52 protein-coding genes and 1 tRNA gene (1 of these 53 running past the window's edge) are annotated in these 55820 nt (G+C 66.6%); 29 read left to right on the forward strand and 24 right to left on the reverse strand.

Annotated elements, in window-relative coordinates; genetic code table 11:
* The coding region (locus RV045_RS01315) for a hypothetical protein (RefSeq protein ID WP_423233956.1) at positions 1-418 on the forward strand (418 nt) is incomplete at its 5' end.
* Positions 419-575: 157 nt separating this feature from the next.
* On the opposite strand, the gene RV045_RS01320 is transcribed toward RV045_RS01315, so the two are convergent.
* The 8 genes from RV045_RS01320 to RV045_RS01355 are packed head-to-tail and all read right to left on the reverse strand — an operon-like array spanning position 576 to position 9542.
* A complete protein-coding gene (locus tag RV045_RS01320) occupies positions 576-875 on the reverse strand; it encodes an addiction module antidote protein (RefSeq protein WP_423233957.1) in 300 nt (99 codons plus the stop codon).
* Entirely contained in the window at positions 872-1177 is a 306-nt protein-coding gene (locus tag RV045_RS01325) for a type II toxin-antitoxin system RelE/ParE family toxin (RefSeq protein ID WP_423234117.1), read from the reverse strand. Before RV045_RS01325 ends, RV045_RS01320 begins: the two co-directional genes overlap by 4 nt.
* 50 nt (positions 1178-1227) lie before the next feature.
* Positions 1228-4311: an efflux RND transporter permease subunit gene (locus RV045_RS01330; protein ID WP_423233958.1), complete on the reverse strand. Its 3084-nt coding sequence runs from the start codon at positions 4309-4311 to the stop codon at positions 1228-1230.
* Between the two features lie 12 nt (positions 4312-4323).
* Positions 4324-5580 carry an efflux RND transporter periplasmic adaptor subunit gene (locus RV045_RS01335; RefSeq protein ID WP_423233959.1) on the reverse strand — a complete coding sequence of 419 codons (1257 nt, stop codon included), beginning with the start codon at positions 5578-5580 and terminating at the stop codon, positions 4324-4326.
* 29 nt (positions 5581-5609) lie between these two features.
* A complete protein-coding gene (locus tag RV045_RS01340; RefSeq protein WP_423233960.1) occupies positions 5610-6743 on the reverse strand; it encodes a sulfate/molybdate ABC transporter ATP-binding protein in 1134 nt (377 codons plus the stop codon).
* The gene (cysW, locus tag RV045_RS01345; protein WP_423233961.1) at positions 6740-7696 is read right to left on the reverse strand and encodes a sulfate ABC transporter permease subunit CysW; all 957 of its coding nucleotides are present in this window, start codon (positions 7694-7696) and stop codon (positions 6740-6742) included. The genes RV045_RS01340 and cysW overlap by 4 nt, the downstream gene beginning before the upstream one ends.
* Complete coding sequence (gene cysT, locus RV045_RS01350) at positions 7693-8523, reverse strand: sulfate ABC transporter permease subunit CysT (protein ID WP_423233962.1); 831 nt, start codon at positions 8521-8523, stop codon at positions 7693-7695. The genes cysW and cysT overlap by 4 nt, the downstream gene beginning before the upstream one ends.
* Complete coding sequence (locus RV045_RS01355) at positions 8520-9542, reverse strand: sulfate ABC transporter substrate-binding protein (RefSeq protein WP_423233963.1); 1023 nt, start codon at positions 9540-9542, stop codon at positions 8520-8522. The genes cysT and RV045_RS01355 overlap by 4 nt, the downstream gene beginning before the upstream one ends.
* Before the next feature lie 198 nt (positions 9543-9740).
* On the opposite strand from RV045_RS01355, the gene RV045_RS01360 reads away from it, so the two are divergent.
* Entirely contained in the window at positions 9741-10700 is a 960-nt protein-coding gene (locus RV045_RS01360) for a calcium/sodium antiporter (RefSeq protein WP_423233964.1), read from the forward strand.
* Between the two features lie 33 nt (positions 10701-10733).
* Here RV045_RS01360 and RV045_RS01365 read toward each other — a convergent pair whose 3' ends face one another.
* From RV045_RS01365 to RV045_RS01380, 4 genes are all read right to left on the reverse strand, one after another.
* Complete coding sequence (locus RV045_RS01365) at positions 10734-10955, reverse strand: hypothetical protein (protein ID WP_423233965.1); 222 nt, start codon at positions 10953-10955, stop codon at positions 10734-10736.
* Between the two features lie 185 nt (positions 10956-11140).
* The gene (locus RV045_RS01370) at positions 11141-12118 is read right to left on the reverse strand and encodes a Tim44 domain-containing protein (protein ID WP_423233966.1); all 978 of its coding nucleotides are present in this window, start codon (positions 12116-12118) and stop codon (positions 11141-11143) included.
* A gap of 99 nt (positions 12119-12217) precedes the next feature.
* Entirely contained in the window at positions 12218-13327 is a 1110-nt protein-coding gene (locus tag RV045_RS01375) for an AIR synthase-related protein (RefSeq protein WP_423233967.1), read from the reverse strand.
* A gap of 31 nt (positions 13328-13358) precedes the next feature.
* Positions 13359-14015, reverse strand: coding sequence for an arylesterase (locus RV045_RS01380; protein WP_423233968.1), 657 nt, complete (start codon positions 14013-14015; stop codon positions 13359-13361).
* A gap of 87 nt (positions 14016-14102) precedes the next feature.
* Here RV045_RS01380 and RV045_RS01385 point away from each other — a divergent pair, with 87 nt between their 5' ends.
* Positions 14103-14819, forward strand: a complete 717-nt coding sequence (locus tag RV045_RS01385) for an ABC transporter ATP-binding protein (RefSeq protein ID WP_423233969.1) — start codon at positions 14103-14105, stop codon at positions 14817-14819.
* 20 nt (positions 14820-14839) lie between these two features.
* On the opposite strand, the gene RV045_RS01390 is transcribed toward RV045_RS01385, so the two are convergent.
* The 5 genes from RV045_RS01390 to RV045_RS01410 all read right to left on the reverse strand — a co-directional run bounded on the left by RV045_RS01390 (position 14840) and on the right by RV045_RS01410 (position 20302).
* Entirely contained in the window at positions 14840-15229 is a 390-nt protein-coding gene (locus RV045_RS01390; RefSeq protein WP_423233970.1) for a cell division protein ZapA, read from the reverse strand.
* The gene (locus RV045_RS01395; protein ID WP_423233971.1) at positions 15226-15498 is read right to left on the reverse strand and encodes a cell division protein ZapB; all 273 of its coding nucleotides are present in this window, start codon (positions 15496-15498) and stop codon (positions 15226-15228) included. Before RV045_RS01395 ends, RV045_RS01390 begins: the two co-directional genes overlap by 4 nt.
* A gap of 109 nt (positions 15499-15607) precedes the next feature.
* The gene (locus RV045_RS01400; RefSeq protein WP_423233972.1) at positions 15608-17035 is read right to left on the reverse strand and encodes a TolC family protein; all 1428 of its coding nucleotides are present in this window, start codon (positions 17033-17035) and stop codon (positions 15608-15610) included.
* Positions 17036-17043: 8 nt separating this feature from the next.
* Positions 17044-19044 carry a MacB family efflux pump subunit gene (locus RV045_RS01405; protein ID WP_423233973.1) on the reverse strand — a complete coding sequence of 667 codons (2001 nt, stop codon included), beginning with the start codon at positions 19042-19044 and terminating at the stop codon, positions 17044-17046.
* 1 nt (position 19045) lies between these two features.
* Entirely contained in the window at positions 19046-20302 is a 1257-nt protein-coding gene (locus RV045_RS01410; RefSeq protein ID WP_423233974.1) for an efflux RND transporter periplasmic adaptor subunit, read from the reverse strand.
* Positions 20303-20517: 215 nt separating this feature from the next.
* On the opposite strand from RV045_RS01410, the gene adk reads away from it, so the two are divergent.
* The gene (adk, locus tag RV045_RS01415; RefSeq protein WP_423233975.1) at positions 20518-21192 is read left to right on the forward strand and encodes an adenylate kinase; all 675 of its coding nucleotides are present in this window, start codon (positions 20518-20520) and stop codon (positions 21190-21192) included.
* Positions 21193-21234: 42 nt separating this feature from the next.
* Here the strand turns inward: adk and RV045_RS01420 are convergent, their stop codons facing one another.
* Both RV045_RS01420 and RV045_RS01425 read right to left on the reverse strand, forming a co-directional pair.
* Positions 21235-22149 (reverse strand): 23S rRNA (adenine(2030)-N(6))-methyltransferase RlmJ, encoded by a 915-nt coding sequence (locus RV045_RS01420; protein ID WP_423233976.1) that lies wholly within the window; start codon positions 22147-22149, stop codon positions 21235-21237.
* Between the two features lie 13 nt (positions 22150-22162).
* Entirely contained in the window at positions 22163-23023 is an 861-nt protein-coding gene (locus RV045_RS01425) for a patatin-like phospholipase family protein (RefSeq protein WP_423233977.1), read from the reverse strand.
* Positions 23024-23113: 90 nt separating this feature from the next.
* Between RV045_RS01425 and RV045_RS01430 the strand changes: the two genes are divergently transcribed.
* Entirely contained in the window at positions 23114-24115 is a 1002-nt protein-coding gene (locus RV045_RS01430) for a glucosamine kinase nucleotide-binding domain-containing protein (RefSeq protein ID WP_423233978.1), read from the forward strand.
* Here the strand turns inward: RV045_RS01430 and RV045_RS01435 are convergent.
* Positions 24063-24956 carry an EamA family transporter gene (locus RV045_RS01435; protein ID WP_423233979.1) on the reverse strand — a complete coding sequence of 298 codons (894 nt, stop codon included), beginning with the start codon at positions 24954-24956 and terminating at the stop codon, positions 24063-24065. The genes RV045_RS01430 and RV045_RS01435 overlap by 53 nt on opposite strands.
* A 260-nt stretch (positions 24957-25216) precedes the next feature.
* On the opposite strand from RV045_RS01435, the gene RV045_RS01440 reads away from it, so the two are divergent.
* From RV045_RS01440 to RV045_RS01505, 14 genes are all read left to right on the forward strand, one after another.
* Complete coding sequence (locus RV045_RS01440; protein ID WP_423233980.1) at positions 25217-26986, forward strand: acetolactate synthase 3 catalytic subunit; 1770 nt, start codon at positions 25217-25219, stop codon at positions 26984-26986.
* Between the two features lie 15 nt (positions 26987-27001).
* The gene (gene ilvN, locus RV045_RS01445) at positions 27002-27493 is read left to right on the forward strand and encodes an acetolactate synthase small subunit (RefSeq protein WP_423233981.1); all 492 of its coding nucleotides are present in this window, start codon (positions 27002-27004) and stop codon (positions 27491-27493) included.
* Between the two features lie 70 nt (positions 27494-27563).
* Positions 27564-28580, forward strand: a complete 1017-nt coding sequence (gene ilvC / locus RV045_RS01450) for a ketol-acid reductoisomerase (RefSeq protein WP_423233982.1) — start codon at positions 27564-27566, stop codon at positions 28578-28580.
* 103 nt (positions 28581-28683) lie between these two features.
* Positions 28684-29418 (forward strand): phosphatidylserine decarboxylase, encoded by a 735-nt coding sequence (locus RV045_RS01455; RefSeq protein WP_423233983.1) that lies wholly within the window; start codon positions 28684-28686, stop codon positions 29416-29418.
* The gene (pssA, locus tag RV045_RS01460) at positions 29415-30245 is read left to right on the forward strand and encodes a CDP-diacylglycerol--serine O-phosphatidyltransferase (RefSeq protein ID WP_423233984.1); all 831 of its coding nucleotides are present in this window, start codon (positions 29415-29417) and stop codon (positions 30243-30245) included. The genes RV045_RS01455 and pssA overlap by 4 nt, the downstream gene beginning before the upstream one ends.
* 135 nt (positions 30246-30380) lie before the next feature.
* The gene (locus RV045_RS01465) at positions 30381-31541 is read left to right on the forward strand and encodes a D-alanyl-D-alanine carboxypeptidase family protein (protein WP_423233985.1); all 1161 of its coding nucleotides are present in this window, start codon (positions 30381-30383) and stop codon (positions 31539-31541) included.
* 236 nt (positions 31542-31777) lie between these two features.
* Positions 31778-33154: a GntP family transporter gene (locus RV045_RS01470; protein ID WP_423233986.1), complete on the forward strand. Its 1377-nt coding sequence runs from the start codon at positions 31778-31780 to the stop codon at positions 33152-33154.
* A 17-nt stretch (positions 33155-33171) separates the two neighbouring features.
* A complete protein-coding gene (ltnD, locus tag RV045_RS01475; RefSeq protein ID WP_423233987.1) occupies positions 33172-34092 on the forward strand; it encodes an L-threonate dehydrogenase in 921 nt (306 codons plus the stop codon).
* A complete protein-coding gene (gene otnK, locus RV045_RS01480; protein ID WP_423233988.1) occupies positions 34089-35381 on the forward strand; it encodes a 3-oxo-tetronate kinase in 1293 nt (430 codons plus the stop codon). The genes ltnD and otnK overlap by 4 nt, the downstream gene beginning before the upstream one ends.
* Positions 35382-35416: 35 nt before the next feature.
* Positions 35417-36124, forward strand: coding sequence for a class II aldolase/adducin family protein (locus tag RV045_RS01485; RefSeq protein ID WP_423234118.1), 708 nt, complete (start codon positions 35417-35419; stop codon positions 36122-36124).
* A gap of 47 nt (positions 36125-36171) precedes the next feature.
* Positions 36172-36984, forward strand: coding sequence for a 2-oxo-tetronate isomerase (gene otnI, locus RV045_RS01490; RefSeq protein ID WP_423233989.1), 813 nt, complete (start codon positions 36172-36174; stop codon positions 36982-36984).
* Positions 36981-38069, forward strand: a complete 1089-nt coding sequence (locus RV045_RS01495; protein WP_423233990.1) for an alpha/beta fold hydrolase — start codon at positions 36981-36983, stop codon at positions 38067-38069. The genes otnI and RV045_RS01495 overlap by 4 nt, the downstream gene beginning before the upstream one ends.
* Positions 38070-38112: 43 nt before the next feature.
* Entirely contained in the window at positions 38113-38841 is a 729-nt protein-coding gene (locus tag RV045_RS01500) for a FadR/GntR family transcriptional regulator (protein ID WP_423233991.1), read from the forward strand.
* 58 nt (positions 38842-38899) lie between these two features.
* On the forward strand, positions 38900-39196 hold the full coding sequence (locus tag RV045_RS01505) for a BolA family protein (protein WP_423233992.1): 297 nt from the start codon (positions 38900-38902) through the stop codon (positions 39194-39196).
* Between the two features lie 32 nt (positions 39197-39228).
* Here RV045_RS01505 and mgtA read toward each other — a convergent pair whose 3' ends face one another.
* Entirely contained in the window at positions 39229-41943 is a 2715-nt protein-coding gene (gene mgtA, locus RV045_RS01510) for a magnesium-translocating P-type ATPase (protein ID WP_423233993.1), read from the reverse strand.
* Positions 41944-42406: 463 nt separating this feature from the next.
* Between mgtA and RV045_RS01515 the strand changes: the two genes are divergently transcribed.
* The 4 genes from RV045_RS01515 to RV045_RS01530 all read left to right on the forward strand — a co-directional run bounded on the left by RV045_RS01515 (position 42407) and on the right by RV045_RS01530 (position 47084).
* A complete protein-coding gene (locus RV045_RS01515; protein ID WP_423233994.1) occupies positions 42407-43045 on the forward strand; it encodes a LysE/ArgO family amino acid transporter in 639 nt (212 codons plus the stop codon).
* Between the two features lie 109 nt (positions 43046-43154).
* Positions 43155-44018 (forward strand): iron uptake system protein EfeO, encoded by an 864-nt coding sequence (gene efeO, locus RV045_RS01520; protein WP_423233995.1) that lies wholly within the window; start codon positions 43155-43157, stop codon positions 44016-44018.
* Positions 44019-44032: 14 nt separating this feature from the next.
* A complete protein-coding gene (efeB, locus tag RV045_RS01525; RefSeq protein ID WP_423233996.1) occupies positions 44033-45307 on the forward strand; it encodes an iron uptake transporter deferrochelatase/peroxidase subunit in 1275 nt (424 codons plus the stop codon).
* A complete protein-coding gene (locus RV045_RS01530) occupies positions 45300-47084 on the forward strand; it encodes an FTR1 family iron permease (RefSeq protein WP_423233997.1) in 1785 nt (594 codons plus the stop codon). Before efeB ends, RV045_RS01530 begins: the two co-directional genes overlap by 8 nt.
* Here RV045_RS01530 and RV045_RS01535 read toward each other — a convergent pair.
* Positions 47032-48330 (reverse strand): aminotransferase class I/II-fold pyridoxal phosphate-dependent enzyme, encoded by a 1299-nt coding sequence (locus RV045_RS01535; RefSeq protein WP_423233998.1) that lies wholly within the window; start codon positions 48328-48330, stop codon positions 47032-47034. The genes RV045_RS01530 and RV045_RS01535 overlap by 53 nt on opposite strands.
* A 117-nt stretch (positions 48331-48447) precedes the next feature.
* Here RV045_RS01535 and RV045_RS01540 point away from each other — a divergent pair, with 117 nt between their 5' ends.
* Both RV045_RS01540 and RV045_RS01545 read left to right on the forward strand, forming a co-directional pair.
* Positions 48448-49308 (forward strand): GGDEF domain-containing protein, encoded by an 861-nt coding sequence (locus RV045_RS01540; protein WP_423233999.1) that lies wholly within the window; start codon positions 48448-48450, stop codon positions 49306-49308.
* A gap of 56 nt (positions 49309-49364) precedes the next feature.
* Positions 49365-50231 (forward strand): GGDEF domain-containing protein, encoded by an 867-nt coding sequence (locus RV045_RS01545; protein WP_423234000.1) that lies wholly within the window; start codon positions 49365-49367, stop codon positions 50229-50231.
* Positions 50232-50259: 28 nt separating this feature from the next.
* Here RV045_RS01545 and RV045_RS01550 read toward each other — a convergent pair whose 3' ends face one another.
* Positions 50260-52611 carry a UvrD-helicase domain-containing protein gene (locus tag RV045_RS01550; RefSeq protein WP_423234001.1) on the reverse strand — a complete coding sequence of 784 codons (2352 nt, stop codon included), beginning with the start codon at positions 52609-52611 and terminating at the stop codon, positions 50260-50262.
* Positions 52612-52675: 64 nt separating this feature from the next.
* Here RV045_RS01550 and RV045_RS01555 point away from each other — a divergent pair.
* A tRNA-Leu gene (locus RV045_RS01555) sits at positions 52676-52762 on the forward strand.
* 69 nt (positions 52763-52831) lie between these two features.
* Here the strand turns inward: RV045_RS01555 and RV045_RS01560 are convergent.
* A complete protein-coding gene (locus RV045_RS01560; RefSeq protein WP_423234002.1) occupies positions 52832-53578 on the reverse strand; it encodes a hypothetical protein in 747 nt (248 codons plus the stop codon).
* A gap of 207 nt (positions 53579-53785) precedes the next feature.
* Between RV045_RS01560 and RV045_RS01565 the strand changes: the two genes are divergently transcribed.
* The 3 genes in view from RV045_RS01565 to RV045_RS01575 are tightly spaced (each overlapping or abutting the next) and all read left to right on the forward strand, a layout consistent with a single transcriptional unit that may run on beyond the window.
* Positions 53786-54727, forward strand: coding sequence for a D-hexose-6-phosphate mutarotase (locus RV045_RS01565; RefSeq protein ID WP_423234003.1), 942 nt, complete (start codon positions 53786-53788; stop codon positions 54725-54727).
* The gene (locus RV045_RS01570) at positions 54727-55509 is read left to right on the forward strand and encodes an AzlC family ABC transporter permease (RefSeq protein WP_423234119.1); all 783 of its coding nucleotides are present in this window, start codon (positions 54727-54729) and stop codon (positions 55507-55509) included. The genes RV045_RS01565 and RV045_RS01570 overlap by 1 nt, the downstream gene beginning before the upstream one ends.
* A protein-coding gene (locus RV045_RS01575) for an AzlD domain-containing protein (protein ID WP_423234004.1) crosses the window boundary here: on the forward strand, positions 55506-55820 show its 5' portion. It continues 27 nt past the right edge of the window; only the first 315 of its 342 coding nucleotides appear in the window; its start codon is at positions 55506-55508; the stop codon falls past the right edge of the window. The genes RV045_RS01570 and RV045_RS01575 overlap by 4 nt, the downstream gene beginning before the upstream one ends.

The following is a 55820-nucleotide window of genomic DNA, read 5'->3' on the forward strand; positions in this document are numbered from 1 at the left end:
CAAACGCTATGTGGCGGCTGCGATTCTGCCCGGCGCCCCAAAATCGCCCCCGCATGATCTGGGGCGAGTTAGCGCTTGGGCCATTGCGCAGGCCTTACGTTTCAGCATTGATCTGACTGGAAAAACAGTGGCGCTGGATCACGACGGCGTTCGGCACATTCTCAATCGCCATGGTTCAGACAAGGAGTGGTCGCGCCAGCAGGTGCCTGTCACGGCTGAGGATATGGCCGATTTCCTCGAAATTTTCAACACAGCCGACCTCCGGGTTGGGCAGCCCCATAAAGCGAAAGATGGGGCAGCGATGCTGGCCGGATCGTGCGTGGCGGGCTGCTGGATCTACGGCTTTGCTGCAAAGGTTCGCCGCGAAAGAATTGTGGCTCACACGCTGTTCAAACGACTGAAGCTCGAGCCGCAATAAAAAAAGCCCTCCTGCCACATGCACCTGTTGAAACAGTCCCATGGCTTAAACGCCCAAAGCGTCGGAGAGCTATTTTGATTATAGGGGGATAGCGGTTGGGCGCACAAGCCGGGGTCTGCGGCATCAATGCGCCAGTCCCACTGGCTCCTGGACAAGATCAGGCGGTCTGCGCAACCAGCCGCACACCGAGCGCCTGAACGACTTTAAGAACTGTATCAAACCGGGGTTTGGCGCCAGGGGCCAGCGCCTTGTATAGGCTTTCGCGCCCAAGCCCGGCATCTTTGGCCACCTGCGCCATCCCTTTTGCTCTTGCTACATCCCCCAGAGCCAGCAGAAGAAGGTCCGCGTCGTTGGCCTCCAGCGCGGCGCTCATGTATTCCGCTATGGCTTCATCATCGCCGAGATAGCGGGCGGCATCGAAAGGGACAAGTTTCGATGGGGACAGCGGCTGGGTCATGACGGTTCTTCTCCAAGTTCGGCGGCCAGGCGCAGGGCGCGGTGAATGTCGCGCTTCTGGCTGGATTTGTTCCCCGCATTCAAAAGGATGACAAGCAGTCGGCCGCGACGCACAAAGTAAAGCCGGTAGCCCGGCCCCAGGTGGACACGCAGCTCCGACACTTCGCCCTCGACGGGCTGCCAGTCTCCCAGGTGACCCGCTTCGAGCTGGCGCAGACGCAAAGCGATACGAACCTGGGCCCGCTTGTCTTTCAGGTCGTCCAGCCAAGCCATGAATTCTTCAGTTTGACGGACGATAAACATCAACAGATTGTATCCGTTTGGATACTGCCGTCAAGACCGGGCGTCTGGCATCAGCCAGTATGCCTGCCCGTCTGCTCATCCTCCAGCGGCACCACCGGCAGCGGCCGCTTCGTGCGGCTGACCAGCACATACAGCGCGGGCACGACGAAAAGGGTCAGCAGCGTGCCCAGTGTCATGCCGCCGACGATGACCCAGCCGATCTGCGAGCGGCTCTCCGCCCCCGCGCCGCTGGCCAGCGCCAGGGGCAGGGCGCCCAGGATCATGGCCAGCGAGGTCATCAGGATGGGACGCAGGCGCAGCGTGGCGGCCTCGATGGCGGCGCGGGTCTTGTCCAGGCCGCGCAGTTCGCGCTGCTGGTTGGCGAACTCGACGATCAGGATGCCGTTTTTGGTGATGATGCCCACCAGCGCGATCAGGCCGATCTGGGAGAAAACGCTCAGCGAACCGCCCGTCAGCCACAGCGCCAGCAGGGCGCCCAGCAGCGCCAGCGGCACGCACAGCATGACGATGAAGGGGTCGATGAAGCTCTCGAACTGCGCGGCCAGCACCAGGAAAATGAACAGCAGCGCTAGCGCGAACACCGTGTTGAGCGAGTTGGCCGACTGCAGGAACTCGCGCATCGGGCCGTCGGTGTCCAGCGTGTAGCCGGGCGGCAGGACCTCGGCGGCCACCTTCTGCGCCAGCTCCAGCGCCTGGGCCTGCGAAACGCCAGGCGCCAGGTTGGCGGTGATGTTGACGGCGCGGCGCTGGCCGAAGTGCTTGAGCTCGCGCGGGCCCACGCTGTCTTCGACCTTGACCAGCGCCGACAGCGGCACCATGGCGCCGGTTTTGCTGCGCAGGTTGACGGCGCCGATGTCCTGCGGCGTGCTGCGCTCGGCGGCGTCCAGCTGGACGATGACATCAAACTGCTCGGCGCCGCGCATGTAGCGCGTGATGCTGCTGCCCGCCAGCAGCGTCTGCAGGCTGGCCGCGACCTGCGACACGTCCACGCCCAGCGCGGCGGCCTTGTCGCGGTCCACCGTCAGGCTCAGTTGCGGGTTGTTGAGCTGAAGATCCTGGCGAGGCCCCAGCAGGGCGGGCTCGTTCGAGAGCCGGTCCAGCATCCGGTTGGCGACCTGGATCAGTTTCTCGTAGCTGTCGGTGGTCTGGATGACGATGTTGAAGCCCTCGGACGGGCCGCGTCGCCCCAGCCCGGCCGGGGTGACCGGGCGCGCATCGACTCCGGCGAGCTGGCCGAAATCCTTCTCCATCGCCGTGGCGATCTGCGCGGTGCTGCGGCTGCGCTCGGACCAGTCGCTGGTGCGGAAAAACACCAGGCCGTCCTGCCCGGAGCCGGTTCCGGCAATCGAGAAAATCCGGTCGATCTCGGGCTGCTTGTGGCCAAAGGTTTCCACCGCCTGGACGTAGGGGCGGATGGATTGCGGCGTGGCGCCATCCGGGCCAGCCAGGCGGGCGATGATCACGCCCCGGTCTTCGCCAGGCGCCAGCTCTTTGGGCAGCAGCTGGAAGAAGAGCACCGAGCCGCCCACCGCCGCCAGCAGCACCAGCACCATCAGCCAGCGCGCGCGAACCGCGACGGTGACGGCGCGGCCAAAGCCGCTCTCCAGCGCGTCAAAACCGCGATCCAGCCAGTTCTTGCGGCCGTCCGCTCGGGCCTTGTGCGGTCGCAGCAGGCGCGAGCACATCATGGGCGTGAGGGTCAGCGCAATGAAACCCGAGACAATCACCGTCCCGGCCAGCGTCAGCGCAAATTCGATGAAGAGTTTGCCTGTCCGCCCTTCGGTGAAGGCCAGCGGCGCAAAAACGCTGGCCAGCGTCAGCGTCATGGCGATCACCGCAAAGCCGATCTCGCGGCTGCCTTTGAAGGCGGCCTGGACCGGCGTCATGCCTTCCTCGATGTGGCGGTAGATGTTTTCCAGCACCACGATGGCGTCGTCGACCACGAGGCCAATCGCCAGCACCAGCGCCAGCAGCGTCAGGGTGTTGAGCGAGAAACCCGCCCAGCTCATCAGCGCAAACGCGCCGATCAGGCTGACCGGAATCGTCACCAGCGGGATGATGGACGCGCGCACCGTGCGCAGGAAAAAGAAAATCACCAGCGCGACCAGCACCACCGCTTCGGCAATGGTGTGCCAGACCGATTCGATCGAGCGCTCGATGAAGACCGCGTTGTCGTTGGCCACGTCCAGGCTGACGCCCCGGGGCAGATCTTTCAGGATGACGGGCAGGGCGCTGCGCACCTCTTCGGCGACCTGCAGCGGGTTGGCGGTGCTCTGCGCGATCACCCCGACCGACACGGCGTTCTGGCCGTTGAAGCGCACCTGGCTGGTTGTGTCGACCGGGCCTTCCTCGATGCGGGCGATGTCGCCCAGCGTCACGCGGCCCGTGCCGCTGTCGCGCAGCACCACGGCGGCGAACTGCGCGGGCGTGCGCAGATCGGTCTGCGAATCGACGGTGAAGCGCCGGTCCACGCTGTCGATGCGCCCGGCGGGCACCTGCAGGTTCTGCGCCTGCAGCGCGGCTGCCACGTCGGGCACAGTGATGCCCAGGGCGGCCATGCGCTGCGCGTCCAGCCAGACGCGCATGGACCAGGTGCGCTGGCCCCCGACCTGGATGTCGGCCACGCCGTCCAGGCTCTGCAGCCGGGTTTTCAGCACATTGGCGACCAGGTCGGAGAGCGCTTCCTGGCTCAGCGACGGGCTGGTCAGCGCAACATAAATGGTGGGCGTGGCGTCGTCACCGGCCTGACTGATCACCGGCTCGGTGATGTCGGCGGGCAGCTTGCGGCGTACCTTGCTGATGGCGTCGCGGATGTCGGCCAGCACCTCGCTGGGCTTGCGGCTGGACGAAAACGTCAGCTGGATGCGCGATTCGCCCGCGCGCGACTGCGATTTGATCAGCGTCGTGCCCTCGATGGTGGCGACAGCGTCCTCGATGGGTTTGGTCACCTGCGTTTCCATCACCGAGGCCGCCGCCCCGGTGAGTGTCACCGCGATGGTGGCCACTGGCTCTTCGATGGCGGGGTATTCGCGCACCGACAGGCGGTCGAACGAGACCAGGCCGATCAGCACGATGATGAGCGACATCACCGTCGCCAGCACCGGGCGGCGGATGGAGATTTCCATCAGTTGCATGGCGTGCTCCGCTTACTTCGGTGCGGCCGGGGCGGGCGCTGCGGCGGCTCCCGGGGGCGGGCTGTCCAGACGGTCGCCGGCAGCATCCAGCACCGCCTGCAGCGACACCACGCGCACCGGCAGGCCTTTTTCGGCCGCCGGGGTGCCGATCTGGCGCGCCAGGCTGGTCTGCCCGGCCACCACCACCTGCTGGCCAGCGCTCAGGCCGCCCAGAATCTCGACCAGGCCCTCGCGGCGCTGGCCAATGCGCGCCAGGACCGGTTTCACGCGCATCCCACCCTCGGCGGGGGGCGACTGGGCCACAAACAGCCACTGCCGCCCCTGCGCAGAAACCAGTGCCGATTCCTTCACCCAGGTGGTGTTGGGCACCACGCCCAGCTCGAGCGTCACACGGGCGAACATGCCCGGGCGCAGCAGGCCGCGCGGGTTGTCGATCTGGCCGCGCACGATGAGCGAGCGGTTCTGCGCGCCCAGCGAGCTGTCGGTGGTCAGCACGCGGCCTTCCAGCGTCTGGCCGGGCAGGGCGTCCAGCGCCAGGCGCAGTGACTGGCCCGGCTGCACGGCGGTGACGTCATTCTCGTTCACCGGAAAATCCACCCACATGGGGCTGCGCGCCTGCAGCGTCACAGCGCTGGTGCCCGCGGGCAGCACGTCGCCGACGCTGACCTGGCGCAGGCCGATCACGCCGCTGAAGGGAGCCAGCACGCGCATCTGCCCGGCGGTGGCGCGGGCCATTTCGACATCGGCGCGGGCGACGGCGACGGCGGACTGCGTCTGGTCCACGCTGGCGCGGCTGATGAAGCCTTCGGCGAGCAGGCGCTGCTGGCGCTGGGCCTGGCTTTCGGCCAGCTTGAGTTTGGCCTGCGCCTGAGCAAGCTGCGCCCGCGCCACGCTGTCATCGAGCTGGATCAGCAGCTGCCCGGCCTTGACGCTGTCGCCGTCCTGAAAATTAAGCGCCGTGATGCGTCCGGCGCTTTGCGTGCGCACCTGCACTTCGCGGCTGGCTTTGAGGCTGCCCAGCGCCTGCAGGTTGCGGTTCTCGTTGCGCACGACCACGGGCTGGAGTTCGACGGCAGTGGGTCGGGCATTGCCTCTGGGCGAACCGCCCGGGGCACCGCCTTGCCGCGCCTGGGCGGGCTTTTCGGCCTTTTCGGCCTGTGCTGGCGTTGCAGCTGAACCCGACTGGCTGCGTGCGCCCGTCCAGGCCAGCGTTGCGGCCAGCGCCGCCAGGATCACAATTACAGAAGGTCGGATCAGGCGGCGGGGCATGGCTCACTCGTGCAGCAAGGGTGGGTCAGTCAGGTGGGCGGCGCTCCGGCGTAGATCCGGCTGCTCAGGGGAAGAGCCGTCACGCGGTCGCCGTGCTGGAGATTCAGGGCGGCGAATTCGCCAGCGGGCAAGTGTACTTCGATGAGGTCGGCGCGCATGTCGCTTTGTAAAGCATCACCCCCCGAGGCTGGGGTTGATCCGGGGAGCAGCGGGCTGAGCTCGAGTCGCGCCAGCGGGCCGGTGACGATGGCGTGGCAGACCTGGGCGACGATGCCCGGATCGCCCTCGCGCCAGCGCGCCAGCCGGATCTGGTGCGGGCGTACGTAAACGCTGGCGGCGCTGCCCTCGGTGGCCACTTCGGGCGGGGCATCGAGCGCCAGCGCCTGGCTGAGCACGCCGCGCAGGTGGACGCGCCCGCCGCGAACCTGTCCGGCAAAGACGTTGATGTCGCCCAGAAAGCCGCACACAAAGGGGCTGGCGGGCTCGTCCCAGACCTGCTGGGGCGTGCCGTTCTGCTCGATGCGGCCGCGGTTCATCAGCACCACGCGGTCAGCCACTTCCAGCGCCTCTTCCTGGTCGTGCGTGACGAAGACGCTGGTGATGTGCAGATCGTCGTGGAGCTGGCGCAGCCAGCGGCGCAGTTCCTTGCGCACCTTGGCGTCCAGCGCGCCGAAAGGCTCGTCCAGCAGCAGCACGCGCGGATCAGTCGCCAGTGCCCGCGCCAGCGCCACACGCTGGCGCTGTCCGCCCGAGAGCTGCCCCGGAAAGCGTCGCCCCAGGCCGTCCAGCTGGACCATGTGAAGCAGGCTGTTGACGCGGTCGGCGATGACGTTTTCGGCGGGGCGCAGTGCACGCTCGCGCACACGCAGGCCAAAAGCGATGTTGTCGGCCACGCTCATGTGACGAAAGAGCGCGTAGTGCTGGAAGACGAAACCCACGCCGCGCTCGCGCACCGGCACGTGGCTGATGTCCTGGCCATCGAAGCGGATCTGGCCGCTGTCCTGCGCCTCCAGCCCGGCGATGATGCGCAGCAGCGTGGTCTTGCCGCAGCCCGAGGGGCCCAGCAGGGCCAGCAGTTCGCTGCTGGCGACGTCAAGGTCGATGCCGCCCAGCGCCTGGAAGGCGCCGAAACGTTTGTGGATCTGGTGCAGCTGGATGCTCATGATGAAACGGCCAGCGCAGCGGGCACCGGCAGGGCAGGACGGTCAGAAGGGGTCGCAGGGGGGTGGGCCAGGGCCTCAGCTTCGGCCTGCACGGCCTGGGCCAGTTCGCGGCGGTGGCGCCACTCGACCAGCGATTTGATGCCCAGCGTGACCAGCGCCAGCAGCGCCAGCAGCGAGGCCACGGCGAAGGCGGCGGTCGATTGATATTCGTTGTAGAGAATCTCGACGTGCAGCGGCATGGTGTTGGTCTGGCCCCGGATGTGGCCCGACACGACAGACACCGCGCCAAACTCGCCCATCGCCCGCGCATTGCACAGGATGACGCCGTACAGCAGCCCCCACTTGATGTTGGGCAGCGTGACGTGGCGGAAGGTCTGCCAGCCGCTGGCGCCCAGCACCAGCGCGGCCTGTTCCTCGTCGCTGCCCTGGGCCTGCATCAGCGGAATCAGCTCGCGGGCGATGAAGGGGAAGGTGATGAACACGGTGGCGATGATGATGCCCGGCACGGCAAACACGATGCTGATCCCGTGCGACTGCAGCCAGGGCCCGAGCAGCCCCTGTGCGCCAAACAGCAGCACATACATCAGGCCGACGACCACGGGCGAGATCGAAAAGGGCAGATCGATCAGCGTGGTCAGCAGCGCCTTGCCCCGGAACTCGTACTTGGCCACGGCCCAGGCGGCCATCACGCCAAACACCAGGTTGAGCGGTACGGCGATGGCGGCGGTGAACAGCGTCAGGCCGATTGCGGCCAGCGCGTCCGGGTCGGTGATGGCGGCCAGGTACTCCTGCGAGCCCTTGCGCAGCGCTTCGGTGAACACGGCGGCCAGCGGCAGCACCAGAAAGAGCAGCACAAAAGCCAGCGCCAGCGCGATCAGCAGACGGCGCAGGGCGGGCGATTCGGTGGTGGCGCGGCTGCGCCGCTGCGCGTTGGAGGCTGAGACGGCGCTCATGCGTGGGCTCCGGAGTGACGCTGGCGCTGCCAGCCCTGCAGGGCGTTGATGGCCAGCAGCATGACAAACGAAGCCAGCAGCATCACCACGGCCACGGCGGTGGCCCCGGCGATGTCGTACTGCTCCAGCTTGCTGATGATGATGAGCGGAGTGATCTCCGACACATAGGGCATGTTGCCCGCAATGAAAATCACCGAGCCGTATTCGCCCATGCCGCGCGCCATGGCCAGCGCAAAGCCGGTCAGCAGAGCAGGCAGCAGGGCGGGCAGCAGTACGCGGGTGAAAATCTGCCCGCGGGTGGCGCCCAGCGTGGTCGCGGCTTCTTCCAGTTCGGGCTCGAGCTCTTCAAGCACGGGCTGCACGGTGCGCACGACAAAGGGCAGTCCGATGAAAATAAGCGCGATCACCACGCCCGCCGGGGTGAAGGCCAGCTTGATGCCCAGCGGCTCCAGGTACTGGCCCAGCCAGCCGTTGCCCGCCAGCAGCGCAGTCAGCGCGATGCCCGCTACGGCGGTCGGCAGGGCGAAGGGCAGATCAACCAGCGCATCCACCAGACGCCGCCCGGGGAAGTTGTAACGCACCAGCACCCAGGCGATCAGCAGGCCAAACACGGCGTTGACCAGCGCCGCCGCCAGCGACGCGCCCAGCGTCAGGCGGTAGCTGGCCAGCGCGCGGCCGTCGGTGACGGCAGCCCAGAACTCGCCCCAGGTCATCTGCGCGGTGTAAAGCGCCAGAACGCCCAGCGGAATCAGCACGATCAGCGCCAGATACACCAGGGTGTAGCCCAGCGTCAGGCGAAAACCGGGCAGAACGCGGTGTGAACTCACGGCTGGATGCTCTTGTAGATGCGGTCAAATTCGCCGCCGTCCTTGAAGTGCGTCTCCTGCGCCTTGGCCGAGCTGCCAAACACCTCGTCCACCGTGAACAGCTTGATGGGCTTGAAGCGGCTGGCGTTGGCCTTGAGCACCTCTGCCGAGCGCGGACGCAGCCAGTGCTTCGCGGCGATCTGCTGCGCTTCGGGCGACCACAGGAACTTCAGGTAGGCCTGCGCCAGCTCCTGCGTGCCTTTTTTGGCGACCACCGGCTGGACCACAGCCACCGGGTTTTCGACCAGCAGGCTGCTGGACGGGTAGACCGGATCGACCTTGCCTTCGCCAAATTCCTGGTCGATGGTGATGACTTCCGATTCAAACGTGATCAGCACGTCGCCCACATTGCGCTGCAGGAAGGTGCCGGTGGCGGCGCGGCCGCCCGCATCCATCACGGCCACGTTTTTGAGCAGCTTGCCGACAAACTCGGCGGCCTGCGCGTCGCTGCCCCCCGCTTTTTTGATGTGGCCCCAGGCCGCCAGCCAGGTCGCACGGCCGTTGCCGCCCAGCTTGGGGTTGACGATGACGACTTTCACGTCCGGGCGGATCAGATCGTTCCAGTCCTTGATGTTTTTCGGGTTGCCCGTCCGCACCAGGAAAATGCTGGTTGAGGTCGTTGGCGCGGCATTGTCCGGGTAGGCCTTGCGCCAGTCGGCGCTGACCATGTTCTTGCTGGCCAGGAAGTCGATGTCGGTGGCCTGGTTCATGGTCACCACGTCGGCGGGCAGGCCGTCAGACACGGCGCGCGCCTGCTTGCTCGAACCGCCGTGCGCCTGGTCAATACGCACGTCTTTGCCCGTGGTTTTCTTCCAGTAGGCGGTGAAGGCGGCGTTGTAATCTTTGTAAAACTCGCGGGCCACATCGTAGGATGCGTTGAGCAGCGTCTGCGACTGGGCCTGCGCGGCAGTGGCCAGCGGACCCAGAGCGAGGGCGGCGACGGCGCCCGGAATGGCGGCCAGGAAAGTGCGTTTTTTCATCGGATTCCCCTGAAAAGAAAGCCGCGCGACCGAAGGGTCCGCAGCCAGACGGGCGCCAGTATGCAACTTCTGGTTATGAAAACAAAATACTTTATCCTTGGATCGTCATGCTGAATCGGCATAAGCCCGCCACCCATCACTCGACCTGACTGCAGATCCCTCTCAGAACCCTGAACCCCGACCCCGGAGAACCTCGTCATGATCCCTGCTGTTATCGCTGTCGTCGTTGGCCTTGCCCTGCTGGTCTGGAGCGCCGACCGTTTCATTGACGGCGCTGCCGCCACGGCGCGCCACTTCAGTGTGCCGCCGCTGCTGGTGGGCATCGTTATCGTCGGGTTCGGCACGTCGGCGCCCGAAATGACGGTGTCGGCGCTGGCCGCGCTGGAAGGCAGCCCGGGCCTGGCGCTGGGCAACGCCTGGGGCAGCAACATCGCCAATATCGCGCTCATCCTGGGCGTGACGGTGCTGATCGCGCCCATCGTGGTCGGCCCGGGCATCGTGCGTCGCGAGCTGCCCATCCTCACCGGGGTGACGCTGCTGGCGGGCGCGCAGTCGCTGGACGGTGTCCTGAGCCGGGGCGACGCCGCCGTGCTGCTGGGTGTTTTCGCTGCTTACATGGTCTGGATGGTCTGGGACAGCCGCCGCCAGGGCGTGCCGCTGGAAGCCGATGACGCTGAGGGAGAACCCATGTCCCTGTCGCGCGCCCTGCTGTGGCTGGTCCTGGGTCTGGTGGTGCTGGTGGGCAGTTCGCGCCTGCTGGTCTGGGGCGCGGTCAGTATCGCGCAGAGCCTTGGGGTGAGCGATCTGGTCATTGGCCTGACCGTGGTGGCGGTGGGTACCTCGCTGCCGGAGCTGGCCTCGTGCATCGCCGCCGCGCGGCGCCAGCAGCACGACATTGCGCTGGGCAACGTTCTGGGCTCCAACCTGTTCAACACCCTGCTGGTGGTCGGCGTGGCGACGGGCATCGCGCCCTTCCCGCTGGAGCCACAGACGCTGGTCCGCGACTATCCGGTCATGCTCGGCCTGACGCTGGCGCTCTTCCCGCTGTGCTGGGCCTGGCGCGGCCGCCCGGGCGTGATCGGCCGCACCGCTGGCATACTGGGCGTGCTGGCTTATGCGGGGTATACGGTCTGGTTGATTGCGGGGGCGATGCGGTGAATATGACTATAAGGCACACGCAATTTCATGGGATTATTCCCTGTTCGCCATTCTGTGCCATATTCCCCCGGCAATCGCGGGGGCAATAATGCAAAATCCAATGATCGTCACAGAGACCTGCTCCTGCGTCAGGAATTTTGACAGAATAATCACCAGCAAAAAACCCGCAGCAGCGCCCAGATAGATGCGCCAGTAATAGCGCAAATCCATCGCGTGAATGAGGGTGTCGATGATGTCATCCAGCCAGTTGATCATGGTTCGCGTCCGTCTCGGAACATGCGCAGGAGTTGGGTGAAAATAGAAGGCCCTTGCAGTCTACGGGGCCAAGCCGATCGCGGGGGTTCAGATAAGCTGCTCTTGGGCGGTCTGTTCTTGGGCGTCCCAATAAAAAACCCCGCCGGGCACGAGGCCGGGCGGGGTGAATCAGAGGATGACGCGGATCAGTTCTGGCTCTGTGCGATACCCGCGATGCGCCAGTCAGCGTCCTCGGCCATAGCCGGGCGGATGAAGTGCCAGACTTCGTCGAAAGCTTCGGCGGCGGCGTCCTTTTCCTCGCGGATCAGACCGTGGAATCGCACGCTGGCCACCCACAGATCGCTGCCCTGGTGGTTTTCGCGGGCCACGTCCAGCATCTGGGCGTCGAGCTGGACCACGTCGGTGCGCTGCTCGGTGGCGCCGCGCTCCTGGATGTCCAGACGCAGCTCGGCGAACAGCTCGGGCGTGGTGAACTTGCGCAGATCGTCCGTCTGGCCCGCGTCATTGGCGGCCTGCAGGCGGATGAAGAGCAGCTTGGCAATGCGCTCGAAAGCGGCGGCGTCAAAATCAGCCGGGCCCGCTTCAGCGGCCAGCGGTGCACTGGCGGGGGTACCGGCTGGGGCACTCATCGGTTGCGCGACCGGCGTCTGAGGCTGCAGGGGCTGGAAGGCCGTCGTGGTGCGCTGCGCGGCCTGCGACGCAGCGCCAGACATGCCGCCCAGGCCCGCCCCTGCGGCTGCCGGGTTCAGGCCCGAGGCGTTCGCGGCGCCAGCGGCCGGATTCATGCGGCGCATGATGAAGCGGAAGGCGACCACAGCCAGCATCACCAGCAGGGCAATCATGACGAAGTTGGCCAGTTCACCGCCCAGGCCCAGGCTGCTGAACAGCGCGGCCAGACCAAGACCCGCGGCCAGACCGGCGATGGGGCCCATCCAGCTGCGTGCCGGTTTGGCGGCGGCTGCGGCAGTACCTGCAGCGGCGGCCGGTGCGGCGGCGGACGGGCTGGCCGTCGGCGTGTTCGGCGCAGCGGCAGGCGGCGTGGCCTGCCGCTTCATGCCCAGCGATTTGCCGCCGCCCATGCGCTTGGCATAGACGTCGGACGGCGCAGTGGTCATCGTGACAGCGGCCAGTGCGATGGCCGCAGCAACCCAGAGTTTCTTCATGGCAGCTTCCTCAGTTGAAAGAGACAGTGGCCATTTTAGGCGGCAATACCTTTAAATAAACCAGACGATCAGTGATTGATGCTCAGTTTTTTCCTGAGATCAACGCACGTGCAGATCGTCCGCCGACCAGACCAGGTCCAGCGGCTCGACGATGAGCTGCTTGGTTCCGGCCTCGACCGCGCCGCAGACCCAGGCCTCGATGCCGCAGGCCTGCGCCACGGTGACGGTGCGCTCGGCCTGATCCGCCGGGACGAAAAGGGCAAAGCCCGCGCCCATGTTCAGCGTGGCGTAGGCCTCGCGGGCGTCGTGTCCGGCCTCGCGGGCCATGAAAGACAGCACGTCGGGCACGGGCGGCACGGTGTGGACGCGGTAGGTGAAATCGCCCGGATGGCGCAGCAGTTTGCGCCAGCCGTGGCCGGTGACGTTGACGCTGTAATGCACCGGCACACCGGCCTGAGCCAGCGCTTCGGTGACGGGCGAGTACAGCACCGTGGGCGCCAGCAGTGCGGCGCCGAAGCTCAGGCCTTCGTCGTTGACGGGCGTGAGGTAGCCCTGAGGCAGGCGCTCGGACAGTTTGCGCGCTAGGCTCAGGCCGTTGGCATGGATGCCGCTGGAGGCCAGCAGCACGATGGCATCGCCCGCCTGAAGATTTTCGCCCAGCGACAGGCGCTCTCGCGGCGACACAATGCCCGTGCAGCCCGCAGCCAGATCAATCCGTCCGGTTTCGACGATGCCCGCCAGCGCCGGGGTTTCACCGCCGCCCCAGGACACGCCGCAGCGCTCGCAGGCCGCCTTCCAGCCGCGCGTCAGGGCCAGCGCCCGGTCGGCGTTCAGAAACCAGTCGCTGCCGCCGGCGGCCCAGTAGGCCTGCACGACCAGCGGCGTGGCGCCCACGGTGATCAGGTCGTTGACCGCCATGGCAATGGTGTCCTGCGCCACCGCCTCGTAAAAGCAGCGGCCGGTCAGTTCGGCCATGGCGTCGGCCACTAGGCTCTTCGAGCCCAGGCATTCGACAATGCTGGCCAGGTAGAACGGTCCGACATCGACGACGTAAGCCGATTCCCCGCGTGAAGCGGCCACTTCGGAAAAACCGTGGCGCGCCAGCTGCCCGGCGGTTGAAGCCGCCGCCTGCTGTGCGGCAATCTTGAGGGGATCAATGACGTCGTAATTGACGCCGGCCTGGTCGTAAGTGAGGGGCTGGGTGCTCATGGGGCGGCATTATCGCCCATGAGCGTGCGCTTCAGCGCGCCAGCCAGGGCTGGGCCACGCCCATCACCGTCTGCAGGATCCGCGGCTGCGCGGCGCTGGTCGGGTGCAGGCCATCGGCTTGGAAGAGCGTCCGCGCATTGGGTGCGTCCGCCACCCCGGCTAGCAGGAAGGGCACCAGCGGCACTTTTTCGCTGCTGGCGATGCGCGGGAAGAGGGCGGCGAAATCGCGCGTGTACGTCGCGCCGTAGTTGGGCGGAATCTGCAGCCCGATCAGCAGGACGCTGGCCTGGGCCGCCCGGCACAGGGCGATCATTTCGCGCAGGTTGCGTTCGGTCTGATCCAGTGCCAGGCCGCGCAGGGCGTCGTTGGCGCCCAGCTCCAGCATGACGTGGCTGGGCCGGAACTGGCGCAGCGCCTGGGGCAGGCGACCCAGCCCCCCGGCGGTGGTGTCGCCGCTGACGCTGGCGTTGACCACCAGGCGGGGTGCGAGCTGACGCGCCAGAAGGCTGACCCAGCCCGTGCCGCGCGCGATGCCGTACTCGGCCGAGAGACTGTCGCCCACCACCATGACCGGACCGGGCTTGGGCGCGGCGGTTTTCGTCTGGGCGAGCACGGGCAATGGCGCCAGGGCCAGCAACGCTGCGCCGAGCGCGCTATGCTGCAGCCAGAGTCGGCGGCCGGGTTCCATGGGTCGGTCAGCGCTGTTGCTGATCCGGTCTGAAAGAAGGAAATCTGTGCGTTGTCGGTCCATGATCTGAAGTGTGACAGGATTTTTATGAGCCCCCAAAACCCCTCGGACACGCCCCTGGTGGACGTGCGTCATCTGGTCCGCACCGTGCAGGATGCGGGCGGCGAGCTGACCGTGCTGCGCGACATCACCTTCAGCATCCAGCCGGGCGAGACCGTCGCCCTGGTCGGCGCGTCCGGTTCAGGCAAAAGCACGCTGCTGGGGCTGGTCGCGGGGCTGGATGTGCCCACGTCCGGCGAGGTCTGGCTGGACGGGCAGTCGCTGTTCACGCTGGACGAAGACGCCCGCGCCGCCGTGCGCGCCAGCCGTCTGGGCTTTGTGTTCCAGAGCTTCCAGCTCATGCCCAGCCTGAGCGCGCTGGAAAACGTCATGCTGCCGCTCGAACTTCTGGGCCGTCGCGATGCGCGCGCGCAGGCCGTGGCCATGCTGGAGCGCGTGGGCCTGGGCCAGCGCCTCGGCCACCTGCCGCGACTGCTGTCGGGCGGCGAGCAGCAGCGCGTGGCGCTGGCCCGTGCCTTTGTTGTTCAGCCGCGCCTGCTGCTGGCCGACGAGCCCACGGGCAGCCTGGATCACGCCACCGGCGAGGCCGTTCTGCAGCTGATGATGGACATGAACCGCGAGCAGGGCACCACGCTGCTGCTGGTCACGCATGACCTGAAACTGGCGCGAGCCTGCCAGCGTGTGCTGCGCATGGACGCGGGCCAGCTGGTCGAAGAAGACGCGGTGGCAGCCGAGGAGACCTGACCCGCCCGGGTCAACCCTGATCAGCCTTGATCATCTTTGACAGGCGGCGCCAGACGCATGGCGTCGTCCAGACGGTCCAGCAGCTGGTGCAGGCGCTCGCGCTGGGTGTGCAGTTCGCGCTCGTCCACCGTGGCGGGCGGCGGCGCGGTTTCCAGCTCGACCGCCAGGGTGAGCGCGGCCAGCACGGCGGTGCGTTCGCGGGCGCGGATCTTGCCCTGATCACGGATCAGGGTCATTTCCTGATCGACACGGCCCGCGGCCTGGCGCACGGTGCTGACGCTGTCGCGGCTGGTGCGCAGCACGTAAATCTGCCCCAGGATGCTGACCTCGACGGCCTCGCCCTGCGGGCTGGCGGAGGCCGCAGCTGCCGGGGTGGACGGGCGGGCGTTCTGGCGGGCGGTGGCGTTCATGCGGGATCTGCCGGGCGAAGAAGGGGGACGCTCTCGGGTCGGCCGCCGTGCGCTTCGTGCGGCAGACGGTCGATCAGGGTGTTGATGCGCGCGCGCGCCGCAGCCAGGCAGGACTGCAGACGCTGACGCTCGGCATCCAGGTGGGTGACCTGCTCCTGCAGGCGCTGGTGGCTGTCCACCAGATCCGTGTAGCGCTGGATCAGCACGCGCACGCGCTCTTCAACGGCGTCAACGGTGTCTGTGAGGGAGGGCGGCGTGGAGGACGGCATGGGCAGGCGCGGCGGTAGCGGCGGGCGTGGCAAAAGGCGGAAAACAGCTCTGTTGATTGTGCCACAGCGCTGGCGGCGGCCCTGGCCCACCGCACCCGGGCGCGATGGATCAGCTCGCTGCCGGGCCACCCAGCGCCTGGATCAGCGTGGCGTGGTTGCTCAGCCGCGCCAGTTCGTTGGCGCGCAGGCTGGCGCGGGCGCTGCGCAGGGCGTCCTGCGCGTCCAGCCAGGTTTTGAGCGCCACGCTGCCCGCGCGGTAACGCGCTTCGCTGACGCGCGACACGGTCTGCGCCTGCGCCAGGCTGGCGGCCTGCAGCTCGCCCTGGCGCTGGAGCTGGCGGCGCTGTTCCAGCGCGTCGGCGACTTCACCCAGCGCGGTGTACAGCGTCTGGCGGTAGGTGTTGACGGCCTCGGCGTACTGGTTCTGCGCGACTTTGAGGTCCAGATTCATCTGGCCCGCGTTCAGGAAAGGCAGCGACAGCCCGGCGCCCAGCGTGGCGACCGGGTTGGCCAGCAGATCGAGCAGGGCGCTACCCGCAAAGCCCAGGCGGCCGGTCAGGCTCAGGCTGGGGTAGTAGCTCAGGCGCGTCACGTCGGCGCTGGCCCACGAGGCGCGCAGGCGCAGTTCAGCCGCCTGCAGGTCGGGCCGCCGCGCCAGCACCTGTGCGGGCAAATCGGGCTGGACGGCGGGCAGCGTCATCTTGGGCCAGCCCTGCGGTACGGGCAGGCCCAGCGCCTGCAGGCCCTGGAGGCCATCGGGCGCGGTGTCCATCAGCAGCGCCGCGCTGGTGCTGGCCTGCTGGAGCTGCGAGGCGATCTGCGACTGGCTCACCTGCGCGGCCTGCACGGCCTGCTGCGCCTGCGCCAGCTCCAGCGCACCGACGGCGCCCGCCTTGTGCTGAGCCTGGACCAGCGTGAGCGCGCGGCGAGCGTTGTCCAGCGCCAGACGGGCGTCAGCGGCCTGCGCCTGCAGCGAGGCGATCTGCCAGTACAGCGTCGCCGCGCCCGAGGCGACCGTGAGGCGCGCGCTGGCCAGATCCTGCGCCGTGGCCTGCGCCGTCCAGCGCGCCGCGTCCTGCTGGCGGGCGACTTTGCCCCACAGGTCGGCCTCGTAAGACACGCCGAAGCTGCTGGACGCGCTGCTGCTGGGCGAGCCCAGGCCGCCACTCAGCGAGCGGCTCTGGCCGCTGGACAGGCTGGCGCTGACGGGCAGGCGGATGTCCTGCATCTGCGCCTGCCAGCCCGCGCGCTGCAGACGCAGCACGGTGGTGGCGATGTCGGCGTTGCGCTCCAGAGCGGTGTCCACCCAGCGCGTCAGGGCCGGGTCGCCAAAAGCCGACCAGCCTGCGTCCGCCGGTGTGCTGGCGGTTGTTTTAGCCGCTGCTGCGGTCCCAGCGGTGGACCAGGTGGCCGGGACAGTCACTTCGGGCGCGCTGTAAGGCGTTCCCGCCGGAGGCAGCAGGCTGGCGCAGCCCGACAGCAGCAGGGCCGCGGCCAGGGGGACGAGAGAGGCCAAGGAAGGGGAAAGAGGCTTCATGGGAATTCTCAGTCGCGGGCCAGCGCATCGACCGGGTCCAGCCGGGCGGCGCTGCTGGCGGGCAGGTAGCCGAAAATGACGCCGATCAGCGTCGAACAGGCAAAAGCGGCGCCCATGGCGGTGGACGAAAACACGAAAGGCAGTTGCGCTGCGCTGCTGGACGCCAGCGCACCCAGCGCCAGCGCCAGCGCAATGCCCAGCCCGCCACCGATCAGGCAGACCAGCACCGCCTCCAGCAGGAACTGCTGGCGGATGTCAGCCTGGCGCGCGCCGACGGCCATGCGCACGCCGATCTCGCGGGTGCGCTCGGTGACCGAGACCAGCATGATGTTCATCACGCCGATGCCGCCGACGATGAGCGAAATCACCGCAATCGACGAAATCAGCAGCGTCATGGTCTGCGTGGTGCTCTCGATGGTCTGGCGGATGGTGTCGCTGTTGCGCACGAAGAAATCCTCGCTGCCGTGGCGGCTGGTCAGCAGCTGCACCAGCCCGGCCTCGGCGGCTTCGGGCGAGACGCTGTCGGCCACGCGCACCGTGATGCTGCTCAGGTAAGAGCGCCGCTGCAGCCGCCCCATGACCGTGGTGTAAGGCAGCCAGACATTGAGCTGGTTGCCCGGCCCGAAAGCGCTGTCCTGCGGCGCGGCCACGCCGACCACGCGCACCGGCACGGCATCGACCAGCATCACCTGGCCGACCGGATCGGGCGTGTCCGGGAAGAGCTGCTGGCGCGTGTTGTCGTCAATGACGGCGACCTGCGCCAGCGACTGTTCTTCCTCCGGGCCGAAGGACTGGCCCAGCGCCAGCTTGACGCCCTTCACCCGGAAATACTGCTCGCCCACCCCGCTGACCGATCCGCTGAGCGCCACATTGCCCGCGCGCAGCGTCGAGCTGGCGCTGACCACGGGCGTCACGCTGTCCAGATAGGGCTGGCCGGACAGCGCCTGCGCGTCGGCGGCCACCAGCGTGCGCACGCGCCCGGAGCGCAGGTCGCCAAAGCCGCTGCCGGGGAAAATGTCGATGGTGTTGGTGCCGATCGAGCTGATGTTTTCCAGGATTTTCTGCTGCGATCCGGCGCCCAGCGCCACCACCGACACCACCGACGCGATGCCGATGATGATGCCCAGCATGGTCAGAAAGGTGCGCAGCCGGTGCGACATCATGGCCAGCACGGCCATGCGCAGGGCCTCGCCCAGCCGGTCGCGCCAGCCGCTCCAGCGCGCCCAGACGCCGGTGGGCGCGGGGGTGGACTGGGCCGCCTGTGGCGTGCCAGAGGGCAGGGCGGGCGCCTCCGGATTGGGGCCGTCGGCAATGATTTCGCCATCGCGCAGCTCGATGATGCGCTGCGCGTGGCGGGCCACCGCCATGTCGTGGGTGACGATGATCAGTGTGTGACCGGCCTGGTGCAGCTCCTGCAGGATGCGCATGACCTCGGCGCCGCTGTGCGTGTCCAGCGCGCCGGTGGGCTCGTCGGCCAGGATGACGCGGCCGCCGTTCATCAGCGCCCGCGCGATGCTGACGCGCTGCTGCTGGCCGCCCGACAGCTGGCCCGGCTTGTGGTGCGTGCGCTCGCCCAGGCCCAGGCGCTGCAGCAGTTCGGTGGCGCGCTCGTGACGCTGCTGGGCCGGACGCCCGGCGTAAACGGCGGGCACGGCGACGTTGTCCAGCGCGGGCAGATCCGCCAGCAGGTGATAGCGCTGGAAAATGAAGCCGAAGTGCTCGCGGCGCAGCTCGGCCAGCTCGTCGGGCTGAAGCTCGCGCGTGTCGCGCCCGGCGACGCGGTAGCTGCCGCCGCTGGGTCGGTCCAGGCAGCCCAGGATGTTCATCAGCGTGGATTTGCCCGAGCCCGACTGGCCGACGATGGCGACCATTTCCCCGGCGCGGATGCTCAGATCAACGTCCTTCAGGACGGTGATCTGGCCGTCGCCAGCGGGGTAGGATCGGCTGAGGGCCTGGACCTGCAGCAGCGGCGGGCCGTCGCTGCGGGCGTCATTTTGCGGGGCCGTCATGTCAAAACATGCGCGGCGCGCGGTTGCTGCGGTTGTTGCTCGAGCCCTTGCCCGCTTCGCCCAGCACCACGGTGTCGCCTTCCTTCAGGCCGTCCAGCACCTGAGCGCTGACTTTGTTGTTCAGCCCGATGCGTACGCGCCGCTCCTGCGCCTGGCCTGCCGCGTCCAGCACGCGCACCATGGCCGATTTCTTCGCGCCCGCGCCGCGCATCTGTAGGGCGGCGGAAGGCACGGTCAGCACGTCCTTGACGCTGTTCACGACGATGGTCACCTGCGCCGTCATGCTGGCGCGCAGGCGGCCGTCGGGGTTGGGCACGTCCAGCAGGCCGTCGTAGTAGACCGCCTGGGTGCTGGTGGCGCTGGTCGCGGTGCTGCTGGACGTGGGCGTGTAGCCGTCGGGCGCCGGCTGAATGCTGCGCAGCGTGGTGGGGATGCGTTTTTCGCTGCCCAGCGTGGTGAACCAGGCGGTGGCGCCGGGCTGCACACGGCTCACATCAGCTTCGGAAATCTGCGCCTGGATGGTCATCGGGTCGGTCTGCGCCAGCGTCATCAACGTGGGCGCGCTCTGGTTGGCGTTCACCGTCTGGCCGACTTCCACCGGCAGGGTGACGATGGTGCCGTCCATGGGCGCGGTGATGCGGGTGTAGCCCAGGTTGGACTTCGCCACATCGACCTGGATTTGCTGCTGGCGAATCTGCGCCTCAAGCTGCGCGCGCGAGGTCTGCGCGTTCTTCCAGGCCAGGCGGGCGGTTTCGAGGTCGGCCTGCGAGGTCGCGTCCTGCTGGCGCAGCGTGCGGGCGCGCTCGTAAGCCAGGCGGGTCTGCTCAAGAAGGTTGGCGTTGCCGGCCAGCTGCGCTTTCAGGCTGTCCACATTGGCCTGCGCGGTGCGCAGGGCGTTGGTCTGGCTGGTGGCGTCGATCTCGGCCAGAAGCTGGCCTTTGCGCACGCGGTCGCCCAGGCGCACCGCCAGCGTCCTGATCTGGCCCGACACCTGCGCGCCCACACTGACCGCGCTGGAGGGCTGCAGCGTGCCGGTGGCCAGCACGGTGTCCTCGATGTCACCGCGCGTCACCTTCGCGGTGACGTAGGACGGCGCCACGGTCTGGCTGCCGCGCCAGGCCATCACGCCCCAGACTGCGGCGGCTACAAGCGCCAGCACCAGCACGAGGCGCAGCGGCCGCTGCAGCACACGCTGAAGCAGCGAAGGCCGGTGCGTCGGGTTCGATGAGGAAGAAGTAGAGGGCTGGGGTGTTGTCATATGAATATCCCTTGTGCGGCGCATTGTCCCGGCGCCACGCTGCCCGCGTGTTGCGCGGGGGTAAAGAAAGCTGTCCCGCGCCTGCGCCACCACCCGCAGAAGTGCGGGCGCTGTCAGCCTCGTGTGAATGTGCGCGTGCTATCCTCAGGAACAGATTCCGGCAGCAGGCCTTGGCCCGCCGGGCCCTCCCCAGACCCACGATAAGGTTGAGACGCATGAGAGTCATTCTTCTGGGCGCCCCCGGCGCAGGCAAAGGCACGCAGGCAGGCGCGATCACGGCCCGCTTCGGCATCCCCCAGATCTCGACCGGCGACATGCTGCGGGCGGCCGTCAAGGCTGGCTCCGAGCTGGGCGTTGCGGCCAAAAAAGTCATGGATGCGGGGGGCCTGGTGTCGGACGACATCATCATCGGCCTGGTGCGCGAGCGCATCACCCAGCCCGACTGCGCGGGGGGGTTCCTGTTTGACGGCTTTCCGCGCACGCTGGCGCAAGCCGACGCCATGCGTGACGCGGGTGTGCCGCTGGACGCGGTGCTGGAGATCGACGTGCCGTTCAGCGAAATCATCGAGCGCATGAGCGGTCGCCGCGTCCATCCGGCTTCGGGCCGCAGCTACCACGTGCGCTTCAACCCGCCCAAGGTCGAAGGGGTGGATGATGCCACTGGCGAGCCCCTGATCCAGCGCGACGACGACCGCGAAGAGACTGTGCGCAAGCGCCTGGAGGTCTACGACGCCCAGACCCGTCCGCTGATTGAGTACTACAGCACCTGGGCCAATAGCGGCCAACCCGGCGCGCCGCGCTACCTGCGCGTGGCCGGTGTGGGCGAGGTCGAGGCCATCACCCGCCAGGTGCTGGACGCGCTGGGTGAGGTGGAGACGGCGAAGGCCTGATTTTTTCGTGCAAGGACATCCCCGGCCTTGCCAACCGGCTCTTCAGCCCCCCACATCCAGCTCCCAGCTCCCCTGGCTGTCCTGCTGCATCACCTGCGACAGCACGGGCAGGGCTTCGCGCAGGGCGGGCTCGAGCGTGTAGGGCGGGTTGATGACGAAGACGCCGCTGGCCACAAGACCGCGCTCGCGGCGCTGGCCCACGGCCATGCGGGCGTGCAGCCAGGGGCGGCCCAGGCGCTGCAGGCGTTCGGGCAGCTGCTGGGCATCCAGGCGCTGCAGCACGGGGTGCCAGATCACGAAAACGCCCGTGGCGAAGCGGCGCAGGGCGTCGCGCAGGCTGCGGATCACGCGGTCGTAATCGGCCTTGTCCTCGTAGGAAGGGTCCATCACCACGAGCGCTCGCCGCTCGGGCGGGGGCAGCAGCGAGATCAGGCCTTCGAAGCCATCCCCGGCCTGCATGGCCTGGCGGTGCACGGGCAGGGGGGACGTGGTCGTCCATTCGGCCAGGGCCACGGCCTCGTTGCGGTGCAGCTCAAACAGGCGCAGGCGGTCGGCCGGGCGGCGGGCCAGCAGGCGGGCCAGCAGGGCGGGCGAGCCGGGGTAGAAGGTCAGATCGGCGCCGGGCTTCAGGCTGGGGTCGTCCTGGCGCAGGCGCTCCCAGACTTCGGCGTCGAAGGCTTTGAGCACGTCGGCGTAGTCGCGGATCAGGGCGGGCGCCTTGCGGGTGTTGTCGCCCTGGCCCAGCCAGTGCAGCAGGTGCAGAACGCCCTGGCGCGATTCACCGCCCTGGCGCGCCCAGTCGGAGCGCAGCGAATAGGCCCCTGCGCCCGCGTGCGTGTCCACCGCCAGCAGCGGGGCTTCCTTGCGCTGCAGGTAGTCGGCCACGTGCAGCAGCACGGCGTGCTTGAGCACATCGGCGGGGCTTCCCGCGTGAAAAGCGTGTCGGTAGCTGAACATATCGGGGAATCTTTCAGCGCCAGCCGGCCGCAGCCAGTTTGGCGCGCAGCGTGGGCAGGGCGGCCAGCGCGGCCTTGCGACCGGCTGCGATGGCCTGGGCACGCGCGCCGAAATCGACGCTGCTCAGGGTGTCGATGGCCGGGCGCAGGGTGACATCGGCCGCAGCCAGTTCCCAGCGGTTGATGCTTTTGGTCATGATGGACGTGGTCTGCAGCAGCAGGCTGAAGGGGTCGGTGCGCGTGTCCGGATTCGGCGGCGAACTGATATCTACGGCGATCACGAAAGTCGCGCCCATTTTCTGGGCGAACTGCACGGGCACGGGCGAGGTCAGGCCGCCGTCCACATACTCCTGGCCGGAGATGGTCACGGGCGAGAAAATCGCCGGAACCGCGCTCGACGCACGCACCGCCGTGGCCGTGTCCCCGCGCCGGAACAGGATGGGATCGCCGGTGCGCACATTGGTCGCGACAATGCCCAGCGGCACGCGCATGTCCTGAATCGTCAGCCCGCCGGTTTCCTTGCGCACGAAATCGCCCAGCGCATCACCGCGCAGCAGGCCGCGCAGCGGGAAGGACCAGTCGGTCAGGGCGGATTCGTCCATTTTCAGGGCGACCTGCTCCAGCTTGCGCGCGTCCATCCCCGAGGCGTAAAGCGCCGCCACCAGGCTGCCCGCCGACGTGCCGGCCACCAGATCGGGCTTGATGCCGTTTTCCTGCAGCACCTGCAGCACGCCGATGTGGGCAAAGCCGCGCGCGGCGCCACCGCCCAGCGCCAGACCGATGACAGGGCGGGCGCTGGCGGTGACCAGGGCGGCGCGGCGCAGCCAGCGGGTCAGGGGGGAAGAATCAGGGGAGATCGCGGTCAGGACGGTCATGCCAAGGGTGCCGGGCAAAGCGGGCATCTTAGCACCGGGGGGCATAATCGCTGACCCGGTTTTGTGAGCCGGTTTTGTGAGGCCTGAACCATGACGTTTCCCCCTTTGACGACTCTTGCGGTTGCCCGGCGCGTTCCGCTTCGGCCCGCCCATGTGCTCGGTGGCCGTGGCGCGGACCCAGCGCCCGTGCGCTGGTGGGTGGGCGTGGATGGCGGCGGATCAGGCACGCGGGTGCGCGTGCACCGCAGCGATGCGCCTGGGGTTTCGGGCGAAGGCCAGGCGGGTCCGTCGGCACTGGGGCAGGGCGTGGATCAGGCCTGGCGCCACATCCGCGACGCGGCGCAGCAGGCGTTTGCTCAGATCGGGCTTGAGCTGGACGACAGCGTCTGGGCAGCCAGTGCGCTGGCCGCCGGGCTGTCGGGCGCCAATGTGCCCGGGCAGGCCGAGCAGTGGCTGGCTGCGCGCCCGCCACTGGCGCTCACCGTGCTGGACAGCGATGCCGTCACCGCCGTGCTGGGAGCGCTGGGCGGCAGGCCGGGCGGCGTGGTGGCGGTGGGCACGGGCAGCGTCGGCGTGGCGCTGGACGCACAGGGCCGCCAGCACCACAGCGGCGGCTGGGGCTGGCGGGTGGGCGACGAAGGCAGTGGCGCCTGGCTGGGCATGCGCGCCATCCAGCACACCCACCAGGCCAGCGATGGCCGCGCGACGGCGGGCGCACTGGCCGAGGCTGTCTGGGCGGTGACCGGGCGCAGCGTGGCCGAGCAGCTGGCCTGGGACGCCCGCGCCGGGCAGACGGCCTATGCGTCTCTGGCGCCCGCTGTGTTCGACACGGCTGCACAGGATCCGGCGGCCGCCCGCCTGATCGCCCGCGCCGCCGACCACATCCGCCACCTGGCGCTGGCGCTGGACGCCACCCAGAGCTGTGATCTGGTCCTGACCGGCAGTGTGGGACAGCGCCTGCGCCCCGAGCTGGAACGCCAGGGCCCCGACCTGGCCGCGCGTTTTGTGCCGCGTCTGGGCGATGGCTGCGCGGGCGCCCTCATCCTGCTGGAGTCTGCTCTCGCGCCGGACGGCGGCGCGGCAGCATATTGATCACCAGCCCGGCCATCACCACGCCAGCGCCCGCGATCTGCAGCGGGCGCAGCGCTTCGTCCAGCACCACCCAGCCCGCACTCAGGCCAATCACTGGCACCAGCAGCGTCAGCGGCGCCACGCTGGCGGTGGGCAGCTCGCCCAGCAGGCGGCCCCACAGGCTGTAGCCGATCAGGGTCGCGGCCAGCGCGAGGTAAATCACCACGCCCACGCTGCCCAGCGACAGATGCGTCAGGCTGTGCGCGATCGCGGTCGGCCCTTCCAGCAGCAGCGACAGCAGCACGAAGGGCCCGATGGGCACCAGTGCGCCCCAGACGACCAGTCCCAGCACGGGCACAGGCCCGATCTTTTTGGTGACGATGTTGCCGGTGCCCCACATGGCCGCAGCGCCCAGCGTCAGCAGCAGGCCGATCAGCGGCACGGGGTGACCGCCCTGCAGGCTGCCTTCACTGATCAGCAGAAGTCCCACGACAGCCACCGCCAGCCCGGCCAGCTGCAGTGGGCGGATGCGCTCGCCCAGCCACAGCACCGACAGCCCCAGTGTGAAAAAGGCCTGCGACTGCAGCACCAGCGAGGCCAGCCCCGACGGCATGCCCAGCGCCAGCGCCGAGAACAGCAGCGCGAACTGCCCGAAGCTGATCGTCAGGCCATAGGCCAGCAGCCAGCGCCAGGCCACGGGCGGGCGGGGCACGAAAAGCACCGCCGGAAACGCCACCAGCACGAAGCGCAGCGCTGCCAGCAGCAGCGGCGGCACGCCCTGCAGCCCGAGCTTGACCACCACAAAGTTCAGCCCCCACAGGACAACAACGATCAGGGCAAGGAGCAGCTGGCGCGGGGTCATGGCAGTGTTGGGGCAGTGGGGCAAAGCGAAAAACGCCTATTGTGATGGCATAATGCGCGCTGCACTGCACACATCGGGTGTGTGGTCACTGCAGCAGCTTTCGACGGCGTACCCGCCCCGGATGACTGTGTCAGCAGGTCCTGCGTCTGCCTGAACAAGGCCCCGCAGCGACGAAGCCCAGCCCCGCGCTGCGTGACGTCGCGCATGGGCTGGCCGGGTGAGCAGGCCCCTGCGCTTCGCTATCGCAAAGGCCCAAGATCATGTCCACACCGGCAGCTTCGTCCGCCAATTCCGTCAAAAGCCGTCCAGCCGACCGCCCCATGATGGGCGCCGAGATTCTGGTCGAATCGCTCAAGGCCGAAGGCGTCAAGTTCATGTGGGGCTACCCCGGTGGGGCAGTCCTCTATATTTACGACGCGCTGTATGCGCAGACCCAGATCGAGCACGTGCTGGTGCGCCACGAACAGGCCGCTGTCCACGCAGCCGATGGCTATGCCCGCGCCACCGGCGAGGTCGGCGTGGCCCTGGTCACCTCGGGCCCCGGCGCCACCAATGCCGTCACAGGCCTGGCCACGGCCTACATGGATTCCATCCCCATGGTGGTTATTTCTGGCCAGGTGGCTACCGCCGCGATTGGCCTGGATGCTTTCCAGGAGTGCGATACCGTGGGCATCACCCGCCCGGTGGTCAAGCACAACTTCCTGGTTCGGGATGTCACCCAGCTGGCGATGACAATCAAAAAAGCCTTCCACCTGGCGCGCAGCGGCCGTCCCGGTCCTGTGGTGGTGGATATCCCGAAGGATGTGTCCAAAGCGCTGGCGACGTTTGATTACAGCGAGCCTGTGGTCATGCGCTCCTACAACCCGGTCATCAAAGGCCACGGCGGCCAGATCCGCAAGGCGCTGCAGCTGCTGCTGACCGCCAAGCGGCCTTATATCTACACCGGCGGCGGCATTATCCTGGGCGAAGCGGCTGCCGAACTGCGCGAGCTGATCGACCTGATGGGCGCCCCCTGCACCAGCACGCTGATGGGCCTGGGCGCCATTCCGGCCAGCGACCCGCGCTTTCTCGGCATGCTGGGCATGCACGGCACCTACGAGGCCAATATGGCCATGCAGAACTGCGACGTGCTGCTGGCTCTGGGGGCGCGTTTTGACGACCGTGTGATCGGCAATACCGAGCATTTCGCGTCGGTGGAGCGCAAGATCATCCATGTGGATATTGATCCGTCCAGCATCGCCAAGCGCGTCAAGGTGGATATTCCGATTGTCGGACACGTGCGCGAAGTGATCCGCGAGCTGGTCAGCCAGTTGCGCGCCTCGCCCGTCAAACCCGACCCGACGGCGATGGCTCCTTGGTGGACGCAAGTCAACCAGTGGCGCAAAAAAGAATGCATGAATTTCAGCATGGGCGATGGCGATGTCATCAAGCCGCAGTATGTCGTGCAGAAACTGTGCGAGCTGACGCAGGATCGTGAAACGTATATCACCTCCGACGTGGGCCAGCACCAGATGTGGGCTGCGCAGTATTACCGCTTCGAAGAGCCGCGCCGCTGGATCAATTCCGGCGGTCTGGGCACCATGGGCGTGGGCCTGCCTTATGCCATGGGCATCAAGCTGGCCAAACCCGAGGCCGAAGTGTGCTGCATCACGGGCGAAGGCAGTATCCAGATGTGCATCCAGGAGCTGTCCACCTGCCTGCAGTACAACACGCCGGTGAAGATCGTCGCGCTCAACAACCGCTATCTGGGCATGGTGCGCCAGTGGCAGGAAATTGAATACGACAAGCGCTATTCGCACAGCTATATGGATGCGCTGCCGGATTTCGTCAAACTGGCCGAAGCCTATGGTCACGTGGGCCTGCGCATTGAAAAGGCCTCCGAGGTCGAGCCCGCCCTGAAAGAAATGCTGCGCCTGAAAGACCGCACGGTGTTTCTGGACGTGCGCACCGACCGGACCGAAAACGTCTGGCCCATGGTGCAGGCGGGCAAGGGCATCACCGAGATGCTGCTCGGGTCGGAAGAAATCTAAGCCAAGGACAGCTCCATGAAACACGTCATCTCCCTGTTACTGGAAAACGAAGCCGGTGCGCTGTCGCGTGTGGTCGGCCTGTTTTCGGCCCGTGGCTACAATATTGAAAGCCTCTCGGTGTCGACCACCGAAGACGCTTCGCTGTCGCGCATGACGGTGGTCACCACCGGCTCGGACGACACCATCGAGCAGATCACCAAGCACCTCAACCGCCTCGTTGAAGTGGTGAAGGTGATTGATCTCACCGAAGCGGCTTATATCGAGCGCGAACTGATGATGATCAAGGTGCGCGCGGTCGGCAAGGAGCGCGAGGAAATGAAGCGCATGGCCGAAATCTTCCGGGGCCATATCATCGATGTCACCGAATCCACCTATACCATTGAAGTCACTGGCAATTCCCCCAAGGTCGAAGCCTTCATTGGCGCGATTGATCCGTCCTTCATCCTGGAAACCGTGCGCACCGGGGTGAGCGGCATTGGCCGTGGTGAGCGCATCCTGCGCGTCTGATTGTTGCGCCCTGTTATTTCTGGAAACTGATTCTTTTTTCTGCCCCTTTTTTACTGCAAGGACAAATAGCATGAAAGTGTTTTACGACAAAGACGCCGATCTGGGCCTGATCAAAAGCAAGAACGTGGTCATCGTGGGTTATGGCTCGCAGGGCCACGCCCATGCGCAGAACCTGAACGACAGCGGTGTGAACGTCACGGTGGGCGTGCGCAAGGACGGCGCTTCCTGGGGCAAGGCTGAGAAAGCCGGCCTGAAAGTGGCCGAAATCGCCGACGCAGTCAAGACCGCCGACGTGGTCATGATGCTGCTGCCTGACGAGGACATCGCCCAGGTTTACCGCGACCACATCCACGCCAACATCAAGAAGGGCGCCTCGCTGGCTTTCGCCCACGGCTTCAACATCCACTACAACCAGGTCGTGCCGCGTGATGATCTGGACATCTGGATGGTTGCGCCCAAGGCCCCCGGCCACACCGTGCGCAACACCTACACCCAGGGCGGCGGCGTGCCCCACCTGATCGCCGTCCACGCCGACAAGTCGGGCAAGGCGCGTGACCTGGCGCTGTCCTACGCCGTGGCCAACGGTGGCGGCAAGGCCGGCATCATCGAGACCAACTTCCGCGAAGAAACCGAAACCGACCTGTTCGGCGAGCAGGCCGTGCTGTGCGGCGGCGCCGTCGAGCTGGTCAAAATGGGCTTCGAGACCCTGGTCGAAGCCGGTTACGCGCCCGAAATGGCCTACTTCGAGTGCCTGCACGAGCTGAAGCTGATCGTCGACCTGATCTACGAGGGCGGCATCGGCAACATGAACTACTCGATCAGCAACAACGCCGAGTTCGGCGAGTACGTCACCGGCCCCGAAGTGGTCAACGACAGCTCGCGCGCCGCTATGCGCGCCGCCCTGAAGCGCATCCAGAACGGCGATTACGCCAAGATGTTCATCCAGGAAGGTCGCCTGAACTACCCCGCGATGACCGCCCGCCGCCGCCTGATGGCCGAGCACCCCATCGAGCAGGTCGGCGAAAAGCTGCGCGATATGATGCCGTGGATCAAGGCCAACAAGCTGGTCGACAAGACCAGAAACTGAGCCTCCTGACCCCATTCAGGCCAGCAACCCACCGGTCATACGGTGGGTTTTTTGTTATCCTTGCCCGTTGACCTTTCAGCATGGCGTCAGGCACGCCCACACCATGAACTATCCCCATCCGTTCCTCGCCAAAGAAGGCTGGCCCTTCATTGCTATTGCCTTTTTCATCGCGATTTTTGCCTCGATTTTCTTCCCCGGCTGGTTCGCGCTGCTGTTCTGGCTGCTGCTGGCGTTTGTGGTGCAGTTTTTCCGCGACCCGCCGCGTCCGGTGCCGCTGCTGCCCGGCGCCGTGCTGGCCCCGGCCGACGGCCGCATCGTCAAGGTCGAAACCACGCGCGACCCCTATGCCGACCGCGATGCGCTGCTGATCAGCGTCTTCATGAACGTGTTCAACGTGCACAGCAACCGCATCAGCGTGGATGGCACGGTGCGCAGCGTGCAGTATTTTCCGGGCCAGTTCCTGAACGCCGATCTGGACAAGGCCTCCACCCACAACGAGCGCAATGCCGTGGTCATCGACGGAGCAGGGGAGCTGTCCGGCCAGACCATCACCCTGGTCCAGGTGGCCGGCCTCGTGGCGCGGCGCATCCTGTGCTACGTGCGCGCCGGGGCGACGGTCGAGCGCGGCGAACGCTACGGCTTCATCCGCTTTGGCTCGCGCGTCGATGTCTACCTGCCGCTGCACGCCGTGCCACAGGTGGTGCCGGGCCAGAAAGTCAGCGCGACCAGCACGGTGCTCGCGCTCGTACTGCCGCAGGACACGACGGCTGAAACCGCCGCTGCAGCGCCAGGCGCTGACGCAGCGTCCACAGATCCCGCCGAATCCGCAGGCACATGACCGGGCAGACCAATCCGGACCAGGACGGGGCTGCGGCCCAGCCGCCTGTGCGCGCCCGGCGCAAGGGCGTTTACATCCTGCCCAACCTGTTCACGCTGGCGGCGCTGTTTGGCGGCTTTTACGCCATCATCATGTCCATGCACGGCCTTTACGACAAGGCCGTCACGGGCATCATCTGCGCCATGGTGCTGGATGCGCTGGACGGCCGCGTCGCACGGCTGACGCACACGCAGAGCGCCTTTGGCGAGCAGATGGACAGCCTGTCCGACATGGTCAGCTTTGGTGTCGCACCGGCCGTGATGATCTACACCTGGGGCCTGAGCGGCATGGGCCGTCTGGGCTGGCTGGTGGCTTTCATGTACTGCGCCTGCGCGGCTCTGCGTCTGGCGCGCTTCAACGTCAACACCGGCGTGGTCGACAAACGCTATTTTCAGGGGTTACCCAGCCCGGCGGCGGCGGCGCTGATCGCCGGTTTCGTCTGGATCCTGCAGGATTACGGCATCCGTGTGCAGCGCACCGACACCGTGCTGCCCGTCGTGACGATGGTGCTGACGCTGTACGCGGGCCTGACCATGGTCACCAACGTGCCTTTTTACAGCTTCAAAGACCTGAGCGCACGACGCTCCGTGCCCGTGGTGGTGCTGGTGCTGGTGGCTTTCCTGCTGGCGCTGATCATCTACGAGCCGCCCAGCGTGCTGTTTATTTTCTTCATGGCCTACGCGGTTTCGGGCTATGTTCTGTTTGGTTACCGGCTGTACCGGGGCGAGCGCGTGTCGCTGGTCTCGACGTCCACCAACGAGCCTGAAGAGCGCGATCTCCATCACTGAGATCGTCCGGGGTGCGTGTTTTTGCAGCGGAGTGCCTGGTGTTAACACCCAAAGGCACCCCATGGCTGTGATTTTGCCTTAGCATAGTGGGCTAGGTGCTTGTAATTGGCGGTTTTCTGGATTTATGAGGTGGGTATGAAGCAATCGGTCTGGATGCGGGGTGTGGTCTCGCTGGCGGTGGGCTGGACAATGGCGCTGTCCTGCAGCGCGGTGATGGCTCAAGGCAGCGGCATCCGGGTGATTGTGGGCGGTGCAGGGCAGGGCGGTTCTGTGCTTGATGACCCGATCGCCGATTTCGCCCGCCCCGGCGGCCGCCCGGCGGCCCTCGCCCAGGCCGCCCGTCAGAGCGTGCGCCAGCCTGCGCAGCAGGCACAGCCGGTAAATTTCGAGCCGGTGGTTGATTCCGAAGATGATCTGGGCGATCTGATCCAGCAGCGTTTGGGCAGTGCGCCCATCCGCGTAACCACCCAGCCCAGCAGCAATTACCAGGCGCTGTTTGGCGGCGGCACCGGTATTTACGACGGCATGAGCGCCGAATCGGTGCTGGTGCAGGACGCTGTGACCGGCGAAGTGCTGTACAGCAAGAACGACCGTGAGCGCCTGCCCATTGCCTCGATCACCAAGCTGATGACCGCGCTGGTGGTGCTGGAAGCCCAGCAGAATATGGACGATGAGATCACGATCACCGACGAAGACGTCGATTACCACAAGCACAGCAGTTCACGCCTTGTGGTCGGCACCACGCTGACGCGCCGCGACATGCTGCATCTGGCGCTGATGTCCTCCGAAAACCGCGCTGCACACGCCTTGGCGCGCTATTACCCGGGCGGTCTGGCTGCCGCTGTCGATGCCATGAACCGCAAGGCGCGCCAGCTCGGTATGCGTGACACGCACTACATCGAGCCAACTGGCCTGTTCGCCGACAACCAGTCCACTGCGCAGGATCTGGCGCTGCTGGTGCGTGAGGCGTCGCGCCAGCCTGTGATCCGCCTGTTCTCGACTTCGGCCAGCGGCGAATTCTGGGTCAACAACCGCCTGCAGACTTTCCGCAGCACCAACCGCCTGGTGAGAGATCCGCTGTGGGCTGTTGGGATACAGAAAACCGGCTATATCGCTGAAGCTGGCCGCTGCATGGTGACGATGTCGTCCGTAGGTGGTCGTGCTGTGGTGCTCGTCCTGCTGGGCGCCCGCAGCAGCAGTTCGCGCTTCGCTGACGCCGAGCGCGTGCGCATGATGGTGTCTGCACCGACCGCACCGGGTGCAGCGACGGCGAATGCGGGCTACATCGGCTACTGACTCGGCTGCCGCTGCAGCACAACGGGAACAGCCTTCGACGTGAAGGCTGTTTTTTTGCGTTTGTAATTTTACATAATATACATTGTCGCTTATTTTAACGTTACAGATGCATCGTCGAAGCAGGCCTGTGCGGACACGGGTCCGTTGGTGAGACGCCCACGCATGCACCGGGCTTTCCCTGGTGGTGACAAATAGTCGAATTGGTATGATGACCTGACAAATTAAGGAGTCATGCCATGTCTGTATCTGCTCTTCTGACAATTGCCCTCGCAGGCATTGCTTTGCTTCTTTTCCTGATCATCCGCTGGAAAGTGCAAGCCTTCGTTGCCATGATGCTGGTCAGCCTGCTCGTTGCGCTGGCAGCTGGCATGCCGGTCGGTGACATCGTCAGCACGATGATTGCCGGCATGGGCGGCACTCTGGGTAGCGTGGCAATACTTGTAGCACTTGGTGCCATGCTGGGCCGCATGATCGAGGTGTCTGGCGGTGCATCGCATCTGGCCGGCCGATTCACACAGATTCTGGGGCCGACACGAGTTCCAGCGGCACTAACTGCTGCAGCGCTGGTTCTTGCTGTCCCAGTTTTCTTTGATGTGGGTTTCATCATCCTGATACCCATCATTTACGGCTTTTGCAAGGCCGCCAAAGTCGATCCAATCCGGTTTGGTCTGCCTGTAGCCGGTATTATGCTGGCTGTCCACGTGGTTGTGCCGCCACACCCGGGTATCGTCGGTGGCGCGGCTGTAGTTCAGGCAGATGTGGGCTGGATCACTATTCTGGGGCTGCTGCTGTGCATTCCATTGGCTTTCCTGTCGCAGGCTGTTGCAGCCCGAATCAACCGTCGCCGCTTTGCGATGCTGCCGGCAACGGCTGAACAATTTGCCCGTTTCGGCGAAGCTGCAGAAGATACACCAGCAACTCCTCAGCACAATACGCTGCAGTCACCCAGTGCAGGAGTGATTCTGACCCTGGTCATTGTGCCTTTGCTACTGATTATGCTCGGTACCGTGGGCGCCACACTGCTGCCCAAGGAAAGCGCTCTTCGAGGGATATTGACTCTGATTGGTGCTCCTGTATTTGCACTGATGGTGGCTATCGGTCTGGCGTTTGCTCTCGTGGCTCGTCAGCAGCGCTGGTCCCTGGACCGAACCAACGAGGTCATGGAGTCGGCCTTGCCTCCTGCCGCAACTGTCATTCTGGTGACTGGTGCCGGCGGTGTTTTTGCCAAAATTCTCACGGCCACAGGTATCGGGGCCGCCCTTTCGGGCGCTATCACAGAAATACACATGCCGCTGATTCTGGCTGGATTCATCCTCTCGGTCGCATTACGGATCGCGCAAGGGTCTGCGACGGTGGCTATCCTGACTACCTGTGGCCTGTTGGCCGACGCCATCATGGCGGGAGGTTATTCTGCTGTGCAGGTGGCTTTACTGGTCATTGCAATCGGCTTTGGCGGCCTGGGTTTCTCGCATGTCAATGATTCCGGTTTCTGGATTGTGACCCGATACCTGGGTTTGAGTGTTGCCGATGGACTGCGCAGCTGGACTGTACTGACCACAGTACTGGGGATCGCCGGGTTTGTGATGACTGCCGTGCTGTGGGCCCTGATCTGATCATTGAAAGGATGCATATGAACTCCCCTTCTCTCCCGTCCAAAGTGGGCGTCATTGGTCTGGGTGCCATGGGCGCTGGTATAGCCAGAACGCTGCGCCAGCGTGGGCATGAAGTGCATGTTTGCGATATTCGGCCCGAGGCTGCAGAAGCATTTGCGCGTGAAGGCGGTGTGGCCTGCGCATCGCCACTGGAAGTAGCCAGCCAGTGCCAGATCGTTATCTCGGTCGTGATCAATGCTGCCCAGACCGAAGCTGTGCTGTTTGGGGACCAAGGCGCTGCTGCTGGCATGGCCGAAGGCAGCACCTTCATCATGTGTTCGACAGTCGCTCCCGGCTGGTCAGAATCGATGGAGACACGGCTGCTGGAACTGGGAATCCATTACATTGACGCCCCTATATCGGGCGGCGCTGCCAAAGCTGCATCGGGTCAGATGACGATGATGACTTCCGCCCGGCCCGAGGCCTATGCTGCCGCCGGACGCGTTCTGGACGACATGGCAGGCAAGGTCTATCGGCTGGGTAACCGGGCTGGCGTCGGTAGCAAGGTCAAGATCATCAACCAGCTCTTGGCGGGTGTGCACATTGCCGCCGCCGCAGAGGCCATGGCTCTTGGCTTGCGTGAGGGGGTTGATGCTGCCTCCCTCTATGAAGTCATTACCCACAGCGCAGGCAACAGCTGGATGTTCGAAAACCGCATGGCCCACGTGCTGGCGGCCGATTACACGCCACTGTCGGCCGTGGATATTTTCGTCAAGGATCTGGGTCTGGTGCTTGACACCGCACGCGCAAGCAAATTTCCGTTGCCGCTGTCTGCCACGGCGCACCAGATGTTCATGCAGGCCTCCAGCGCTGGTTTTGGCCGCGAAGATGACAGCGCGGTGATTAAAATCTTTCCCGGTATCGATCTTCCCGGCACTCCGCCTCAGGAGCACTCATGATCCCCATCCACCTCGGCTGCATCGCCGACGACTTCACCGGCGCCACAGACCTCGCCAACAATCTCGTCCGCGCGGGCATGCGCGTGCTGCAGACTCAAGGCGTGCCGACCGCGCAGGCACTGGCGCAGATGGACTTGCAGGTCGATGCCATCGTCGTCGCGCTGAAATCGCGCACCATCCCAGCCGATCAGGCCGTGGCCCAGTCGCTGCAGGCGCTGCGCTGGCTGCAGGAGCGCGGCGCAAAGCAGTTCTATTTCAAATACTGCTCGACCTTTGACAGCACGCCGGCCGGCAACATCGGCCCGGTCGCGGATGCGCTGATGCAGGCGCTGGGCACGGATTTCACCGTGGCCACACCCGCTTTCCCCGACAACCACCGCACGGTGTTCAAGGGCTATCTGTACGTGGGCGACGTGCTGCTGAGCGAAAGCGGCATGCGCAATCACCCGCTCACGCCCATGACAGACCCCAACCTGGTGCGCGTGCTCCAGGCGCAGACGCACAGCAAGGTGGGCCTGGTCGATTACCGCAGCGTCAGCCAGGGCGCCGATGCGGTGCGGGCGCGCATCGGCGAACTGCGCCAGGCGGGCGTGCGCATGGCGGTGGTCGATGCGCTGTCCAATGAAGATCTGGTGCGCATGGGTCCGGCGCTGGCCGACCTGCCGCTGCTCACCGGCGGATCGGGCCTGGCGATCGGCCTGCCCGCCAATTTCGGCATCCAGCCTTCCAGCCAGGCGGCGGCATTACCTCCGGCCCAGGGGCGACGCGCCATCGTGTCGGGCAGCTGCTCGGAGGCGACCAACCGCCAGGTGGCCGAATTCATCGCCGCTGGCGGCCAGGCGCTGGCGCTGGACCCGCTGCGCATGGCTGAAGGCGAAGGCGTGGTGGCCCAGGCGCTGGCCTGGGCGCAGCAGCATCTGGACCGCCAACCGCAGCAGCCCGTGCTGATTTATTCCACCGCGCCGCCCGACGCCGTCAAGGCCATCCAGGCCAGGCTGGGCGTCGAGGCGGCCGGGCACCTGGTCGAGAACACGCTGGCGCAGATCGCCTGCGGTCTGGTCGCGGGCGGCGTGCAGCAGCTGATTGTTGCTGGGGGCGAAACGTCCGGCGCCTGCGTGCTGGCGCTGGATCTGGCGCACCTGCGCATCGGCGGGCAGATCGATCCTGGCGTGCCCTGGTGCCATAGCGTGTCGGCCCAGGCGCCGCACGGCCTGCACATTGCCCTGAAATCGGGCAACTTCGGAACCCCCGATTTCTTCGGCAAAGCCTGGCAGGCCCTGGCGACATGAGCGCCCTGCCCCCTGCCCCCACCGCCCCTGCTGTGATCAGCGAAGATCAGGCCCGCGCGGACATCTGCGCTGTCGGCCGCAGCCTGTTTGAGCGCGGGTACGTCCACGCCACGGCGGGCAACATCAGCGTGCGACTGCCCGACGGCGGCTTTCTGATGACGCCGACCGACGCCTGCCTGGGCCGCCTCGTTCCCGATCGTCTGGCGCGCATCGCGCCCGATGGCCAGCAGGTGTCGGGCGACCGCGCCAGCAAGACGCTGGTGCTGCACCGGCGCATTTACGCGGCCACGGCCGACACCGCGCGCCCGGCGGGCTGCGTCATCCACACGCACAGCACGCATCTGGTGGCGGCATCGCTGGCGCAGTCTGGAGCGCTGGCCGAGCAGCCCGAGGGCGCTGCGGCGCCCGATCTTCTGCCGCCGATCACGCCCTATTTCGTCATGAAAGTCGGCCATGTGCCGCACATCGCCTACCGCCGCCCCGGCGCGCCGCAGGCCGCGGATGCGGTCGAAGCGGCCATCGCTGCGCATCACGCTGCGGAGCACCCGATCGCTGCCGTGATGCTGGCGCGGCTGGGGCCCAATGTGTGGCACAGCCACCTTTTTGAAGCCATGGCCCTGCTCGAAGAGCTGGAAGAAACCGCCCGCCTGTGGCTGCTGGGCCAGTCGCTGGCCACGCCCCCTGATCCTTTAGACCCCGACCAGATCGCCGAGCTGCGCCAGCAGTTTGGCGCGCACTGGTAACCCCCAAAACCCCAAAATCCCCCGAAGATTCCCCTGCAAGGACCGCCATGCCCCGCTTTGCCGCCAACCTGTCCATGCTCTACAACGAGGTGGATTTCCTGCAGCGTTTTGCCGCCGCCGCCAGCGATGGCTTTACGGCAGTCGAATATCTTTTCCCCTACGAGCACGCGCCCGAGGTTCTGGCGGCCGAGCTGTCCGTCCACAAACTGCAGCAGGTGCTGTTCAACGCCCCGCCGGGCGACTGGGCGGCGGGAGAGCGCGGCATCGCCTGCCTGCCGGGGCGCCAGGCCGAGTTCCGCGACGGCATTGCCCGGGCGCTGGACTACGCCGCTGCCCTGCACTGCCCGCGCGTTCATGTCATGGCGGGCCTGATCCCGCTGGACCAAAGCGCGCAAGAGGTGCGCCAGACCTACATCGCCAACCTGCGCTTTGCGGGCGAAGCGGCGGCACGCCAGGGCGTCAATATCCTGATCGAGCCGATTAATGGGCGCGACATGCCGGGGTTTTTCCTGTCCCGCCAGGATCAGGCGCATGTGCTGGTGGCCGAAATCGGTCTGGACAACGTCCAGGTGCAGATGGATCTGTACCACGCGCAGATCGTCGAAGGCGATCTGTCCATGAAGCTGCGCCAGTACCTGCCCACCGGCCGCGTCGGCCACCTGCAGATCGCCGGTGTGCCGCAGCGCCACGAGCCCGATCTGGGCGAAGTCAACTTCAGCCACCTCTTCAATGTGATCGACGAGCTGGGTTTTGACGGCTGGATCGGCTGCGAATACCGCCCTGCGCGGGGTACCGCACCGCACGCCACGCGCGACGGCCTGGGCTGGCTGCAGCCGTGGGTGACTGGAAATGCCACATGAAGCTTTTGAATTACACCAAGATGATGGTGCTGGGAGTTGGCATCCTGGTGGTATTGCCTGCCCAGGCTCAGGTCCCGGAGGCAGCAGTTGAACCAGCGATGGCCAAGTTGGAGGCAGATGGCCCCAAGCTGGAGCAGATTCAGATGCAGCAACACACTTGGGTGGCGCGCAACTTCCGGTTTCACACCGATGAGCTATTACCCGAGCTTAAGCTGTTTTATACAACGATTGGAAACCCAGAGGGAATTCCGGTACTGATTCTTCATGGAACCAATGGCTCAGGTCAGGCGCTTGCCAAAGGGCCTTTCGGTAAGAGTCTGTTTGGGCCGGGGGATCCTCTTGACGCCCGATACTACTACAGTATTTTGCCTGATGGCTTGGGTACAGGCGGCTCAAGCAAGCCCTCAGACGGGCTGGCTGACCACTTTCCTGCCTACAACTATAGCGACATGGTAGAGGCTCAGTATCGTCTTCTGACGCAAGGTCTGAAACTGAATCACGTCCGCCTTGTGATGGGCTTTTCTATGGGAGGAATGCATACCTGGATGTGGGCAAGCCAGCACCCGGATTTCATGGACGCCATTGTGCCAATGGCAGCATTGCCTATGCCAATGTCGGGTCGAAACTGGATGTTGCGTCGTATGCTTGTGGAGGCCATCCGAAAAAATCCGGATAATCTCGGTTGGGCTTCGGCTTTTTACGCTTTAGCCAGCAATGGGGGAAACCAGGGATTACAGTACTTGGCACCAAACACGGCAACGGCTGATGCTCTTGTGAGTCAAAGACTCAAAACACCGGTGAAAGCAGATGCCAACGACACGCTGTACCAGTGGAATGCCAGCCGTGACTTCAATCCTGATCTGAGCACAATTCGTGCACAGATTCTGGTCATTAACTCAGCCGACGATGAGCGTAATCCACCTGAGTTGAAGGCTGTTGAAGCAGCCCGCCGTAGACTGCCCCAGCTTCGGAGCCTTCTGATTCCTGCCAGTAGTGAAACCAAGGGGCATAGTACAGTGGGTGATTCACGCTGGTGGCGGAGTGATCTGGCGGAATTTATTAAAGATTTACCTGCATCACGCTGATGGTTCAGAGAAAGCATGAGTTCTTTAACAGGTTAAAAATACCATGTCTCTTGACCTCCCCACCCCGCCGCTGGCCATCCGCCTGGCCGAGCAGGTGGCTGATCTGCTGGAAGCGGAGATCCGCTGCGGGCGCCTGAGCGCGGGTGAAAAGCTGCCCACCGAGCGCCTGCTGGCCGCGCAGATGGGCGTGAGCCGCACGGTGCTGCGCGAGGCGGTGTCGCGGCTGAAATCAGCGGGGCTGCTGGAATCGCGTCAGGGCAGCGGCGTTTATGTGCTGCAGCCGGGCTTTGTGCCGTTGCAGTTTGACCGCGCGGGCAGCAGCTCGCTGCAGGCGGTGCTGCAGATCATCGAGCTGCGCCGGGGCATCGAGGCCGAGGTGGCCGCCTTGGCCGCCCAGCGCCGCACGGATGCTGATGTGGACGACATCCGCGCCGCCATGGCGGCCATCGTTGCGGCGGTGGACCAGGGCGGCGACGGCGTGCGCGAGGACGTGCAGTTCCACCGCCGCATCGCACAGGCGGCAGCCAACCCCTACATGGTGCATACGCTGGATTACCTGGCGCAGTTCCTGCACGAGGCCACGCGCTGCACCCGCGCCAACGAGGCGCGCGACAGCCGCCTGATGCAGGACGTGATCGACGAGCACGAAGCCATCATCGCCGCCATCGCCGCCGGTGACGCCGCCGCCGCCCGTCAGGCCGCCGCGCAGCACATGCGCAATGCCGCCGGGCGCATCGGCCAGACGGGCACGCCGGGTCTCAGCCCGGGATGACAGGGTGGCGGCCGCGAGTCACGCTATGCTGGCGGCCCGACCCTTCCGGAACCGCCGCATGACAGCCTCCCCGACTTCTCTCCCGACCGATTTCCCCACCGCCGCGCAGATCGACGCCATCCTGCGCCAGGCGCTGCAGCCCACGCGGCTGACCGTGCTGGACGACAGCGCCGCGCACGCGGGCCATGCCGGAGCCAACGGCACGGGCGCGGGCACGCACTTTCGCGTGCAGATCGCCGCGCCCGGGCTGGATGCCCTGCCGCGCGTCGCCCGCCACCGCCGCATCTATGCCGCGCTGGAAGCGGCCGGCTGCAGCGGCTGGCACGCGCTGGCCATCGAGGTGCTGCCCGGCTGATCGCGCGATCGCTGCGCTGCGGCCTGGCCCGCTCACTGCCAGCCGTAGCGCCGCACGTAAAAGCCCTTCATGGCCTGCGTCAGGGCAACGTAGGCCAGCAGGATCAGCGGCAGGAGGGCGAAGTACAGCGGCGGCAGCGCCTGCAGCTTGAAGTAGTGCGCCAGCGGCCCCATCGGCAGGAAGATGCCGATGGCCATGATCAGCGCCGTCATCGCCATCAGCGGGGCCGAGGCGCGGCTTTGCAGGAAGGGGATTTTGGGCGTGCGGATCATGTGAACCACCAGCGTCTGCGTCAGCAGCCCGACGACAAACCAGCCCGACTGGAACAGCGTCTGGTGCGCGGGCGTGTTCGCGCCAAAGACAAACCACATCAGCGCGAAGGTGGTGATGTCGAACACCGAGCTGATCGGCCCGAAAAACACCATGAAGCGCCCCACTTCGCCCGGCTGCCAGTGCTGGGGGCGGCGCAGCAGCTCGTCGTCCACGTTGTCGAAAGGCACGGCGATCTGCGAGACGTCGTACAGCAGGTTCTGCACCAGCAGGTGCATGGGCAGCATGGGCAGGAAGGGGATGAAGGCCGAGGCCACCAGCACCGAAAAGACGTTGCCGAAATTGGAGCTGGCCGTCATCTTGATGTACTTGAGCATGTTGGCGAAGGTGCGCCGCCCTTCCAGCACGCCCTCTTCCAGCACCATCAGGCTTTTTTCCAGCAGGATGATGTCGGCGGCTTCCTTGGCGATGTCCACCGCCGTGTCCACCGAGATGCCGATGTCGGCCGCGCGCAGCGCCGGGGCGTCGTTGATGCCGTCGCCCATGAAGCCCACGACGTGGCCGCCCGCCTTGAGCCGCCGCACGATGCGCTCCTTGTGCGCCGGGCTCAGGCGCGCAAAGACGTTGTGCGTCTCGACCGCCGCCGCCAGTTCGGCGTCGTCCATGCGCTCGATGTCGTCGCCCAGCAGCAGGCCCTGCTGCTCGAGACCCACTTCGCGGCAGATTTTGGCCGTGACGCGGCCGTTGTCGCCCGTCAGCACCTTGACCGCCACGCCGTGCTGCGCCAGCGCCTTGAGCGCCGCAGCAGTCGATTCCTTGGGCGGGTCAAGGAAGGCGACGTAGCCCGTCAGGGTCAGGCCGCACTCGTCGGCGACGCCGTAGGTGTCCTGCGTGGGCGGGACTTCCTTCATGGCCACCGCGACCACGCGCAGGCCTTCTTCGTTGAGATCGTCGGTGACCTGGCGGATGCGCGCGAGCAGCTGCGGCGTCAGTGCCTCGGTCTGGTCGCCGTGGCGCACCTGCGTGCACACGGCCAGGATCTCGTCCACCGCGCCCTTGCAGATCAGCTCGTGGTGGTCGTCGCGCTCGCTCACCACCACCGACATGCGCCGCCGGTTGAAATCGAAGGGAATCTCGTCCACCTTGCGGTAGTTGCGCGCGGGCTGCAGCTCGCGGTGGACTTCGGCGTGCTCGAGCACAGCCACATCCAGCAGGTTTTTCAGGCCGGTCTGGTAGTAGCTGTTGAGGTAGGCCATGTCCAGCACCTCGTCGGCTTCTTCGCCCCAGACATCGACGTGGCGCGCCAGAAAAATCCGGTCCTGCGTCAGCGTGCCGGTCTTGTCGGTGCACAGCACGTCCATGGCGCCGAAGTTCTGGATGGCGTCCAGGCGCTTGACGATGACCTTGCGCCGCGACAGGATCACCGCGCCCTTGGCCAGCGTCGAGGTGACGATCATGGGCAGCATCTCGGGCGTCAGGCCCACGGCGATGGACAGCGCGAACAGCAGCGCCTCCATCCAGTCTCCCTTGGTGTAGCCGTTGATGAAAAGCACCAGCGGCGCCATCACCGCCATGAAGCGGATCAGCAGCCAGCTGACCGTGTTCACGCCCGACTGGAAGGCCGTGGGCGCGCGGTCGGTGGCCGTGACGCGGGCCGCCAGAGCGCCAAAATACGTCGCATTGCCCGTGGCCAGCACCACCGCCGTCGCCGCGCCGGAGACCACGTTGGTGCCCATGAAAAGGAGGTTGTCCAGCGCCACCGGATTGACCACGCTGGCGTCGCGCTGGGTGGCAAACTTTTCGACCGGCATCGATTCGCCCGTCATCGCGGCCTGCGCCACAAACAGGTCCTTGGCGCCCAGCACGCGGCAGTCGGCCGGGATCATGTCGCCCGCCGACAGGTGGATCACGTCGCCCGGCACCAGCTGCACGATAGGCACTTCAGCCGCCCGCACCTGGCCCGGACGCAGCACGCTGGCGGTGTTGCTGACCAGGGCCTTGAGCGCATCGGCGGCTTTGCTGGCGCGCGCTTCCTGCCAGAAGCGCAGCAGCGTGGACAGCACGACCATGGTGCCGATCACCGTGGTGGCCTTCATGTCGTCGGTCAGGAAAGAGACCAGCGCCAGCAGCGTCAGCAGCAGGTTGAAGGGGTTGCGGTACGACAGCCACAGGTGCTGGCGCCAGGACAGCGGCTTCTCATGCTCGATCTCGTTGGGGCCGGTGCGCTCGCGCACCTGGTCGGCCTGCGCCTGGCTCAGGCCATCGCTGTGGCTGTCCAGCCTGAACAGCAGCGCGGCCGGATCGCTGTGGGCGGCTTCGACCAGGCTGTGGCTGAGTGTCTGCGGCAGTTCGCGGCCGATGCCGCCAGCGTCCGTCTGCGGCAGGCTGTCCAGCAGCGCCAGGCGCCGGAAATGCCGCCCGATGCGGCGCGTGCGCAGAAAGCCTGCGAAGAACTCTTTCAGGAGCGTGAAATTCATGGCGTGACTCCGGCCAGCGGAACCCGGCGCGCCTGAACGGGACAGAAGTCCTGAAAAAAGGGGTTTATGGCGTGCAGCAGAACGCTGCACACCGCCTGGCCACCTCCCGCTCCCGGCGGGATCGCGGCGGCCAGCAACAGCGGCGCCTTATCCGGCCTGGAGCATGCCGGTCACCGGGACCGGCCGACAACTCTCACTCGAACAAGGGCCCACAGGGGAACTCCGCTATTGATGAAGCGGCGGATTCTAGCCCCGCCAAAGGCTGAATTCCGTCCGGCTCAGGTCTTCTGGCCTGGCAAAATCAGCCCGAATCCATTAAAAAACCAGCGAGCGCAGCGGCAGCCGGACAATTTATTTTTAAGCAAACACAAATAAATTCAACTTGATTTGATCGTTGACCCGCTCCCGGCACACTGCTGTCATGGCGGTCCCAGCGCCGCCCTGTTTTTACCGGAGAGGCGCTATGTCTTTGTTTTTGGATGTATCGGCGACGGCTTTCCTGTCCGGCCTGGCGATGAGCCTGTCGCTGCTGATGGCCATTGGCCCGCAAAACGTGCACCTGATCCGCATGGGTCTGCAGCGCCAGCATGTGTGGCTGACGGTCGCGGTCTGTACGGCCTCCGACGTGGCGCTGATTGGCCTGGGTGTCTGGGGCCTGGCGGGTCTGGGCGGGCTGTCCGACAAGGTGCAGGGTGCGCTGGTGGGCGCGGGGGTGATTTTCCTGGCCACCTACGGCTGGGGCGCTGCGCAGCGCGCCTGGCGCGGAGCCAGTGATACGGCAGGGCTGCTGCAGGGCGCGCAGCCGCTGAGCGTGGGCCGGGCGGTGCTGAGCGCGCTGGCTTTTTCCTGGCTGAATCCGCACGCCTGGCTGGATACGGCGGTGCTGATCGGCAGCGCATCGCTGGCCTGGGGCCGTCATGGCGGTGAGTTCGGCCTGGGCGCCATGGCCGGATCCACGCTGTGGTTTCTGGGCCTGGCGCTGCTGATGCTGGCCCTGGGCCGGCGTCTGGGCCAACCGGGTCTGTGGCGTGCGCTGGACGGCATGGTCGCGATCATGATGTGGGGCACTGCCGCTGCGCTGGCGCTCAGCCTCGCGCGCTGAAGCGGACGCGGGCTGTGGCCAAAATATCTTCCAGATGATGGCTTTCAAATAGGAACGATTGTCGTTGCGATCTACAATGGGGTTTTCCAGCCTCCTGCCGAGTCGCCCGATGATCCGAATTTCCCGCCCCGCCCTGCTGACGGCCCTGCTGGCCCTGTCCGTGACCGCCTGCAGCCAGCAGGCCACCGAAGCGCCGCAGGCTGCAGCCCCGGCAGCCGAAGCCCCTGCCGCAGCGCCGGCCACCGCCGTGGACCTCAGCGCCGAAACCGCCGCCTACAAGACTTGGGTCGAAGCGCAGATGGACGATCTGCTCAAGGCCACGCAGGCCTTCACCGCCGCGCTCAAGGCCGGCAAGCTGGCCGAAGCCAAAAAGCACTACGCCCCGGCGCGCCTCTTTTACGAGCGCTCCGAGCCCATCGCCGAGAGCTTTGGCGACCTGGACCCGCGCATCGACAACCGCGAGGCCGATCTGCAGAAGGACGAGGTCTGGAGTGGCTTTCACGCCATCGAGAAAATCCTCTGGACGAAAAACACCACGAAAGGCACCGAAGCACTGGCCGACAAGCTGCTCAACGACATCAAGGAGTTGCGTGCCAAACTCCCCACCGCCGAGGTCACGCCCGAGCTGATGGTCCAGGGTGCGGTCGACCTGCTCAACGAGGTCTCGACCAGCAAGATCACGGGCGAGGAAGAAATCTTCTCGCACACCGACCTGTTCGATTTCAAGGCCAACATCGAGGGCGCCGAGAAGATTTTCGAGATATTCACCCCCGCGCTGCAAAAGAAGCAGCCTCAGCTCGTGACCAGCCTGACCGAGCGCTTCAAGGCCGTCAACACGCTGCTGGACAAGCACCGTGACGGTGGGGGCTACCAGCTCTACACCGCGCTGTCCAAGGACGAAATCAAAGCGCTGGCCGAGGCCGTGAACAAGCTGGGCGAGCCGCTGGCCCAGATGGGCGTGATCCTTCAGTAAACAGGAGCTGCAGCATGACATCCGAAGACTCCCGCGCCGCCCTGCCCTCGCGGCGGCGTTTTCTGGGTCAGGCGGGCGCCACTTCGGTGGGCCTGGGCGCGGCCCTGCTGTCGGGCTGTGCGGATAAAACCGCCCAAGCGGCCCAAGCCGCCCAGAGTACAGCGGCCGCCAGCCCGGGCGGCTGCGAGCCGGCCAGTGCATCGGCTGTCCTGCCCTTTTACGGCGAGCACCAGGCCGGCATCGTCACTGCGGCGCAGAAGTTCATCTACTTTCTGGTGCTGGATCTGCACAGCACGGATCTGGACGAGATCCGCGACGTGTTCCGCCGCTGGACCACTTTTGCCGCGCTGCTCACCCAGGGCAAGAACAGCCAGCCCTACAGCAGCAACGGCTACATCCCGCCAACCGACACCGGCGAGGCCGACAGCCTGGGCGCGCACCGCCTGACGCTGACTTTCGGCGTTTCGCCCGCCTTCCTGCGCAAGCTGGGGCTGGACAAACAGGCGCCGCCCGAATTCACCGACCTGCCGCTCTTCCCGCGCGACCAGTTGCGGGCGGAGCTCAGCGGCGGCGACATCTGCATCCAGAGCTGCGCGGACGACCCGCAGGTCGCCTTCCATGCGGTGCGCCAGCTGGTGCGCCACGCGCGCTCCTCGGTGACCATGCGCTGGAGCCAGGCGGGTTTCAGCTCGTCCGACCGCGCCAGCGACACGCCGCGCAACCTCTTCGCCTTCAAGGACGGCACAGCCAACGCCGAAACGCTGCAGCAGGCCGACCGCCACATCTGGGTGCAGACGCCCGGCTGGCTGCAGGGCGGCAGCTACCTGGTGGCGCGCAAGATCGTCATGCACCTGGAAACCTGGGATCGCACCAGCGCCCGCGGCCAGGACGACACCTTCGGGCGTCACCGCAGCAGCGGCGCGCCGCTGGGCGGCAAAAACGAAAACGACGCTTTGGACCTTACCGCCAAAGACGCCAAAGGCCAGCCGCTGATCCCGGCCGATTCGCACGTGGCGCTGGCGCACCGCACCGGGGTGAAAATGCTGCGGCGGTCGTATTCCTACGCCAGCGGGATTGATCCGCTGACCGGCCAGTTCGACGCGGGGCTGATGTTTGTGTCCTTCCAGCAGTCGCCGCAGCAGTTCATTGCCATCCAGTCGGCGCTGGGCCGGGTGGATGCGATGAACGAGTACATCACCCACATTGGCAGTGGCCTGTTCGCCTGTTTTGGCGGCGTGCAGGACGGCCGTTATCTTGGACAGTCCCTTCTGGAGAAGCAGCATGGCTGATGGTGCATTGAGCAAAATCCTGCGGCGCGGCGTGGCCACGCTGGCGCTGGCCTTCGGCGTGACGCTGGCCGCCCTGGCCCCCGGCCACAGCCAGGCCGCCGAAACGGCGGCTGTGCCGGTCAGCCACCTGTTCATCACCCTGTCGGATGCCATGGACACGGTTCAGGCCGGCCATTCGTCCGACACCGTGCGCCTGCTGCTGCAGATGCAGGACGACATCTCCCGGCTCAACGCACCCGATTCGGCGCAGAAGCAGCAGGTGGTGCAGCGTCTGAAAGAGGCCATGGCCAACCCGGATGCCATGCACATGGCCGGCCTGTCCACCGCGCTGCGCGGCTTCGAGCAGGCGCTCAACCCGGTCGATTTCAGCGCACAGCGCGCCGAATTCCGCCGCCGCATCACCCCGGCCTACGCGCAGCTGGCGCAATCCATCGCCGAGCACAGCGACGCGCCCACGCTGCTGGCCGCCTACCAGCGCTTCAACAGCACCTGGCTGGCCTCCGAGCGCGTGGTGCGCAGCAGCAGCATCAGCCACTACGGCGCGGTCGAAGTGGCCATGGCGCTGATGCGCGTGGCGCTGGAAACCCAGCCGCTGGATATGGACAAGGTGCGCGCGCAATCGGTGCAGCTCAAGGCCGTGCTGGACAGCTACAACAGCGGTGAAAAACTGGCTGCCGCAGCCACGCCTGCCGCCGACGCCGCCATGGATCTGCCCGCCGCCACCGGGCTGCTGCGCCAGGGGCTGAACGCCTTTCGCGCCGGACAGATCGCCACCGGCCAGGCCAGCCTGACGCACTTCATCAGCGTCTGGCCGACCCTTGAGGGCCAGGTCAGCACACGCAACCCCGCGCTCTACGACCGGATCGAAAGCGAGCTGCCGGTGATCCTGGCACATGGCGCGAGCACCGCGCAGCAGCTGCAGCTGGAATCCCTCATCAGCGCGCTGGACCAGATCAACCCGCAGGCGCAGTACACCGCGCTGGACGCCATGCTGATCCTGCTGCGCGAAGGCCTGGAAGCGCTGCTGGTGGTCATGGCGCTGCTGGCCGCGCTCAAGGCCGCCGGGCAGACCACCGGCCAAGGCTGGATCATCGGCGGGGTGGTCGCCGGGGTGGCCGCCAGCGTGGTCGGCGCCATAGCGCTGCAGCAGCTCTTTCCGGACACGGCGGGCAGCCAGCGCGAGCGGCTGGAGGGCCTGGTCGGCGTCGTCACCGTCGCCCTGATGCTGGCGGTGGGCGCCTGGCTGCACAGCAAATCCAGCCTGAAGTCCTGGAACCAGTACATCCGCAAGCACATGAGCAAGGCGCTGACCACGGGCAGCCTGGCCTCGCTGTTTGGCCTGAGCTTCCTGTCGGTGTTCCGCGAGGGCGCGGAAACCATCCTGTTTTACACCGGCATCCTGCCGCAGATGGCGCTGGGCGATTTCCTGCTGGGTATCGCCATGGCGCTGGCGCTGCTGGCGGTGATCGGTTTCGTGCTGCTGCGCGGCAGCATCAAAATCCCCATGAGCACGATGTTCCGCATCCTGACCTGGACGATTTACGCGCTGGGCTTCAAGATTCTGGGCGTCAGCCTGCACACGCTGCAGATCAGCGGCCTGATCCAGACCAGCCCGCTGCTGGGCAGCTGGCTGCAGAACCCGGCGCTGGGCCTGTATCCCACGCTGGAAACGCTGGGCGCGCAGGGGCTGTACATCGTGGTGATCGTGCTGATCCAGATGGGTGTCAGCCGCAGCCTGGCGCCAGCACGTCCGGCTCCCGCCAGCCTTCGTCCCTGAGCGCATCACGCAGCGCCCCCGCCAGCGCATCGACCTGTTCGGCGCTGTGCGCGGCGCTGAAGGTGATGCGCAGGCGCGCCGTGCCCGGTGGCACTGTGGGCGGACGGATGGCGCCCACGCGCAGGCCCTGATCGTCCAGGCGTTGGGCCAGGCGCAGCGCGGTGGCGTTGTCGCCGACCAGCCAGGCCTGGATGGGGGTGTGTGACGGGATCAGCCCCGGCGCGTGCCCGGCGGGCAGCACCAGCCCTTCAGGCGGAAGCAGCCCGGCCATGGCGGCGACAAAGCGCGCGACATGATCCAGCACGCGCTGGCGGCGCTCCAGGCCTTCGGGCGAGCGGACGATCTGCAGCGCGGCCAGCGTGGCGTGGCTGAGCAGCGGCGGCGTCGCCGTGGTGTAGATATAAGGGCGCGCATGCTGGATCAGATGCTCGATGACCAGGGGCGGCGCGACCACAAAAGCCCCGCCCACACCCAGCGCCTTGCCCAGCGTACCGACCAGCACCAGCCGCTCGCTGCGCACGCCCTGCTGCGCCAGGCAGCCCTGGCCCTCCTGCGCCCCCAGCACGCCCACGCCGTGTGCGTCGTCCACGATCAGCCAGGCGTCGTGCTGATCGCACAGGCGCAGCAGGCCGATCAGATCGGCGCAATCGCCGTCCATGCTGAAGACGCCGTCGGTGACGATCCACTTCCAGCGCGCCGGGCTGGCGGCCAGTTGCCGGTCCAGCGCGGCCAGATCGGCGTGCGGATAACGCAGCACGGTGCAGCGCTGGCTGGCGCGCGCCAGGCGGGCGCCGTCGATCAGCGAGGCGTGATTCAGCCGGTCGCAGAAGAAGGCCGAATCTTCGCTGGCCAGTGCGCCCAGCGCACCCAGATTGGCCATGAAGCCGGTGGAGACATACAGCGCCCGCACCTGCGGGATATGCGGCGCGAACCAGTCGGCCAGCGCCTCTTCCAGCGCGTCGTGGCAGGCGTGGTGACCGCTGATCAGGTGCGAGGCGCCGCTGCCCACGCCGTGACGCTGCGCGGCGTCGCTGGCAGCCTGCGCCAGGCGCGGGTGCTGCGCCAGGCCCAGATAGTCGTTGCTGCAGAACAGGATCTGCCCGCCCTGCAGCCTTCGGCGGCGGCGCAGCCCTTGCGCGTCCTGCGCGGCCAGGCCCGTCTGCCAGCGCGCGTGCCAGGCGACCAGGCGGGGGTCGGTGGCCTCGTTCAGGAGCGTGTCGGGTTCGGGGGGGAGCGCTGATCTCATCGGGCGATTCTATCCACTGGCCCCACGCAGGCAAGATGGGTCCAGAGCGGAACAAATTCACACCCGCCCGCCGCTGGCCCGACGGTCCTGCGGGCGAAGCGGGTTACAAAGCGGCTCATGTTTGCCGCTTTTGTCACCGCCGCGCTGCTGCTGGTCTGCATGGACTACGGCACCGACCTGCTCGTGCCTTTCACCTCGCTTTACATGGCGCTGATTTTTGCGGCCTCGCAGAAAGTGAGTCCGCTGAAGGTCTACGCCCTGACCCTGGTCTGCCTGGCCGGAACCTGCGCGATGGACATGCTGCTGCTGGACGCGTCTGGCGGGCATTACGTGGTGCTGCTGTTCTGGCGCGTATTGATCAACGCCATGTCTTTTTTCGGGACGGCGTGGCTGTGCAACAGCTGGAACCGCGTCCGTCAGGATCTGCAGCGCAAAAGCGACCGCGATTTCCTGACGGGCCTGAGCAACCGGCGCCACTTCATGCAGGAACTGGAGCGCGAAATCGACATCCACTGCCGCAGCCTTCAGCCCTTTGCGATCGCTTTTGTCGATGTCGATGACTTCAAGGTCATCAACGACACCCTGGGCCACCGCCGGGGCGACGAGCTGCTGGTGGAAATCGCCAGCGTGCTGGGCCACGAAACGCGCAGCATTGATCTGGCCGGCCGCTACGGCGGCGACGAGTTCGTGATCTTCCTGCGCGAGGTCAGCCTGGCGCAGTCGCGGGAAATCGTCGAGCGCATCCATGCCCGCCTGACGCAGCAGCTCAGCCAGAGCCGGACCCCGGTCACCTTCAGCATGGGCAGCGTCAGTTTTGTGCTGAACCGGCGCATTGGCGCCGAGGAGCTGGTTGCTATGGCCGACCGCGAGATGTACCGCATCAAAAAGCGCGGCAAAAGTGGCGTCAGCGTGGTGAGCTGCGACCTGACCGACGCCGCTTTGGCCGCGCCCGCGAAAAGCCGGGTGGCTGCGGTGTGATTTCCTGGACGAACTCACCCCCGTCCCGCCGCAGCACCGTGCTACAAATTCTGCATATGTTTTTTGACCGCAACCGCGCCTTCATTTTCCCCGGCTTCGTCCTGCTGGTCGGGCTGGTTCTGGTGATTGATTACCAGACCATCCTGCTTGTGCCGTTCACGTCGGTCTACATGGTCGTCCTGTACCTTGCATCGAAAAAAGTCGATACGATCCAGGTCTACGTGCTGGCCGCCCTGTGCCTGGCGGGCACTTTCCTGCTCGACCTGTTCATGATCGGTCCGGAGACCCAGCAGGTGGCGCTGCTGCTGTCCTGGCGGCTGCTGATCAACGCGCTGTCCTTTTTTGGCACGGCGGTGATGAGCACGCGGCTCACCGAGGTGCACGATCGCCTGATCGAGCAGAGCGACCAGGATTTCCTCACCCAGATTCTCAACCGGCGCAGCTTCACCCGCGAGCTGGACCGCGATGTCAGCATCCACTGCCGCCAGAGGCGCCCCTTTGCCATCGCTTTTTTTGATGTCGACAACTTCAAGGTCATCAACGACACGCGGGGCCACAAGTTTGGCGACCGGGTGCTGATCGAGGTGGCGCGCTCGCTGGAGCGCCACATCCGCAGCATGGACCGCGCCTGCCGCTACGGGGGCGACGAGTTCGTGGTTTTTCTGGGTGAGGTGGACGAGGACAAGGCCCAGTGCGCCATCCAGCGCGTGCGCGGCCAGCTTTACGCCGACGTGGGCAGCGTTTACCCGGACATTTCACTGAGCATCGGGGTCGTGGTGTTTGCGCTGGACCGCGTCGTCAGCGCCGAAGAGCTCATCGCCCAGGCCGACCGCGAGATGTACACCATCAAGAAACGCGCCAAAAACGACGTCAGCGTGGTGCGCTTCGTGCCGCCGCAAGCCTCCCAGCCCAAAGCGGCCTGAGCGCGGCATGGCCCCGGCGGGCCTGCGCTCAGATCGGCTGCAGTTTGGCCAGCGTCTGATCCAGCCATTTCTCGCCGTGGCGCCTGAAAGCCACCTGCACACGGGCCTGGGGCTGCGTGCCCTCGATGGCCAGCACGCGGCCTTCGCCGAATTTGGTGTGGAACACCCCCTGCCCCTTGCGTAATGCGGTGCCGCTGGCGGGTGGCGGCGCGTCCTGGCGGGCGGGCTCGGTCGGGCTGGCCTGAGACTCGGTCCAGACATTGGGCACCGGCGCAGCGGCGGCGGCGCGGCGGTTGCCGCCCCAGCCTGCGCTGCCCACGCTGTCGCGCCCCCAGAAGCTGGCGCCGGTGGCCGCGCGCGGCGGCGTCAGCCACTTGACGGCGCCTTCGGGCAGCTCGTCCAGAAAGCGGCTGGGCACGTTGTAACGGGTCTGGCCGTGCAGCATGCGCGCCTGCGCGTGGCTGATCGACAGGCGCTGGCGCGCCCGCGTGATGGCGACGTACATCAGCCGCCGCTCCTCGTTCAGGCCGTCGGGGTCGGCCAAAGCCTGTTCGTGCGGGAAAAGGCCCTCCTCGGCGCCGACCAGGAAGACGGCATCGAATTCCAGGCCTTTCGCGGCGTGAATGGTCATCAGCTGCACCGCGCTGTGGCCTTCCTGCGCCTGGTTGTCGCCCGCCTCGAGCGCGGCGTGGGTCAGGAAGCTGCTGAGCGTGCCCTGCGCCGCCTCGGGCGGCGCGCCGCTTTCCCCGTCGGCCGCCACTGGCGTGACCGGCGCACCGCGCTGCTCATAGCGCTCGAAAGCGTCGGCGGCGTTGACCAGTTCGCCCAGGTTTTCCAGTCGCTCCTGGCCTTCGCGCTCGGCCTCGTAGGCGGCCTGCAAGCCACTGCCCTCGACCACCCGCTGGATGATTTCCGGCAGCTTCAGGCCGCTGGCGCGCTGGCGCAGATCGTCGATCAGGTCGATGAAGCCCTGCAGGCGGTCACGGCTCCGGTTGTCCGGCAGCGCCGAAACGGCGGCGTAAAGCGACACGCCGTTGTTCTGCGCCGCGTCCTGCAGCTGCTCCAGCGTGCGGGCGCCGATGCCGCGCGCCGGAAAGTTCACCACGCGCAGCCAGCTGCTGCTGTCGTGCGGGTTCTCCAGCAGACGCAGGTAGGCCAGCGCATGCTTGATCTCGGCGCGCTCGAAAAAGCGCAGGCCGCCATAAACGCGGTAAGCGATCCCGGCGTTGAACAGGCCCGATTCCACCCCGCGCGACAGCGCATTGCTGCGGTACAGCACAGCGATCTGGTCCAGCGCAGTGCCTGCACGCTGCAGCGCGGCGACTTCTTCCAGCAGCCAGCGCACCTCGTCGGCGTCGCTGGCCGCGCCCATGACGCGCACGGGCTCGCCCACGCCCGCGTCGGTGCGCAGGGTTTTGCCAAGGCGCACGGTGTTGTTGGAGATCAGCGCATTGGCGCACTCCAGAATGTGCCCGGCCGAGCGGTAGTTCTGCTCCAGCCGGACCAGGCGCTGCGGCGTTTCGCCATCGCGCACGCCGTACTCGCGGGTGAAATCCTCCATATTGCCCACGCGGGCGCCGCGAAAGCCGTAAATGCTCTGGTCGTCGTCGCCGACCACGAAGACGCTCTGCGGCGTGCCCGGCGGCGCCAGCAGCTTCAGCCAGGCGTACTGCAGGCGGTTGGTGTCCTGGAACTCGTCCACCAGCACATGCGCAAAGCGCTGCTGGTAGTGCGCGCGCAGCTCGGGGTGGGCGTGCAGGACCTCGTAAGTGCGCAGCATCAGCTCGGCGAAATCGACCACGCCCTCGCGCTGGCACTGCTGCTCGTAGGCCTCGTAGATGTCGACCAGGGTGCGCGTGTGCGGGCTGTCGATCTCCAGCTGGCCGGGGCGCAGCGCCTCTTCCTTGCAGCCCGCGATGAAGGAGCTGATCTTGCGCGGCGCAAACTGCTCATCGCTCAGGTTCATGGCCTTGAGCACGCGCTTGACGGCCGAGAGCTGATCCTGCATATCCAGAATCTGGAAGGTCTGCGGCAGCCCCGCCGTCTTCCAGTGCAGGCGCAGGAAGCGGTGGCACAGGCCGTGAAACGTCCCGACCCAGAGCTGGCGCAGCGACAGCGGCAGCATCGCGCCCAGGCGGGTGAGCATCTCCCGCGCGGCCTTGTTGGTGAAGGTGACTGCCATGACGCCCCCCGGCGCCACCTGCCCGGTCTGGATCAGCCAGACGATGCGCGTGGTCAGCACCCGCGTCTTGCCCGATCCGGCGCCCGCCAGGATGAGCGCGGGGCCGGGCGGCAGCGTCACGGCCGCGTGCTGCTCGGGGTTGAGACCACGCAGCAGGCCGTCGGGAGAATCAAAGGAGGTCGGTCGGATTTCGGACATCGCGCGATTGTAGGCCGGGTGCGGCTACAATCCTGCCCTGCCCTCACGCAAGGGGGCACGGGACGCGCGGGTGGCGAAATTGGTAGACGCACCAGGTTTAGGTCCTGACGCTGGCAACAGTGTGCGGGTTCGAGTCCCGCCCCGCGCACCAACGATTCATTTCACGAAGACCATATCGGTCCTCCCAGGCCACCCCGTCTGATTCAGGAGGAAAGTCGACTTAACTCTTGCAATCCGTCTCGCGGGCGACCGTTTCTTCACGGTCCTGTCCCTGAAGGCTCTGGACGAGCGGAGCACCCTGCGCGTCGCTGGCGGATTCGGTCGCGGCACTTTCGGGCCGGGATGCGGGGGCTTCTGGCGGCCGCTGCTCGCGCAGGGCGCCAGCGGTTTCTTCCACCTCAGGGACGGGCAGGCCCAATATGGGCAGCGCTTCATCGCGCAGCAGCCAGGTCTGCATGCCACCGCCACGGCCGATCAGCCAGGCCGTGACGCCCTCCCAGGTCAAAGGGTTCAGAACCGCAAGCAGCAGGCTGCGCACGCGTTCGCTGGCATAGAGCGCGGCCGTCCCAGGCAGGATGGTCTGACGGGCGGGCCAACCGTCTTCCAGCAGTTCGAACACCACACTGCCATCGGGCTGGGGGGTGATGCTGATGGGCTCGCGGCCACGCAGCCAGCGCATCAGGTGGATCAGACCGCGGGACCGGATGAGGCCCAGGCTGGTCAGCACCGCAGACAGGCTGGTGCGGCCGTAATCGGTCGGCCCGCCCAGCCAGCGCGCCAGCAGGCCGGGCGGCGGGGCAATCTCGATGATGCGCACCGAAAAACCGCCAGCCGTGTGGCCGGGGCTGATCTCGATGTTCACCCGCGGGCGGGACGGCCGCAGCAGCGCATACGACTCTTCGAGCAGCAGGGTCAGGGCCTGCAGCGCCGGCTGAAAATCAAGCGCCTGCACCTGCGGCGTGACCATGACTGGTCCGTCGTAGAGGAAGTGGAAATTCACGTCGCGGTTACCCATAACGGCATTGTCGGATCGAAAGTGACGCGGCCCAAGAGCGTCCAGACGGCCAAAACGTGCATAAGTCTCACATTTTGGGCATCTCGGCCCTCGCCGACTGGCACGCTACACTGATTGCTGCGGCGTTCTGCCGAAATCCTCGACCGTTTTGCGACCGACATGATCCCGACGCCTGCTCTGCCCCTTGATCTTCCCCCCGGCCTGACACTGGACACGCGCCCCGACGGCTGGACCACCCTGCGCGTGCGCACCGCGCTGGCGCAGGCCGACATCGCGCTGCACGGCGGCCAAATCCTGCACTGGCAGCCGCGTCACGCGGCGCAGCCGGTGCTGTGGCTCTCGCCGCAGGCCGTGCTGCGGGACGGTCAGGCGATACGCGGCGGCGTCCCGGTGTGCTGGCCCTGGTTTGGCCCGGCCGACCGGGCGGGCAACCCGGCGCACGGCGTCGTGCGCACCCGCGCGTGGTCGCTGCGCCAGGCGACAGCAGAGGCGGACGGACGCCTTCTTCTGAGCCTGGACGGCCCGGCCTTTCCGGCCAGCGCGGCGCCCGGCTGGCAAAGCGCCACGCTGCGTCTGGAGATCAGCGTCGGGCTGGAGCTCGCCCTCGCCCTGACCACCACAGCGCCCCCCGAAGCGGGCCCTGAGACCGGCCCTGACACGGGCGCATGGCGGCTGACCGAAGCGCTGCACAGCTATTTCGCCATCAGCGACGTCGCCCACACCCGCATCACGGGCCTGGGCGGCTGCGCGGGCGCCGACAAGCTGCAGAGCGGCGCGGCGGTGACGCTGCCGCAGTCCATCGACCCGGCCCAGCCCGTGGACTGCATGGTCGCGCACAGCGGTGAAGCACTGATTGCCGACAGCGGCTGGCAGCGCCAGATTCGCGTGCGCAAAAGCGGCAGCGCCACCACCATTGTCTGGAACCCCGGCGCGGCGCGCGCGGCCCAGCTGCCCGACATGGCGCAGGACGGCCTGTGGCGCGGCATGGTCTGCGTCGAGGCGGGCAACGGCCCCGGCCAGCCCGTGCGCCTGGCGCCTGGCGCGACGCACCGACTGGCAATGACGCTGTCCGTCGAAGCGCTGGACGGAATTGCCGCGTGATGCCGCTGCGCCTGCGGTCTTTCTTCAGGGGCCTGCAGGCCAGCCTGCCGATTGCGGCGGGTTATCTGCCCATCGCCTTCTCGTTTGGCCTGGTCGCGCTGGCCTCGGGCCTGAGTGCCTGGCAGGGCGTGCTGGTTTCGCTGGTGATATACGCCGGAGCCAGCCAGTTCGTGCTGGCCAGCCTGGTGGCCAGCGGCGCGGGCGCGCTGGCGCTGCTCAGCACGGTGCTGGTGATGAATCTGCGCCATGTCTTTTATGGGGCGCCCACACTGGCGCGGCTGTGGCCGCCCGGCGCGGCGCCGCGCTGGCCGGTGCCCCTGCTGGGCTGGGGCCTGACCGACGAAGTCTTCGTGGCCGCGCAGGGTCGGCTGGAGCGCGTCGCGGTGCCCGAGCGCGAGGACTGGTACCTCGGCCTGCAGCTGGGCGCCTACGCCACCTGGGTGGGCGGCACGGTGCTGGGCGTCAGCGGCGGGCGCTGGCTGGGGGACGCGGCCTGGTTGCAGGCCAGCATCGGTTTCGTGCTGCCGGCGCTGTTTCTGGGGCTGGTGATCGAGCTGTGGCCTGCACGGGCGGGCGCCGCAGTCTCGCTCGAAGAACCTGCAGCAGGGGGCGTGGTGGACGACGTCTCCGCCCGGGCGCTTTTCCTGCGCGTGGCGGGCGTGAGCCTGGCCGTCAGCGCGGCGGCCCTGACGCTGCTGCCCAGCCACTGGGCGCTGCTGGCCGGAATGCTGGCGGGCGCGGCGTCCAGCCTGTGGGGAGGCGCGCGCCGCAGCCGATCATGAGCGACGGCAAGCTCATCCTGACCATCGTGCTGTGCGGCGTGTGCACGGCGCTGATGCGCATTGCGCCCATGCTCTGGGCCCAGCGGCGGCGCAGTCGCAGCGCCCCCGCGCATCCTGCGCTGCAGCGGCTGTCGCGCAGCACGGGGCTGGCGGCCATCGTGGCGCTGCTGGCCAGCGATCTGCTGCCGCGACTGGCCAGATCGCCGCTGCAGCAGGGCCCGGCGCTGGCCGTAGCGATCGCCGTCATCGCCCTCGTCCACCGCCGTTTCGGCCTGACGCCAGCCACCCTGCTCGGCGCCCTGGTGTACGGT

This window comes from Amphibiibacter pelophylacis (genome assembly GCF_037688875.1).
Lineage (GTDB): Bacteria > Pseudomonadota > Gammaproteobacteria > Burkholderiales > Burkholderiaceae_C > Amphibiibacter > Amphibiibacter pelophylacis.

Coding starts and splice junctions, on each gene's coding strand:
- RV045_RS01320 (WP_423233957.1), bottom strand. CDS start 875: ATGACCCAGCCGCTGTCCCCATCGAAACTTGTCCCTTTCGATGCCGCC.
- RV045_RS01325 (WP_423234117.1), bottom strand. CDS start 1,177: ATGTTTATCGTCCGTCAAACTGAAGAATTCATGGCTTGGCTGGACGAC.
- RV045_RS01330 (WP_423233958.1), bottom strand. CDS start 4,311: ATGCAACTGATGGAAATCTCCATCCGCCGCCCGGTGCTGGCGACGGTG.
- RV045_RS01335 (WP_423233959.1), bottom strand. CDS start 5,580: ATGCCCCGCCGCCTGATCCGACCTTCTGTAATTGTGATCCTGGCGGCG.
- RV045_RS01340 (WP_423233960.1), bottom strand. CDS start 6,743: ATGAGCATCCAGCTGCACCAGATCCACAAACGTTTCGGCGCCTTCCAG.
- cysW (WP_423233961.1), bottom strand. CDS start 7,696: ATGAGCGCCGTCTCAGCCTCCAACGCGCAGCGGCGCAGCCGCGCCACC.
- RV045_RS01355 (WP_423233963.1), bottom strand. CDS start 9,542: ATGAAAAAACGCACTTTCCTGGCCGCCATTCCGGGCGCCGTCGCCGCC.
- RV045_RS01360 (WP_423233964.1), top strand. CDS start 9,741: ATGATCCCTGCTGTTATCGCTGTCGTCGTTGGCCTTGCCCTGCTGGTC.
- RV045_RS01365 (WP_423233965.1), bottom strand. CDS start 10,955: ATGATCAACTGGCTGGATGACATCATCGACACCCTCATTCACGCGATG.
- RV045_RS01370 (WP_423233966.1), bottom strand. CDS start 12,118: ATGAAGAAACTCTGGGTTGCTGCGGCCATCGCACTGGCCGCTGTCACG.
- RV045_RS01375 (WP_423233967.1), bottom strand. CDS start 13,327: ATGAGCACCCAGCCCCTCACTTACGACCAGGCCGGCGTCAATTACGAC.
- RV045_RS01380 (WP_423233968.1), bottom strand. CDS start 14,015: ATGGAACCCGGCCGCCGACTCTGGCTGCAGCATAGCGCGCTCGGCGCA.
- RV045_RS01385 (WP_423233969.1), top strand. CDS start 14,103: ATGAGCCCCCAAAACCCCTCGGACACGCCCCTGGTGGACGTGCGTCAT.
- RV045_RS01390 (WP_423233970.1), bottom strand. CDS start 15,229: ATGAACGCCACCGCCCGCCAGAACGCCCGCCCGTCCACCCCGGCAGCT.
- RV045_RS01395 (WP_423233971.1), bottom strand. CDS start 15,498: ATGCCGTCCTCCACGCCGCCCTCCCTCACAGACACCGTTGACGCCGTT.
- RV045_RS01400 (WP_423233972.1), bottom strand. CDS start 17,035: ATGAAGCCTCTTTCCCCTTCCTTGGCCTCTCTCGTCCCCCTGGCCGCG.
- RV045_RS01405 (WP_423233973.1), bottom strand. CDS start 19,044: ATGACGGCCCCGCAAAATGACGCCCGCAGCGACGGCCCGCCGCTGCTG.
- RV045_RS01410 (WP_423233974.1), bottom strand. CDS start 20,302: ATGACAACACCCCAGCCCTCTACTTCTTCCTCATCGAACCCGACGCAC.
- adk (WP_423233975.1), top strand. CDS start 20,518: ATGAGAGTCATTCTTCTGGGCGCCCCCGGCGCAGGCAAAGGCACGCAG.
- RV045_RS01420 (WP_423233976.1), bottom strand. CDS start 22,149: ATGTTCAGCTACCGACACGCTTTTCACGCGGGAAGCCCCGCCGATGTG.
- RV045_RS01425 (WP_423233977.1), bottom strand. CDS start 23,023: ATGACCGTCCTGACCGCGATCTCCCCTGATTCTTCCCCCCTGACCCGC.
- RV045_RS01430 (WP_423233978.1), top strand. CDS start 23,114: ATGACGTTTCCCCCTTTGACGACTCTTGCGGTTGCCCGGCGCGTTCCG.
- RV045_RS01435 (WP_423233979.1), bottom strand. CDS start 24,956: ATGACCCCGCGCCAGCTGCTCCTTGCCCTGATCGTTGTTGTCCTGTGG.
- RV045_RS01440 (WP_423233980.1), top strand. CDS start 25,217: ATGTCCACACCGGCAGCTTCGTCCGCCAATTCCGTCAAAAGCCGTCCA.
- ilvN (WP_423233981.1), top strand. CDS start 27,002: ATGAAACACGTCATCTCCCTGTTACTGGAAAACGAAGCCGGTGCGCTG.
- ilvC (WP_423233982.1), top strand. CDS start 27,564: ATGAAAGTGTTTTACGACAAAGACGCCGATCTGGGCCTGATCAAAAGC.
- RV045_RS01455 (WP_423233983.1), top strand. CDS start 28,684: ATGAACTATCCCCATCCGTTCCTCGCCAAAGAAGGCTGGCCCTTCATT.
- pssA (WP_423233984.1), top strand. CDS start 29,415: ATGACCGGGCAGACCAATCCGGACCAGGACGGGGCTGCGGCCCAGCCG.
- RV045_RS01465 (WP_423233985.1), top strand. CDS start 30,381: ATGAAGCAATCGGTCTGGATGCGGGGTGTGGTCTCGCTGGCGGTGGGC.
- RV045_RS01470 (WP_423233986.1), top strand. CDS start 31,778: ATGTCTGTATCTGCTCTTCTGACAATTGCCCTCGCAGGCATTGCTTTG.
- ltnD (WP_423233987.1), top strand. CDS start 33,172: ATGAACTCCCCTTCTCTCCCGTCCAAAGTGGGCGTCATTGGTCTGGGT.
- otnK (WP_423233988.1), top strand. CDS start 34,089: ATGATCCCCATCCACCTCGGCTGCATCGCCGACGACTTCACCGGCGCC.
- otnI (WP_423233989.1), top strand. CDS start 36,172: ATGCCCCGCTTTGCCGCCAACCTGTCCATGCTCTACAACGAGGTGGAT.
- RV045_RS01495 (WP_423233990.1), top strand. CDS start 36,981: ATGAAGCTTTTGAATTACACCAAGATGATGGTGCTGGGAGTTGGCATC.
- RV045_RS01500 (WP_423233991.1), top strand. CDS start 38,113: ATGTCTCTTGACCTCCCCACCCCGCCGCTGGCCATCCGCCTGGCCGAG.
- RV045_RS01505 (WP_423233992.1), top strand. CDS start 38,900: ATGACAGCCTCCCCGACTTCTCTCCCGACCGATTTCCCCACCGCCGCG.
- mgtA (WP_423233993.1), bottom strand. CDS start 41,943: ATGAATTTCACGCTCCTGAAAGAGTTCTTCGCAGGCTTTCTGCGCACG.
- RV045_RS01515 (WP_423233994.1), top strand. CDS start 42,407: ATGTCTTTGTTTTTGGATGTATCGGCGACGGCTTTCCTGTCCGGCCTG.
- efeO (WP_423233995.1), top strand. CDS start 43,155: ATGATCCGAATTTCCCGCCCCGCCCTGCTGACGGCCCTGCTGGCCCTG.
- efeB (WP_423233996.1), top strand. CDS start 44,033: ATGACATCCGAAGACTCCCGCGCCGCCCTGCCCTCGCGGCGGCGTTTT.
- RV045_RS01530 (WP_423233997.1), top strand. CDS start 45,300: ATGGCTGATGGTGCATTGAGCAAAATCCTGCGGCGCGGCGTGGCCACG.
- RV045_RS01535 (WP_423233998.1), bottom strand. CDS start 48,330: ATGAGATCAGCGCTCCCCCCCGAACCCGACACGCTCCTGAACGAGGCC.
- RV045_RS01540 (WP_423233999.1), top strand. CDS start 48,448: ATGTTTGCCGCTTTTGTCACCGCCGCGCTGCTGCTGGTCTGCATGGAC.
- RV045_RS01545 (WP_423234000.1), top strand. CDS start 49,365: ATGTTTTTTGACCGCAACCGCGCCTTCATTTTCCCCGGCTTCGTCCTG.
- RV045_RS01550 (WP_423234001.1), bottom strand. CDS start 52,611: ATGTCCGAAATCCGACCGACCTCCTTTGATTCTCCCGACGGCCTGCTG.
- RV045_RS01560 (WP_423234002.1), bottom strand. CDS start 53,578: ATGGTCACGCCGCAGGTGCAGGCGCTTGATTTTCAGCCGGCGCTGCAG.
- RV045_RS01565 (WP_423234003.1), top strand. CDS start 53,786: ATGATCCCGACGCCTGCTCTGCCCCTTGATCTTCCCCCCGGCCTGACA.
- RV045_RS01570 (WP_423234119.1), top strand. CDS start 54,727: ATGCCGCTGCGCCTGCGGTCTTTCTTCAGGGGCCTGCAGGCCAGCCTG.